Genomic DNA, 57,671 nt, shown 5'->3' on the forward strand with positions numbered 1-57,671 from the left:
CAAAAGGTGATCTTCAGCATTTCCACAATAATATCGACTTTATCACACGTACGTTTGCCGACTATGTCGTTGTCTCCGGGACACAGAATATTTGCAATATAAACTTCCGCGACGTACTGGAGGAGCATAAAGCATCCGGTGCTGATGTAACCGTCGTTTATAAAAAAGTGGAAGAGTTGTACCCGGAACATAGGCGTGCCCATAAACTGACAATCGATGATGGTGGCCGGGTAACCGATATTCATAATGACCAGCGCAGTAATAATGTCTATATGGACATGTATATCCTGGAGAAGAACTATTTATATGGGATGATTGAAGACTGTATCGCTCATGGCTGTTCCCAATTTTTCCTTGATGGGATTAAAGCGAGACTGCCGGAAATCCATATCCATGCTTATGAATATGAGGGAGCGCATGCACTGATCAATTCGGTCGAAAGTTATTACCGTCACAGTTCGAGCTTGTTAAATGGGGCTAACCATGAGGATTTATTCAAAGAGGAAGCACCTATATTCACGAAGGTGAAAAATGAGCCGCCGACAAAGTATTCCCAGGAATCCAAGGTTACGAATACCCTGGTTGCCAATGGCTGTGTCATTGAAGGACAAGTGGAGGACAGTATTTTGTTCCGTGGAGTAAAAGTGGCAAAAGGCGCAGTTATTAAAAACTCGATCATTATGCAGCGCTGTGAAATTGACAGTAATGCGATATTAGAAAATGTCATTTTAGATAAGGACTGTCGTATATCTAACAGCCGGACATTGATTGGAGTACCTGAAAAACCTTACGTCGTAGCAAAACGGGTGTCCATGTAAGAGATTGCCATTCACGGCAATCTTTTTCCACTTCATACATGTGATGAAATTAACAGGTAAAAGGAGTGAACAAAAATGAAAATATTGATGGCAGGATCGGAATGCACCCCTTTCATTAAAACAGGCGGACTTGCAGATGTGTTAGGTTCACTTCCGAGTGCACTGCAGGAGCAGGGGGAGGACGTTCGTATCGTCCTCCCGAAATACCAGGAAATCAAGGAAGAATGGAAAGCACAAATGAATCCTTTGCTGGAATTGAACGTTACACTCGGATGGCGTAATCAGTATGCAGGCATTGAATACATCGAACATAATGGTGTAACTGTCTACTTTATCGATAATGAATATTATTTCAAGCGGTCGAATTTGTATGGTTACGGAGATGAAGCGGAACGGTTCGTATTTTTTAACCGTGCCGTGATGGAAATGATCAAAGCACTGGACTGGACACCTGATGTCATCCACTGCCATGACTGGCAGAGCGGTCTGATCCCTGTCTTTCTCCACACCCATTATAAGGATCATCCAATCTTTGAAAGTATGAAAACAGTATTTACGATTCATAATCTGAAATACCAGGGGATATTTTCGGATGCGGTTTTATATGACTTAATGGAGCTGGATGAGCGTCTGATGACACCGGAAGGGCTCGAGTTTTTCGGGGACATCAACTTCATGAAAGGAGCATTGAATTTTGCTGACCGTATTACAACTGTCAGTGAAACTTATGCAAAAGAGATTCAAACGCCTTATTATGGGGAAAACCTAGATGGAGTATTACGGAGCAAGTCTGATCGAATGGCCGGGATAGTTAATGGCATCAACATGAAAGATTATGATCCGATGAATGATGAAGCACTTGCTTTCCCTTACCGGAGTTCTCTGACGAAAAAATGCCATAATAAACTATGGCTGCAAAAAGAACTGGGCATTCCGGTGAGAAGTGATGTACCGGTGATCAGCATCGTATCCAGGCTTGTCGAGCAAAAAGGGTTCGATTTGATTGCCCGTGTGATTGATGAATTGCTGGATACCGAAGATGTTCAACTGGTCGTGCTGGGTACTGGGGAATATGATTATGAACAAATGTTTGAATGGGCGCAATCGAAGTATCCAACGAAGATGTCCGCGAATATCTTATTCAGTGAATCATTCTCCCGTCAGGTATACGCGGCGAGTGACATGTTCCTGATGCCGTCGCGGTTTGAACCATGCGGCATTGGCCAATTGATCGCTCTTCGTTATCTGGCTGTCCCAATTGTCCGGGAAACAGGTGGTCTTGCTGATACGGTCCAGCCGTACAATGAACAGACAGGGGAAGGGAATGGCTTCACATTTGCTAATTATAATGCCCATGACATGCTGTTTACTATCCGTCGGGCACTGGAATATTACCAGGATAAAGAGCTGTGGAACCCCCTCATAAAAAATATTACTAAAAGTCAATTTCCATGGAAGTATTCTGCACGCCGGTATCGCGAGGTGTATGCGCAGGCAATGGAATAGGGCAGGACGAATTGGAGGAAACCGTAAATGTTCAGCGACAAAGAGGAATTTAAGCAGGCATTTTCCCAGAAGCTCGAAGCTAAGCTCGGCAAAACAGTTGAAACCGCTACAGAGGTTGATGCATATAGGGCTCTTGGTTCGCTGTTGCGTGAAAGAATCGGAAAAAAATGGCTGGAGACGAATCAGCGCTATGAACAAGAAAAGGAAAAGCAAGTCTACTATTTTTCGATGGAATTTCTGATTGGCAGGTTGATGGGGAATAATCTATTGAACATGCAAATCATTGATGTCGTGGCGGGAGGATTGAAAGACTTAGGGTTTGATCTGGATAGATTGGAGGAAGAAGAAAACGATGCAGGACTTGGTAACGGGGGGCTGGGAAGGCTTGCTGCCTGCTTTCTGGATTCCCTCGCCTCGTTAGGTCTTGCTGGGCATGGCTATGGCATCCGCTATAAATATGGGATGTTCGATCAGCAGATCATCGATGGCAACCAGGTTGAATTCCCGGATTTATGGCTTTCCCGTGAATTTGTCTGGGAGGTCCGTCGCCCGGAAGAAACGGTAGAAGTCCGATTCGGCGGCCATGTATCATCGAGTGAGGATGAGGATGGCAACCTTAATTTTGACCATCATAATTACGAGCAGGTCCAGGCGGTCCCCTACGATGTCCCTGTTGTAGGCTATAACAGGGATACCGTAAACACGCTGCGGCTCTGGTCCGTAGAAGCGAATCTGGATGATACGATCAAAAAAGCGTCACGACTGAATGAGTTTGGCAACTTCCTCGGACATAAACGCTCGCTTGAAGCGATTTCGGAATTTTTATACCCGGATGACTCTCATGAAGAAGGAAAGCGACTGCGCTTGAAGCAGGAATACTTTTTAGTATCCGCAGGGGTACAGAGCGCTGTTCGCTCCTTTGAAAAATTGGGATTGCCCTGGTCTTCTTTTCCCGGAAAAGTAGCGCTTCATATTAATGACACACATCCGGCGATGGTAATCCCGGAGCTGATGCGCGTATTGATGGATGAAAAGCAGCTGGGATGGAAAGCAGCCTGGGACATCACGCAAGCCTCGGTTTCCTACACCAACCATACCACACTCAGTGAAGCGCTGGAGTCATGGCCGGTGGATATGGTCCGTCAGTTGCTGCCGAGAATCTTTATGATTGTGGATGAAATCAACGAACGGTTCTGCCAATCGTTATGGGAAAAGTACCCGGGAGAATTCGACCGCATCGCAGAACTTGCTATCATTGCCGATGGCCAGGTAAAAATGGCACATTTATCGATTGTCGGCAGCCATAGTATCAATGGCGTTGCCAGGCTGCACACGGAGATCCTGAAAAAGCGGGAAATGAAAATTTTTTACGATACCTTTCCTGAGCGGTTCAACAACAAGACGAACGGGATTACTCACAGGCGTTGGCTGATGCATGCCAATAAGCCGCTTGCCGGACTCATTACAGAAACGATCGGTGAAAGCTGGATAAATGAACCTGAACGACTGACAGATCTCCTAGATCATCAGAATGACGCAGCTGTATTAGATCGTTTAGGCGAAATCAAGCAGGAGAACAAAGAAAAACTGGCTTCCTGGGTATATGAAACGAAAGGAATCTCACTCGATCCACACTCCATTTTTGATGTTCACATTAAGCGTCTCCATGGGTATAAGCGCCAGCTCCTGAATGCGCTGCATATCATGCATCTGTATAATAAAATTAAGACAGACCCAACGCTGGATATGGCACCGAGAACGTTCTTTTTCGGAGCGAAAGCAGCACAGGGTTACCACTATGCCAAAAAAATCATTAAGTTGATCAATACAATTGCCGATGTGGTGAATAATGACCCGGTAGTAAGTGACAAGCTTAAAGTTGTTTTTTTGGAGAATTATTCCGTTTCCCTTGCGGAAAGAATCATCCCGGCAGCCAATATCAGTGAACAGATTTCCACTGCCAGTAAGGAAGCTTCCGGCACCGGAAACATGAAACTTATGATGAATGGGGCGTTGACGCTAGGAACGTTGGACGGTGCCAATGTGGAAATCCATGAGCTTGTGGGCGATGACAATATTTACACGTTCGGCTTAAGCTCCGAAGAAGTTTTAGAATATTATCGCTCAGGAGGATATTCTTCCAGGCAGGTTTACGACATGGAGAAAGATGTTCGACTCACAGTCGATCAGCTGATTCATTACAGTCCTTTTTCAAAAGGAGATACAGAGTTTCAGGAAATCTATGACTCGCTCGTTCATCATAACGATGAGTTTTTCGTTCTGAAAGATTTCGCAGCTTATGCCTCGGCCCAGCAGCAGATTGATTTGGATTACCAGCAGAGAGTGGGATGGAGCAGAAAAAGTCTGATTAATATTGCACATTCCGGCAAATTTTCCAGTGACAGGACCATACAGGAATATGCTTCAGATATCTGGCGCATTGCCCCTGTGAATATGTTCAAATGATTTAGAATGAAGGAGGACGTAGTATGAAATCAAATGACGTATATCATAACAGCTTTAAAACACAATATCGCGAGCCTTTCGGTGCTGCACCGAAAGGCTCGAATATCACACTCACCATCGATATCCATAACCGCTACCGTATTTCAAGCGTCATCCTTCATTATATATTGGATAAAACGGACGAAGAACGGACGCAGGAGATGGATATTTATGCAGAGCAGCATCAGTTTTCCGGCTATGAGACCCGAATAAAAATGCCGGATGACCCACAGTTGGTCTGGTATTATTTTGAAATTCAGCTGGAGGATGGGAAGTTCTTTTATGGACGCCGGAACATTGAAGAAAGCGGCGACGGAGTAGTTTACGATCATGTGCCACCATCCTGGCAGATTACTGTCTATGATTCGGATTACGAAACCCCGGAGTGGTGGAAGCATGGGACCATCTATCAAATCTTCCCTGACCGTTTCCATGCGGCAGGTGAACGTGAACTTGCCAAAGCCCCGAAGACAAGTTTGATGCACAGCCACTGGGAAAATGACCCGATTTATATCCGGGATGAAAATGGTGCGGTCGTCCGGTGGGATTTTTTCGCTGGGAACATCCGGGGGATTATCGAGAAACTTGACTATATAGCATCACTCGGTGTCACGGTGATTTATCTGAATCCTGTTTTTGAGGCGGAAAGCAACCACCGTTATGATACCGGCGACTATCATAAGGTCGACCAGCTGCTCGGGAGCAATGAAGATTTGGCAGAGCTTGTCCGAAAGGCAAAGGAGAGAGGAATTGAAATAATGCTCGATGGGGTCTTCAACCATACCGGAAGCAACAGCATCTATTTCAATCAGCGTGAGCAGTATGATTCACTCGGAGCCTATCAGTCGAAAGAATCGCCGTATTATTCCTGGTACATTTTCCATAACCACCCTGATGAATACGAATCATGGTGGGGCGTCGGGACCCTCCCGACCGTGAATAAAGAAGATAAAAGCTACCAGAACTTTTTAATTCATGATGAAGATAGTGTCCTGAAGCACTGGCAAAGGCATGGACTAAAGCATTGGCGTCTTGATGTAGCAGATGAATTGACCGATGACTTGATCAGGCAAATCTATCAGCAGTTGAAAAAAGAAGATGAATCCAGTGTTTTGCTGGGAGAAGTATGGGAAGATGCTACCACAAAAATCGGCCATGGCAAACGAAGAGATTACTTCCTCGGCGGTGTATTGGATTCGGTCATGAATTATCCGCTCCGGGGGCTTATGCTGGCGTTCATGAGCGGTGATGTTGATGCTCATGATGTCGAACGGCGTTTGCTGACCTTAAGTGAACATTATCCGAAGCACTACTTTTATGCTTTGATGAACATGTTATCCAGTCATGACGTGGAACGTATCAAGACGATGCTCGACCTGTTTTTACCGGAAGACATGGAAGCAGACGACAAAGCGATTATCGTTGATGCCCAGGTAAGAGCGCTCAGTTTGTGGCTTTATACTTTTCCCGGCGTACCATCGCTCTATTACGGAGATGAAGCAGGCTTGACCGGCGGCGGTGACCCGGATAACCGGAAGTCGTTCCCATGGGGCAGGGAGGATGATAGTCTCGTAGAATGGTATGCAATGATCGGGAAGTGGCGCCGCGAACATCCGGCATTACGGACCGGATGCTGGAAATCTCACTCCCTTCATCATGACGTCTATTCCTTTGAACGGTGGATTGAAAATGGCGTCGATAACTTTGGCGGTAGTGCGAACGATGAACATATGCTCTATCTGTTCAACCGTCATATCCATGAGAATCGGGAAGTGACCCTGATGGTGAGAAAAGGTAAGTGGCAGCATATGGAAAACAAAAAGCGTATATTCCAAGCGAAAGACGGAGAACTTTCCATTACGCTCGGTCCCTCTGAGAGTATGCTGCTTCGGCATATGCATTGATGAAGAAAAAAAGATCCGTTAAGCTCTTCTTTGAGTTTAACGGATCTTTTTTTATGCTTGCCAGATGCTACTCCATTTAAGCAGATCACCGACTTAATTGGATTGTTATCTTTTTTGCTTTATCAATTGATTCTTTTCCACTGAAAACGTCACTCGTTAAAATTTGGAGGGAGTCAATTTTCTTTGTTTTATTTTTCTTTATAATGAAACCCAGCTGTCCATATCTTGTTTCCCCGGATTTATATTTTCCGTACATGTTTTCTAAGTAAAAGTCGTCTTCAAAGTTTTTCTTCTCTCCTTTGTTTGTTTCCAGGACGGAAACAGGGGCAAAATTGAGCGTCTGGTTTGAGGTGTTTTTCACTATCAGATTTAATTTAATATAGTTGAAATTTTCTTCCTGGGAAGTATATCCATGAAAAAAATCGATTAAGTGGGGTGCTGGTGAGTAATTCATTAATTTTACTTCTTTAATGATCATTTCCATTGGACCTACTGTAACCTGTTTTTCAGATGGGGAGAGCGCTAATAATTTTATTTTTCCATCCCCGTCTTGATAGGTTTGTCCAGTTTTTTTCAGACTGCTATCATCAGGTGCCTGGGGATTATCTATGAAGGTGGCTTGATTCTTAGCCTCCTGCTCATCCGTTTCCTTTTTCGCTATTTCTGTATCTTTTTCTGGTTGTTCCTTTGCATTTTCGATTTCCTTGTTAGCATTGGTGCAGGCTGTCAACAAAACTACTGCCATCAATAAATAAAGCAAATGCTTCATGAACCTATCCTCCTGATGTATGCGGTGTATATGCAATTACCCCGTTGCCTGGTGACAACGGGGCAGTTATTAATTAATCTTTGTCTTTATCATGATCTTCATCGTCGTCTTCATCCTCACGGGCATCACTATCGTCCCCGTCATCCTTATCATCATGATCATCCTCCTGATCTTCATGATGTGACTCAGCTTTTAAGACTTCAAACAGCTTCTGACCGGTTTCATGGTTATCATTAAGTCCGCTGAATTTATAGAGCTGCGGGCCGTAAGCATAGACGTTGACGTCCACGCCGGTATGGCCGCCAGTTGTCCAGCCTGTTCCGGAACGGACATTGTAGATATCTTCTATTGCATTATCTACTGCTGTTACATCTATATTGCCATCTGCGTCAGCTTGAGCAGCTTCTTTTACAGAATCAATTTCTTCCTGGGTCAGATCGAGACCGGAGTATTCAGCTAATACTTCTTCAACGCCGGCTCCATCGGCAATTTCACTTGCCATGAAATCAGGCGTGCGTTCGGCAGCGTCAATTACTTCCGGATTGAACACATAATCCCCGTTGCTTCCGATAGAAAGGCCTCCGGTTGAGTGGTCAGCAGTAGCGACAACCAGGGTATGCTCGTCTTTTTTAGCAAAATCGATGGCGCGTTGGAAAGCCTTCTCGAAATCTTCCATTTCACTCATTGCTGCAACCACATCGTTATCATGACCGGCCCAGTCAATTTGACTTCCTTCTACCATAAGGAAGAAGCCATCTTTATCGTCGCTCAGACGTTGAAGGGCGGCATCGGTCATGTCACTTAAAGAAGGGGTGTTTTCGTCACGATCGATCGCCTTGTCCATCCCCACTGGGGCGAATAAACCCAGAACCTGATCATTATCATCTTCAAGCAGCTGTTCTTTCGTAGTCACATAGCTGTAGCCGTCTTGCTGGAATTCCTTTGCCAGGTTCCGGTCTTCTCTTTCAAAATAGGAAGTACCGCCACCGAGCATAACATCGACTTTATGTTCTCCGTTGATCATTTCGTCATAGTAATCATCAGCAATAGCATTATAATTATGTCTGGATTCATCATGTGCTCCAAACGCAGCGGGTGTAGCATGGTTGATTTGAGAAGTGGCTACTAGACCAGTAGACTTCCCTTGCTCTTTAGCTTCTTCGAGAATAGTTTTGACTCTTTCCTGTTCCATGTCTACTGAAATAGCACCATTGTAAGTTTTGATTCCTGCTGCCATAGAAGTAGCGGTAGCGGCAGAGTCAGGGATATTTTCTTTGACGTCTCCTTCGCCGCCTTCAAAATAAGGATCCCAGGAGTAAGTAGATTGCATGCCTACAAGATATGGATCAAATGCTGTCGGTTCCATATTCTTAGTAGAGGGGTCATCTTGCATATAACGGTGCATGGTAGTGAAAGATGGCCCCATTCCGTCACCAACCAGGAAAATGATATTCTTAATTTCATAATTATGTTTTTTGTCGTTTTTCGCATCAACATCTGGCGTACTGCCTGCGAACCCACCAAGAACCAGGCTGGTTACAGCCGCTGCAGATAACAACTTCTTACCGAATGATTTTTTAATCAACGCACTTCCTCCTCCTGTTGAAATAATAAAAATGTATGCGCATACATTTCACCGTAATGTTATTTAATCACAATTTGTCTATTTTATGGGTAATTTGAAAGAAAATAGTAATTTACAACTAGTAGATTGGTAGAAAATACGGGTGAAAAAAAGAGTGGATAAAGAGGATATGAGAACGGGCATAAGTCCTATTCTAATCAAAGTACCTGCTATCGCGTATTTATAAGACCAGGGAAAAGTGAATACGGAGAGTGTACTTGTATCTATAAAATTACTGATTTTATAGAGAAGGCAGCGACCAGGTCGCTGCCTTTGCTTTAATATACGTTAAAATATCTTGCATCAGGATGTGCGAATACGATGGCGGTGACGGAGGCTTCCGGTTCCATCATGAATCCATCGGTCAGCTCGATGCCGATCTGTTCAGGGCTTATCAGCTTGAATAATTTTTCCTGATCTTCTAAATCCGGACAGGCTGGGTAGCCGAATGAGTAACGCTGGCCTTGATATTTAGCCGAGAACCGCTGCTGCATCGTGAAGTCGACAGGGTCCGGGAACCCCCACTTATCTCGCATCTGCTGGTGGACCTGTTCGGCTAGTCCTTCTGCGGTTTCGAGTGCCAGCGCCTGAAGTGCATGGCTTTCCAGGTATTCTCCGTGTTCCTTTAATGCTTCCGCCCGGTCGCGAATCCCTTTTCCGGCAGTAACTGCGAAGAATCCAACATAATCCACTTCCCCGCTGGATACTGGACGCAGGTAATCTGCCAGGCAGAGGAATGGTTCCCTTGGCTGGCGCGGGAAGGTGAACCGCTCGATTTCAGTCTTTTCATCAGACGGATCATAGATGATGACATCATCTCCTTCTGACTGGGCAGGAAAAAACTGATAGAGGGCAGAGGGCTCGATCCAGCGCTCTTTTTTAGCTTTCGTCAGCAAATCATCGACTACACCTTTCAAGTGGACGGCTTTTTCATTGTTCTCTGCAATCAGTCTGGAAAACTTGCCTTTCAGCCCAAGGTGATGACCAATCAGCATCTGCATATTGATATAGGGTTCAATATGATCGACCGAATAATTCCGGAGCACATGCTGCTTATAATCCTGTGGCTGGTAGACAGGCACCTCTGTTGAAACGGCAGACTTCGGCTTGACAGCCACAGCAGTCGCCCCTTGAGATTGTTCCCGCTCTGCATTTTTAGTCAGGGCAGCCTGCTGTTTTTCATGGAGCTCACCGACCAGTGCTTCCCGTTCTTCTTCGTTGCTGAGGCGGTTGGAAAGTGCCAGGCCATCCATGGCATCTTTCGCATAAAAAACCGGTCCTTCATATTGCGGTAAAATTTTCGTCAATGTGAATTTACGGGACAGGGCAGCTCCACCGACAAGAATCGGAATGGAAATCTTTTGCTGGGTCAGATCCTGTGCTGTCAGCACCATCTGCTGGGCTGACTTGACGAGCAATCCGGACAATCCCACAAAATCAGGATTTTCCTGATTGATTTGATTGATCAACTCTGATGGAGTCACTTTAATACCAAGATCAACCACTTCAAAACCATTGTTGCTTAAAATGATTTCGACGAGATTCTTTCCAATATCATGAACGTCACCTTTGACGGTGGCGAGCAGAACTTTTCCTTTTTTATTGGAGGAATCCGCTACTTCCATGTGTGGCTCCAGGAATGCGACAGATGCTTTCATCACTTCCGCGCTTTGCAGAACTTCTGCGACAATCAGCTGATTGTCGTTGAACAATCGACCGACTTCAGCCATTCCCTCCATTAATGGTCCATTAATGACCTCGAGTGGAGCAGAGTACTCTTCAAGTGCCTGCTCCAAGTCAGGAAGCAGTCCTTCTTTTGTCCCCTCGACGACATAATGCGCAAGCCGCTCGGCAAGCGTCATTGTCTCGGTCGGAACTTTCGTCTCTTTTTTCTTGCCACGGTAAAAGGCGGTAAAGGCCGCCAGTGTTTCGTCATTTGTATCAAACAGCAGCTTATTGGCCTGCTCAATTTCCTCTTCGGGAATCGAAGCGAACCTTTCTAATTTTTCCGTGTTTACAATCGCGTAATCGAGACCTGCCTTGGTACAGTGATAGAGATAGACGGCGTTCAGTACCTCACGTCCTACAGGTGGCAGGCCGAACGATACGTTACTGACACCAAGCACAGTCTGACATTCCGACAAATCTTCTTTGATTAGACGGATCCCCTCAATTGTCGCCTCGGCAGAGCCAATATACTGCTCATCTCCGGTACCGACAGGAAAAACAAGTGGGTCAAAGATAATATCGGCTGGATCCAGACCGTATTCGCCCACGAGGATGTCATAGGAGCGTTTGGCTACTTCGAGCTTCCGTTCAGCTGTGACTGCCATCCCTTCTTCATCAATGGTACCGACCACTACCGCCGCTCCGAATTTTTTCACGATGGGCAGCACTTCTTTGAAGCGTTCTTCCCCGTCTTCGAGGTTGATCGAGTTGATGATCGCTTTTCCCTGGGAATACTTGAGTGCCTTCTCGATGACCTCCACATCTGTCGAGTCGATGACCAAAGGTACCTTCACTTTGTTGACAACCTGTTTCATGAATGCTTCCATATCCTGTACTTCATCACGGTCAGGGTCGGCAAGACAGATATCGATGACCTGGGCGCCTTTTTTTACCTGAGCACGGGCGACTTCTGATGCTTCCTCGAACTTCTCCTCAGCAATCAGACGCTTGAACTTCCGGGAGCCGATGACATTCGTCCGTTCACCGACAAGAATCGGCCGGTCGTTCTTGTCATCATATAAAAATGGCTCAATTCCTGACACGGCGTGGGGATGGGCATCCGGTGCGGTGCGTGGTTCCAACCCTTCCACAGCGTCAGCGATCGCTTTAATGTGTTCCGGTGTCGTCCCGCAACATCCACCGACGAGATTCAGCCAGCCTTTTTCTGCAAAACCGGCAATTTTTGCAGCGAGTGACTGTGGTGTTTCATGGTAATTTCCTTCTTCATCGGGAAGTCCGGCATTGGGATAGCAGCTCGTTGCAGTCGTAGCCAGGTCTGAAAGGGAGCGGAGGTGGTCGCGCATGAATTCCGGTCCTGTGGCACAGTTCAGGCCAACCACAACCGGGTTCATATGCTCCAGTGAAATATAAAAGGCTTCAATGCTTTGGCCGGCAAGCGTCGTCCCCATCGGCTCGATTGTTCCGGAAATGATTAGCGGCAGTTCAGTGCCAGTCGTTTCAAAAGCCCTTGTTATCCCTAGGTAGGCTGCTTTTACGTTCAGCATATCCTGGGAGGTTTCCAATAGCAGTAAGTCGACACCACCGGTAATCAGGCCGCGAGCCTGTTCTTCATATGCCTCTGCCAGTGCATCAAAGGTCGTTCCCCCTGTGACAGACAAGGTCTTTGTCGTCGGCCCCATCGCACCAGCTACAAAGCGTGGTTTCTCTGCCGTTGTAAAAGAATCAGCTGCGTCTTTGGCAAGCTGTGCTGCTTTGATGTTGATCTCCTCTGCTAAGTGGCCAAGGTCATATTCGTCTAAAACGAGGCTGGTAGCCCCGAAAGTATTGGTCTCGATAATATCTGCCCCAGCTTCCAGGTATTCGGTATGAATCCGTTCCAGCACATGGGGAGCGGTTATATTCAAATATTCATTGCATCCGTCATAAGCTTCCCCGCCAAAATCTTCAGGTGTCAGGTCAGCCTGTTGAAGCATCGTTCCCATTGCACCATCCAATACTAGTATTCTGCTGGCCAGTTGTTCCTTAAATAATGTTGATGCCATTGGAAATCTTCCTTTCCTGCTTTGCGGTTTGTTGGTTGATATATTCCGTTAATTCTACAGTCATTTCATATCGTAGAAAAGGAGTAATCAGGTAAATACCGTTAAATAAATCAAGTGCCGCGTCAATCAATGATTTGGCAATTGCAATTCCCTCTGCCTGAGCGCGTTCTTTGTCGTGGCTGTGTTTTTCCATGCTTTCCCGGATTTCTGGCGATAGTTTGATACCTGGAACTTCATGATGTAAAAACTCCGCGTTTCTCGAACTGGTTAGCGGCATAATACCGATATAAACAGGTGTATCGAGATGTTTGGTAGCTTCATAGACATCGGCTATCTGCTTTTCGGAGAATACCGGCTGACTGATAAAGTAGTCGGCACCATAAGAAATCTTTTTCTCTAATCGGCCCACCGCGCGGTTCAGGTTACGTACATTCGGGTTAAATGCAGCAGCAACAGAGAAATCAGTTTTTTCCCCCAGTGATTTACCAGAAAAAGAGATACCCTCGTTTAGCTGCTTGATGTAATGGATCAGGTCGAATGACGATAAGTCATACACGGAAGTGGCCCCGGGAAAGTCGCCGATTTTCGTAGGGTCACCGGTTACGGCGAGCACCTCGCGGATACCTAGTGTGTGCAGCCCCATCAGGTGCGATTGCAGACCGATCAAATTCCGGTCACGGCAGGCAATATGAACAAGCGGATTTATATCGTATTCCTGCTTGATGATTGTTGCCATCGCCGTATTACTGATGCGTGGGGAGGCAAGAGAGTTGTCTGCCAGTGTAACAGAATCGACTCCGGCGTCTCTTAAAGCTTTTGCCCCGCGAAGATATTTTTCTGTATTCAATTTCTTCGGAGGATCCAGTTCGACTATAATGGAACGCTTTTTCTGTGCTATTTCATGAAGGTGCGCCTCGCGATTGCTGTCGTCCGGCTTTTTCGGAACAGATGGCTGTTTGAAAGGGACGACTTTTTCGGTAATCGGTTTTCTGCCTTTTACTTCTTTAGCGACAGCAGCAATATGCTCGGGAGTCGTACCGCAGCATCCGCCGATCAGGCGTGCACCCTGCCTGTATAAATCCAGCGCACTTTTTCGGAAATAATTCGGATCAGTGGGATAAATCAACCTTCCATCCTCGTAATCTGGCAGACTGGCATTCGGATATGCGGAAAGTCCTGCTTTTTCAGGGAGAGGTACGTCTTCCAGTGCTTGAATCATATGATAAGGGCCGAGCCGGCAATTGACGCCGACCACGTCAGCACCTTTTTGTTCCAATAGTTGAAGAGCATCTGCGAGCGGTGTGCCATTTTGCATCACTCCGGGTTCATGCATCGATACCTGGGTGATCAATGGAAGATCAGTTTCCTGACGTGCGATCTCTAATACAGTTGTCAGTTCCTCCAGGTCATAAAAGGTTTCGAAAATCAGTCCGTCAATATCCTCCATCAGCAGGCAATAGAGCTGCTCACGGAAACTGCGTTTCAGTTCGTCCATCGTTGGAATTTCTTTTTGTATATCTCTGATGCCGCCTAAGGTACCTACTACATAGGCCTCTCCATCCGCAGCTTCTTTTGCCAGACGTACGGCAGCCGTATTGATTGTTTTCACTTGGTCTTCCAGCCCATAGCGGGATAGTTTAATATAATTGGCTCCATACGTATTAGTCTGAATAACATCGGCTCCGGCACGGACATAAGCTTTGTGTACGTTCTGTACTTCTTTTGCATGGGACAGGTTCAGTTCCTCGAAGCAGCGGTCGACCCCATACGAATAGAGCAGGGTCCCCATTGCGCCGTCTCCAATAAGTGTCTTTTCCTGAAGTGCTTGTTCTAATCTCATTCGTTATCCTCCTATTTTGACTTCCCGCTTAGTGGTTTGGTGTAAAGCCTGCTCAAAATCTTTGATGATATCTTCCGGTTTTTCAAGACCGACAGATAGACGCAGCAGGCCATCGGTGATACCCCGTTTCAGCCTTTCCGGTTCAGGCATGGAGGCATGGGACATCTTCGCCGGATAGGAGAGGATGGACTCCACAGCTCCCAGACTAACAGCGAATACCGGAATTTCTACATGTTTGGAAAATTCACGGACGGCTGCTTCATCCTTCAGTCGGAACGAAAGGACAGCACCGGGGCCGTCTGCCTGATAGTTATGGATCGAATAGCCCGGGTGGCTGGTCAGGCTTGGGTGATATACTTCTTCAACCAACGGATGGCTGGCGAGATAGTTTGTTATTTTGATTGCTGATTCGGTTGACTGTTTCAATCGACAGTCCAAAGTCTTTAGTCCTCGTAAAACGAGCCAGGAATCATGCGGTCCAAGAATCGAGCCGAATGCATTCTGCAAATATGGAAGTTGATCGGCGATCTCCGGGTGGTTCGTAACGGCAAGACCAGCCACGACATCACTATGACCTGCAATGAATTTAGTGGCACTATGCAGAACCAGGTCGGCACCAAGTTCGAGCGGCCGTTGCAAGGCCGGAGTCATAAATGTATTATCGACAAAGGTGTAGCATCCGTGTGCTTTTGCCAGCTTAGTAACTGCACTGATATCTGTTATGTTTAAGAGTGGATTTGCTGGTGTCTCGATGTACACTACTTTAGTATTTGGCTGAATGGCTGTCGCTACCGCATGCAAATCCGTCATATCTACGAAAGTATGCTCGATGCCGAACCGATGAAGGACGTCGTGAACCAGTCTAAATGTTCCTCCGTAGACATCTTCTGTAATGACCACGTGGTCGTTTTTAGACAACATCATGAATGAGGTGGAAATGGCAGCCATACCGGATGCGAACGCAAGCCCTTTATCGCCGCCCTCGAGTCTGGCAATTTCTTCTACCAAGGCTTCTCTTGTTGGGTTTCCGGAGCGGCTGTAATCATATTTTCCTGGATTGTCAAAGTCTGCTTGATGAAAAGTGGACGCCTGCTGAATTGGCACGCTTACTCCGCCCGTAGTTGGATCGAACTTATGATTTCCATGAAGCACGCGTGTCTGAAATGAATACGGATGATCGGTCATGTATAATTCCTCCTCGTTGAAAAAACATGGATAAATATAAAAAAAGCCTTCCCATAAGAAGAAGACTTTGTAATGATAAGTTCCTCTTCTTATCTTCCAAGTTATCGGTACAACTTGCTGGAATTAGCACCTTTCTGGTATCACCAGTGGTTGCTGAGGCTTCAACGGGCCAGTCCCTCTGCCTCTCTAGATAAGAAATAATCGAGTTAGTATTTAATTGGTTCTCACTAACTTACACTAAAGCGATAAATTTTACAAGGGGAAGAAGAGAATTTTTCGAATTTTCTAGTAGAAGAGAATGATTGACAACGGTGTAATCGGGGAAGGTAAAATAGATAAAGCACTTTTATCACGAAAAGGAGAATGAGATGATGAGTGAAGAAAAAAATTATAATAAAAAACTGAAGAATTTCAATCCCGCCAAAGCAGTTGAAACCGGGCGTAAATATTTTTCCGAGAGCAGTTTTTTTGCTAAAATGGGCCGCTACGCAATGTTACTCGGCTCCAAGATCGCTTACTATAGTTTTCTTTTATACTACACATTCAAGAGCCCAAAAACCCCGAAAAAAGACAAGCTGACGATTGCGGGGGCACTTGGTTACTTGATATTTCCGGCCGATGTCATTCCTGATTTCATTCCGGTCGTCGGTTTTGCTGATGACAGTCTTGCTATCATTTATGCTATTTACAGTGTTGTTTCCCACATTGATGAGTCGATCAAAGCAAAAGCCCATGTCAGCATGGTGAAGTATTTCGGCGAAAACTTCAGTAAAGCTGATATCGATGAAAGATTTATGGTTGATGAATCGAAAGAGGATGATGAAGAAAATAGATCGCAGGCTCAGTAACTTTATTGGGCCAGTTGCAAATAAATGTATGAAAGTCGCTAATATATACAAAATGCAGCAAGTAAAACAGCAAATCAAAATCCCCTCCGGAGGTGAGGGGATTTTGATTTGCTGTCCGCATTTATTTTGTTATAGGATAGAGCGATAAGATAAAGACTACATTAACAGTAATATATGTAAAGGAGATTATTATGGCTGAAACAACACACCAACATCTAAGAAAATTTCAAGAAGCAAATAAAGATAAAGGACGACTGCTGATCTGCTGTCCGGACCAGCCGGGGATTGTGGCGGCTGTTTCTAATTTCCTATTTCAAAATGGAGCCAATATCATGGAGTCCAGCCAGTATACGACCGATGCTTATGAGGGCACATTCTTCCTGCGGATCGAATTTGATTGTCCGGGTTTGCATGGAAAAGAAGAAGAAATGAAGAGCCGGTTTCAGGCGATTGCGGAAAACTTCAACATGAAGTGGGATATAAAATTCGTTTATGAACTGAGGAGAACGGCAATTTTTGTCTCCAAACAGCTCCACTGTTTGCGTGAGTTGTTATGGGAATGGCAGAGCGGCGAGTTAGTAACCGAGATAGCGGTTGTCATCAGCAACCATGAAGATGCAAGAGAATTGGTTGAATCATTCGATATCCCGTTTCATCATGTTCCAGCCAATAAAGATATCCGCGAAGAAGCAGAGGTAAAACAGCTTCGGCTGCTGGAAGAGTACAGCATCGACCAGATTGTTTTGGCTCGTTACATGCAAATTCTGACCCCTGAGTTCGTATCTACTTATCCATCACAAATCATCAATATTCACCATTCGTTTCTGCCGGCATTTGTCGGGGCGAACCCTTATGGGCGAGCTTATGAGCGAGGAGTAAAACTGATCGGTGCGACCTCTCATTATGTCACCAATGATCTGGATGAAGGGCCAATTATTGAGCAGGATATCATGCGTGTCGATCACCGCGACAGTGCGGAAGATTTGAAAAAAATCGGACGTAAAGTAGAACGCAGTGTGCTTGCCCGTGGTGTGAAATGGGATTTAGAAGACCGCATTCTCGTTCATCGAAATAAAACAATCGTATTCAATTAACTTATGTAAAAAACTGGAGGACCTGGGGTGTTAGATCTAACACCCCAGGTCCTCCAGTTTATGGAAAATAGGTTTGGCTGTCGGGCGTAACGTGAGGGTCAATAGCTATTATTAAAATCAATGGATCGATTATTATGTGGTTGTATACGAATCCAGGGCCGATCATTATCCCACTCAAGAGCTAATGGAAGTTCAAAGGTATCTTGCAAATTTTCTTCGCTTAACGTTTTATATTTTTCTCCACTAGCGACTATACTGCCCTCGTGAAGCAGCAAAGCATGAGAAATCGATGGGATGACTTCTTCTATATGGTGTGTCACGTATATCAATGTAGGACCGTCCTCTGACCGGTTCATCTGATCCACTGTCTGCAGCAGCTCTTCTCTAGATAAGATATCCAGTCCGCTGCATGGCTCGTCCAGAATCAACAGTTCTGGTGACGCCATCAACGCCCTTGCAATCATGGTTTTTCGCTTTTCACCCTGAGATAGAGAAGAGAACTTTTGCTCACCAAGATGCCCAATTCGAAATTGTTGTAAAAGATGGTTGGCTCTGTTTAAATCTTCTGCTGTGATTTCATCATAAATACCGATGGTAGCATGTATCCCGCTCAACACTACCTCGCTCGCAGTTTCTCCGCCATGATGCTTGAAACGTTCATCCAGTGAAGTGCTGACCCAGCCGATAGATTTACGCAGTTTTAGAATATTCGTTTCGCCAAACCGCATGCCTAATACGTTGACTTCACCATTCGTCGGCCATTGGTAGCCGGTAATCATATTGAGTAGGGAGGTTTTGCCTGAGCCGTTCAACCCCAGCAGCACCCAGTGTTCTCCTTTTTCAACATTCCAGGTAATATCTTTTAAAATGGTCTTATCCTTCTGTTTCCACTCAATTCCTTTTAACGAAATAATATGACTATTCATTACTGTACCTCCCTGGACGTTTTTGTTAGGGTAACACATTTTCGAAAGGACAGAAAAAAACTTTTTTTCTTAAAATGGAGGATATTTATGGAAAAAATGGTGAAATTATATGCTAAAGTATTAAGAGAGATAGTTTTAATTGAAAAGGGAGAAGATGGATATGAAACTGATAAAACATAATCAAAAGGCTTGGGATAAAAAAGTGGAAGATGGAGTCGTCTATACAAAACCGGCAAGCAGAGAAACAATTGAAAAAGCGAAAGCTGGGGAGTGGGAAATAACAGTCACTACTGAAAGACCAGTACCAGGATCATGGTTTCCATCCTCTTTAAAAGGAATCAAAATTCTTTGTTTAGCTTCCGGGGGAGGGCAGCAAGCCCCTATACTGGCAGCTGCGGGTGCCGATGTATCGGTGGTCGATATATCCGATATGCAATTGGCACAGGACAGGTTTGTGGCTGAGCGGGATGGGTTGTATCTGGAGGCGATACAAGGCGATATGGCTGACTTGCATTTCTTTGAGGATGGTTCGTTCGATCTCATCGTCCACCCTGTTTCCAATGTATTTGTAGAAAATATATTGCCTGTATGGAAAGAGACTGCCAGGGTGTTAAAGACTGGTGGTACGCTTATATCAGGGTTTACAAATCCATTGTTATACTTATTTGATGATGAGCAGGAGGAAAAAGGTATCCTCGATGTAAAACACTCCGTTCCATTTTCCGGTCTAACAGCAATTTCCGAAAAAGAACTACAGCGTCACCTGGATAATAATTTGACAATCGAGTTTGGTCATACACTGGAGGACCAGGTTCAAGGCCAAATTGATGCAGGCTTTGCCATCACTGGTTTTTATGAGGATGATTTTGGTGGGAATCGACTGATCGATAACTACATCAAAACCTTTATTGCTACAAAAGCCACCAAAATATTATAACAAATTGGATTATCGGCGCGAAATTGAAAATTATTGCGCGGGAAATAATGAATTGAGTCACTAATTTGGTTTGATTTGTCGAAGTGGAAGGAGATTATATGGGATCGCGACGGAGTTTGTACTTGTTATTGTTTATTCTCTTACTAAGCGGATGTAAGGATAGCAGTGAAGAAATTCAACAATCTCACATCCAATTTGCTTTGGATGGCGAAAGTGAACATTGGGAGATAGAAAGTTATGAGCTGCTGTATGACGGGAAGCGATATGAGGCTGGAAATGGTAAAATAACAATGAAAAATACTGATGAGTATGTTTCTGATTTCTTTTCCATCAGTATACAGGTGGTAATTGATGGAGAGAGTGAAAAAATTCAAAGCCAATCCGTATCGGGGGGCGATATGGATATCGGTGAACACCAAATTGGTACGATAAATGGAAATAGAACAGATAGTAATGAAGCTATTCATAAAGAGGACATCGATCAGATATATGCAACTGTTATTTGGCGGGACAATGAAGAGAAAAAGGATGTAAAAGAGACAATAATATTATATAAAAGTAGCACTTGACATTGATTGAACTCCAATATTTTTACCCGGAATGATATTGATCAATTACTCCAATGAGTAGATTGTGAAAAATTCAAATGCAGTGGGCCGGTCCTTCCTTTCATTATCCCTTAGATGATCATCAGTTGAAAAAGGAGCCAATGTTGCCCAGACTGATAAACTAATCTACAAAGTTGAACAACTGGTTTTAATAACCAATTGCGCAGAATCAATAAAAAAGCAGAGCACAGTAGGTTTTGGCTCCGCTTCGGTTCTATCTTATCTATAGAACAACATCACGCGAGGTCATGATATCGCTTTTCGTTGGACCGCCAGCTGACCCAGCCATATAAAGCCCCGGCGATCACCCCGATGACAATACGCTGCACGACATAATCAAATGTAATGCTGTCTTCCCGGAATGCCTGGAACAGAAGGGAAACGGATACAAACACGCCTCCAAAACCAAGCAATCCATAGAGGGCTATGTATTTTCCTTTTCCTGCTTGTCTTGTTTTCTCCCACTTAGTTTTTCTGGGCTCATCTGTCATTTTGTCACCACTCTCTATGGGTTTGTTTCTGAATAAGGTTATTTCTATAAAGTGATTATACCAAAATGATAAAGTGATATAATATTAATAAAGGGTTTTAGATGCCACACATAGTGACTTTAGAAAACATAGGATTGATTAGTGTGATAATTTTAAAACAGGGGCAGGTGGTCGGATGTATTTGACGATACAGGAAACTGCTGAATATCTGGATGTCCCAGTATCTTATATTCACAAAATGGTTTTAAAAAATAAAATAAAAACGATTGATGATGGTTATCAGGTCTTGATTAACAAAGACCAGTTTTCAAATTATTTTGACCAAGTGGAGAAGTATCGTGCTACGATACAGGAATACTTGAGTGAGCCAATTCCTCCTGATCCGGACATTAAAGATGAAGACTGAAAAGCAGAGCCTCCGTGCTCTGCTTTTTTATTTTGGCAGAGCTTAAACTGGAACTTTATCACATTAACGTGAAAAACTAAGGATGAGCGAGCATAAGCCACTCTATTTAACCTAAAAGAGGTTATACCTGAAATGTTACCGCTTTAATGAAGTTTGAGAAATGATTGTGCATCCTTAATAATCAGAATAATTCAATTTTAAAGGAGTGGTACATTATCAGCATGACAGTAGAGAAAGAAAAAGTAGTATATTCTGTAGCGGGAGAAGAAGCAATCGGCACGTTTTCATTGATGTCACAAGAAGAGGTCAATCAGGCAATTACAAAGGCCAGTGAAGCCCAACAGTCCTGGGCCGAAACAGAGGTATATAAGCGAGCGGACATTCTACATAAGTGGGCCGATCGTTTACTCGAACAGCAAGAAAAAATTGGTACGTTGATATACAAAGAAGTAGGAAAAAACAAAGCTTCAGCAATGAAAGAAGTCAAACGAACAGCTGACTTAATTCGCTATACTGCTGAGGAAGGCTGCCGTATTCATGGAGACATGCTCCGTGGTGATTCATTCCGAGGTGGAAGCTCAAATAAAATAGCGATGGCGGACCGTGAGCCTCTCGGTGTCGTTTTAGCAATATCCCCATTCAACTATCCAGTTAACTTAGCCGCATCAAAAATTGCCCCAGCATTGATTTCTGGAAATTCAGTGGTTTTTAAACCGGCATCCCAAGGCGCTCTTAGCGGCCGTCTCATGATTGATGCATTGCTTGAAACTGATATACCGGAAGATATTGTCCAACTGGTCACAGGGAAGGGATCTGAAATTGGAGACTTTATTGTTACCCATCCAGAAATCAGCATGATCACATTTACAGGAAGCACAGAGGTCGGTCAATCCATCTCAGAAAAAGCGAAAATGGTTCCTGTGGTTCTCGAATTAGGCGGTAAAGATCCAGCAATCGTATTGGATGATGCTGATCTGGATCTAGCTGCCGATCAAATCGTCAGCGGTGCTTATTCTTATTCCGGCCAGCGCTGTACTGCCATTAAGCGTGTATTGGTTGCTGACTCTGTCGCCGACCAGCTTTCTGAAAAAATCAAACAGAAAGTCGAAGCGCTGACAGTTGGAAATCCGGAAGACGATGCAGCTGTGACTCCGCTGATCGATGACAAAGCAGCAGACTTTGTTCAAGGTCTGATTGATGACGCCCTTGAAAAAGGTGCAACATTAGTAACAGGTAACAAGCGCGAAGGCAAATTAATTCATCCGACACTAATAGATGATGTTTCTTCTGATATGGATATCGCCTGGGAAGAGCCGTTCGGTCCAGTACTTCCAATCATACGAATTACGGATGAAAAAGACTTCGTAGCTCTTGCTAATCAATCTCAATATGGCTTACAGGCGAGTATTTTTACAGCAGATGTCCAAAAAGCAATGGACATTGGAGGAAAGCTTCACGTCGGCTCAGTTCAATTGAATGCAAAAACCGAACGTGGACCAGACCATTTCCCTTTCATCGGAGCGAAAAATTCGGGACTGGGTGCACAGGGCATCCGTCGGAGTATTGAATCCATGACTCGCGATAAGCTATTTGTGCTTAATATGTAAATGATTAACGCCAGCCGTAGTAATCTCACGGCTGGCGTCTTTACTCCGTTTAACTATTCTGCCATGTTACTTGTGCTGAACGTTTCCGTGGCCGTACCGCCCGATACCAATGCAGGCAAAGCAGGAAAATGATGATGACATCTATTAAATCGCCGCCATAGTACATCAGCCTGCTGCCAGTCTGCGCCTGGTCAGCTGGTACTCCGGCAGGAGGGTTAGCATAAATGAATTTTGATAAAATACTATGACCCGCGACAGCTATGACCAGTACAATCGAACGGTACAGGTAGCTGCGCCGGTGCGGGATCGGGTCGATGTAGAGGAGCGAAATAGTAAATAAGTAGCCTGCTAAAAATACATGTATGTGTATGAAAACATGTAAGAATAAGCTGTGATGCATTATCTGATACAAATTCGTCGTGTATAAGAGCCATAGACCGCCGATATTTAGTATCGTTGCTGTGACAGGATCACTTAGGATACGAATCATCGTGCTCCGGAGTATATTTGTAATTCGTCGAGCCGCTTTTACAGGAAGTGTTCTCAGAAGTAAAGTCATGGGAGCAGCCAGCGCCATCAATAAAGGGGCCATCATTCCTAATAATAGATGACCAAGCATGTGTGCGGTGAAATTCCCATGTGCACGCTCTGCTAAAGGGCCTGCTACTGATAGAATGGCAAGGAAAATCCCAACCGTCCATAAGACACTGCGGTATAATGGCCAATGTTTGTGATGGCGGTTGGAAAAGTAGACTGCACCCATGTACAGTCCTAGCAATAACATAAAAGGAACACTTAATATGAAAGCTGCGATCGTATTATTCATGGGAAAGTGGGTTAGTCACTCCTCCCGTACCCGCCTGCCGCCGTGTCTTTAACAAGATGATCGAACCGGCAATAACCATAACGATTGCGGTGATATTCCATACCAGGTCATAAGGCAGAATATTGACATTATAACGGATTTGATGGAGCTGCATGAGTTTATGATGGACTGTCCCATCATATAATTGGAAGGCGCCCAGCCCGAGAAGTACGCCGCCCCACCATCTCGTTTTCCATAGCGCCCGCCGCCGGCGGAGATCGGCGTACATAAATAGTCCACCAATCGTCGCGAACCAGCTGAAGGCATGGAAGAAACCATCCGAGATAATTCCTATTTGGGTAGTGGATTTATCATAAAAATGATGCCAATTCAGCAGCTGGTGGAAAACGGCTTCATCAAAGAAAGCGACAAGACCAAGTCCGAATAAAAAGCCTGACCAAAGATTTCGGCCATAATATGGATTTCGTGTGCCGTTAGCCATAGGATCCTCCTTTTAAAGATACTCGTAATGATTTATATCCCAATTATGGAAAGACGAAACAATGAGACAAATGAATGATGACAACTTCCATATGTATTTAACATGCATATACTTTAAGAGGAGTGAAATTGAAGGGGAGGAGACATGAACATGTATCCGATCTATTATCCATATACGCCATACTACCAAGCTGGCCATGAATATTATCCATATATGCCGAGGAGGTATCCAGAAAAACCGGCCTATCCTCCAGTAGATTCCAGCCTTTTTTCTGATTCTGCAGCAGCTATGGAAAAACTACTGGATCAAGCCAGCCTTGTACTGCGCCGCCTTGCTGAATCAAAAACATTCGCCCATGACGTGATGCAGGCAGCCCAGGTTAATGATATGAAGAAAGTTGATGCCTTATTGAAGTCGACGGGCATCCATTCTGGTGTCCAAACGAAAGTGAATCCTGATGGTATCAATTTGCAGCTTACTTCTGAAGTAGAAGGTGTCGATTGTTGTCATTTGACAATTGCGCTGAGATGGAGGATATGAGAAGAGAGGAGCCAGGTCGTATGACTGGTTCCTCAAAGCTTAGTAAAACAAATTAGAAGAATTTGAAACTTTTCATTATGAAACTCGTATAGTATATGGACAAGTCGTTGTAACATGGTAGAATTTAAGATAGTACATAAAAGGGAGTAATTCATATGAAGCTCTGGTTGAGAAAAGTTTCAGTCGTATTGATTGCCATTCTTACCCTTGGTTTATATATACCACCGACTTATGCTGATGCGGAAACACCTGCGAAAAAAGAGGTGGCCTCACCGAAGGAAAAAGAAGATGACTACCTGACAGCTGATGCCGTCATCCCTGAAGAAGAAATACCCGTCGAACCATCCACGGATGATTATATCGATGTCCTGACTGAGCGCGCCAGGGAGCAGGCGGTCACAAAGCTGGGCCCTAAAATCGCGACCAAAGTGGAAGATGAATTTGCTACTGTCATCCTGCCTGGAATCGAAGAAGTGGTCACAGCTCTTTTGGAAGAATCTGAAGAGGAAGTACCATACTATGAAATCTCAGAGCAGCCAGCGGCAGGGTATGGAGAGAAGATATTTCACCTTTCTGATTACCGGACCAAAGAGGAGATTGCCAGATTTGATGTGCGCCGGGAAAAACGGCCGGGCGAAGGATACTGGTTCAATTTTCATTATCACCTGAGCAAAGATGAATTTGAAAAGCACCATGATATCGGTGAGATCTATTGGGATAAAAATACTCCACCAAAATGGATGGCCTGAACACCTTCTTCTTAAGAGGGTGTTTTTTATTAATTTTAACTGAAACGATCAATTATTAGCCTTAATCGCCTAAATCAATGAATAACTCGCCTATTTTCAGTAGATAAAGATAATCAAATAATAAAGCCGAGCCACAGGCCCGGCTTTATTATTTTTCTTTCACAGCAATCGCTTCAATCTCCACTTTCGCACCTTTTGGCAGTTTGCTTACTTCTACTGCTGCGCGGGCAGGGTAAGGCTCGCTCAAAAAGCTGGCATATACGTCATTAACGACAGCGAAATCGTCCATGGAGTCAAGGTAGATGTTTGCTTTTGCGATATGGCTGTAATCAAGGCCAGCTTCCTCCAGGATACCTCCGAGATTTTTCATGACCTGCTCAGCTTGCTCTTTCACATTATCTGAGACGAACTCCTGGGTGGATGGGTCAAGTGGGATCTGGCCGGAAATATAGATGACATCTCCGACATCGACAGCCTGCGAATAGGGACCGATAGCAGCCGGGGCTTTATTTGTAGCAATTGGTTTCAACATGAATGGTCACTCCTTCTATGTATGATTAGTTCTATCCTAACATGAGTCTTAAAAATTCGGAATCGATTGACTTTGGTCCTTTAAACTCTTGTAGTGAGAAGAACGAAATGATATTTTCATATACAATAGTGTGATAGGAAGTGATTTTGTGGGAAACCAACAGCGTACATATAAAAATGGCTATACCTCCAAGGATAGACCTTTTTGGATGGCGATCATAGCACTTGCAGCGGCTTCGGTCATGGCTTTTTCCAACATTTATATGCTGCAGCCAATCCTGCCGATATTCACCAGGGAATTTGAGGTATCGCCTACCGCATCCAGTCTGTTAATCTCCCTTACCATCGTTTCCTTAATCATTGGGCTGCTTGTATTTGGTTTGCTGTCCGATCGCTGGGGCAGGGTGAAACTGATGAAAGTCACCATGCTCCTCTCCATCATCCCGTTATTCATCATGCCTTTCCTGGAATCTTTCTCGCTTCTATTAATTTTGCGGTTCATACAGGGGTTCTTTGTTGCTGGATTACCGGCAGCAGCTATTGCCTATATCGGAGAGGAATTTGAACAGCGCAGCGTCCGAATCGGGATTTCTTTTTATATAGCGAGCAATGCAGTCGGCGGCATGTTCGGGAGGGTATTCGTTGGTTATATATCTGAGTTTGCTTCCTGGCAGGCTGCCTTATGGCTGCTCTTTGTATTAGAAGCGTTGTTTTTTATAGCGTTCTTAATCCTGCTGCCCGAATCGCGAAACTTTCAAACGAGCGACCTTCCTATCAAGGACGACTTGGCGGGAATGTTCATCCACTTAAAAGATAAAAACCTGATTCCTGCTTTTTATATGGGGATTGTCATACAATTAACGTTTACTGGTATCTGGACCTATTTACCATTTTACTTAAGTGATGAGCCTTTCTATTTGTCGATCGGTACGATTACATTCGCTTATTTCGCTTATGGTTTGGGGCTTGTCAGCTCCCCTGCAGCCAGTAAATTATCCCTCTCCTTCGGTATGGCCAAGGTTGTGGTTACGAGTGTCCTTGTCATGGTTACTGGAATTCTCCTGACTGCTGTTCCGGTCGTTCCACTCATTTATGCAGGTCTCGGACTGATGTGCTTCGGTTTTTTCGTCGTCCATTCGATGGTGGCAGCTTCTGTTAATCAGGCTGCTACCCACCATAAAGGGGGAGCATCCAGTATCTATCTTGTAAGCTACTATATCGGTGTGGCTGCAGGCGGGACATTCACCGGGTTTTTATGGGGAGCAATTGGCTGGTTCGGGGTCATAGCCCTGGCCATCTTACTGGTGCCAGGGGTGGTATGGGGGCGCCGGACATACTTACGTACCGTTTAAAACTTTATTAAAACCTATTTAAAATGCTCAGGTATTACGCTTGAGCATTTTATTGTTGACCAGACGGCTAGTTATGTATATAATCAATATCGTATTTCGTTATCGGAATTCGATATAGGGAGGGATAATTAATTGGATAATAAAATTTTGCGGAAATTATTTTTAGGATTCATTCATATTCACATTCTGCACCATGCAAAAGAAGAAGCTATATATGGATCATGGATACTGGAAGAACTTCGGGAACATGGCTATGATATCAGTCCAGGAACATTGTACCCAATCCTTCATCATATGGAAGTCGATGGCTTGTTAGATAAAGAAGAAAAAAATGTCAACGGGAAAATCAGAAAATATTACCGGATTACCACCCATGGAGAGACCATTCTCGAAGAGGCCCGCGCGAAAGCTTATGAATTATTTAAAGAAATCAAGTGAAAGGCAGGTAACAAAAGACGATGAAAAGACTCTTGGAAATTTTAGCAGTATCAACGAAACTTGGTCTTACTTCCTTCGGTGGGCCGGTCGCTCATCTGGCTTATTTCAAAGATGAGTACATCGATCGCAGGAAATGGCTTGACGACAAAACTTATGCAGACATCATTGCCTTGTGCCAGTTTCTTCCGGGACCGGCAAGTTCACAGGTAGGTATATCCATCGGCATGCTGCGGGGAGGTATCCTGGGTGGTTTTGTTGCATGGTTCGGGTTCACTGTACCTTCAATTATTGTACTCATTATTTTTGCAATGTTGTACCAGACATTTACGTTAGGCGACGCTGGGTTCATCCACAGCTTGAAAGTAGTGGCGGCGGCGGTGGTACTACATGCATTAATCGGATTAGGGAAAAAGCTGACTCCGGACAAAACACGAATAGCAATCGCTCTTGTTGCAGCAGCGATCATGTTGTTATATCCTTCCGCCTGGATGCAGATCATCATTATCGTAGCTGCTGGGTTGCTCGGGATAAAGCTATTCAGTGACAAAGCAGAACCAAAAGTACAGACATTCCAGGTGAATATTTCTAAAAAGCTTGGAATCACCTCGCTTGGAATCCTGGTGTTTACGCTTGTTATATTGCCGGTGATAACAAAAATGACAGATAATCCGCTTTTAAGCATTTTTGATACTTTTTTCCGTGTTGGATCCCTGGTCTTCGGCGGCGGTCATGTCGTGCTTCCAATGATCGAGCGGGAAGTTGTACCCCAGGGGTGGCTGACTGCGGATGAATTCCTGGCTGGATATGGAATGGCACAGGCAGTACCTGGCCCGTTATTTACTTTTTCCAGCTACCTGGGAACGATGATAGAAGGAATACCCGGCGCGATCGTTGCAACTGTTGGTATCTTCCTGCCTTCCTTTCTATTGATTATAGCTGCTTTACCATTCTTGAACGAATTACGTAAAAGAAAAGATTTCCAAGGCATTCTGATGGGTGTCAATGCCAGCGTGGTGGGCATATTACTGGCGGCATTTTACGATCCAGTAATCAAAAGTTCTATTTTTGATGCCGCTGATTTTGCACTAGGCGCCATCCTGTTTGCATTATTGAATATTTGGAAAGTTCCTGCCTGGATGATTGTAATTCTTGGTGTGGCAGGGGGTTATCTCTTTAGTTTCATTAATTTTTAAAAAGCTGCAGTTCACCTGCTGCTTTTTTATCGGATGTATTGCTCAACATTTCACGATACGATCGCCAACCCGGTCAATCTCAAATTAGATGATTTCGTTATCAATAATAAGAAACAAGCAACTGCAGTATAAAAAAGCAAGGATAAAGGCTGGCGATCAGACTCCCCGGTTACTGGTTCTTTTTTTGTCACAACCCTTCATATAGTAAAAGAGAAAAATAGGATGGAGGGGTACGTCTATGCAATTTTACTATGGACACCAAATGCCATTGCGTGTCCTTGACGAAGCAGAGTTTTGGAAACACCAGGAAGAGGAGCATACCGTCGTCATTCGGGAATTAGTACCTAACCTGGAACAAAATTATGTACAAGCATTAACCCAGTGGGAAAAAGATTTCGCGGTCGCTCACCAGCAAGTAGTACGATATATTGAAACAGTAAACCGATCGAAAGGACAAGTTACAGCAAATCTATACCAGGATATTATGCAGCTTGTCTCATTTTGTCTCTTGCAAAGCCAGCAATTCATCAACTTCTGCCGCAGCTTGATGGAAGAAAGCGAACCCATCAGCAATAACCCGACCGCCAAAGTAGTATTGAACCATATCATGGTCGAATCGGAATATTTTATTGGGATCGCCCAGACAATCCTGTACCAGTGTTAGAATTATCAGTGCATCCTGTTGATATGGGGTGCACTTTTTTTATCACATTAAAAGGGGATTACAGGAAAATAGTAGAATAACTAAATTATTACCTTTATTGAGGAGGGTGAGGGGGAGAGTTGAGAGAAATCACCAAATAAGGAGAACTGGATATGAATGAGGCAGCACAAAAATACTGGAATGACTATTTACTCGAACATCCCGAAGAAAAGACAACTCCTGTCACCGCCTGGCAATTTGGAGCTGATCCGGATGAGCTGGCGCAATTAGTGATTGACGGGTATAAAACCGCTACTTGCTCCGGGCATGTTTTTTATGAATTGGAAAGTGAGCCTATCCCGGCAGTTGGGGAATATAGCATCATCTTGAACAATGAGGACTTACCAGTTGCCATTATTAAAACCATACAAGTAGAAATATTGCCGATGAATGAGGTGTCGGAAGAGTTTGCAATCGCAGAGGGAGAAGGCGATAGGACCTATCGTTATTGGTGGGAGGCTCACGAAAGATTTTTTAGACGAGAATTACACGAAGTCGGAATGGAGTTTTCTGAGAATATGCTGCTCGTATGCGAGCGATTTGAATTAGTGGACGTTTATAAAAACTGTTAATCAACGATTTCCCCTAGTATTATACCCAAAGTTTCACTGGAAGGAGGGTGTGGACTATCGCATATGAACTGAAAACCAAGCAAAACGATAACAGTGTTCTTGATTTTATTAGAAGTGTGGAAAGCCCGAAGAAACGGGAGGATGCCTGCCAGTTATTAGACATCTTTACAAAAACGACTGGGTATAATGCCAAGATGTGGGGAACGAGTATTATCGGCTTCGGCAGCTATCATTATAAATACGCTTCCGGACATGAAGGTGACGCCCCATTGGTCGGTTTTTCTCCTCGGAAAGCGAAGATAAGTCTGTACTTTGCCACAGGAGATGATAACGAAGAGCTGCTGCAAGATTTCGGCAAACATACCAAAGGAAAAGCGTGTGTCTATATCAATAAATTGACTGATGTAGATGTTGAGGTATTAAAAAAATTGATCGATCAATCTGTGAACTTCCTGAAAAAGACATATCCTGATCAATAATTCAAAGATAGGGCTGATTGAATCACAGCCTTTTTTCATGTATTAGGGTGGTCAGTAGGACGAGCTTCCTATAAGATAAAAGGAAAAGATTGTTAACGGGGGATACATCGATGAAATGGGGTTCATACATAGCACGAGAGGTGACTAAGCCTCTCTTTTTAATCATTGGGATATTTATTGTAAGCGTTTCACCTATGTTCATGTCTGTGGAGGGGTTTGTCTGGCCTGGTTTACAAGTGTTCACTGATGTCTGGAAGCAATTGATGGAGCCGGGTTCATTGATATATGTCAACCCGACATCCGGGGTTGAAAGAGATTTATTTCCTTTCATATTCAACGCATTCAGAAGTTCCATGACCATTCTGGGAATCGCTCTTTCTGCTTCATTTTGTATCGCGCTACTTGGAACGATACTTTTATGGCGAGCTTCGAAAAAGGTATATAACGGTTTTGTGGCTACAACCTCTTTTTTGCAAAGCATTCCAGATATAGTGTTTGTAGTAGCAGCACAAATGCTATTAGTCTGGCTGTATCAGAAAACGGGGATGAATGTTGCGAAAGTTTCAGGTGCTGGTGCAGAAGAAGCTGTCCTGGCACCAGCGGTAGTATTGGCAGTACTGCCGACGATGTATTTCTTCCAATCCATGCTGGAACTGGTGGAAGAAGAACGGAAAGAACATTATTATGAACTTGCTGTCAGCAAGGGGTTGACTAAATCCTACATACTGTTATCGCACATTTTGAGAAATATGCTCGTCCGGCTGGCCTACCAGGCGAAGTTTCTGGTCAGTATCTTGATCAGCAATCTTTTGATCATTGAGTACTTGTTCAACAATCTTGGAATGACATCATTTTTATTAGATTATTCACAGCCTCCGGTATTCTTCGTGACAGCTTTACTTTTCTTCATTCCAATTTACCTATTTCTTAAGGTGATTGAGTTAGCACTTTACTTGTCAACGAAGCAGGAAGTCTCCTTATGATGAAGATAATTGTCAGACAACCGATGCTGGTAGCTGGTCTTGGATTTGTTGTTGTGATGTTGGCGGCAAGTTTTATCCATATGGGTTTCTTTGATTCTTACGTAGCTAAAACACCTTATCTATATGATAACGATAATAATATGATCGGTGCCCCATTCGCTCCTTTCGACTATTCTATTCTGGGGACAGACTTTAATGGCAATCATCTTATTTATTATATATTGAAGGGTGCCAAATACACGATTTTAGGTGCTTTTTCCATTGGACTGGTAAGCTTTTTTATTGCTTTTTTAATCGGGGTACCTCTTGGTTTCAAGTTCAAAGGGACAGCCAAGATAGTAGAAAATACTATTTCTGTCCTGTATTTTATACCTGCCTCACTTATTGCTTATAACTTATTAAAGCCTTTGCTTTGGCAGCCGTTTGAGGGGTTTCCGACAAGCCTTGCTTTCCGGCTCACTTTGGAGGTGCTGGTGATCAGCATGTTGCTGATTCCACCTGCTGCTATATTGATTGCGAGTGAAACGAGCGTGATTTTAAAAAGAGATTTTGTCATCTCCAGTAGAGTGTTAGGAGGGAAGCCATACCATTTATTCCGCTACCACTTGTTCCCTCACTTGAAGCAGAGTTTCATTAACTTGTTTACCAGGCAAACGATTCAAGCCATATTAGTAATGACCCATTTAGGAGTATTTGAACTCTTCTTTGGCGGAACGCTGGTAGATTACAGTTTGATGGGAGGCCGTCCGGTTCCTGTCACCTACGATTGGGCTTCACTGATTGGTATGTACTATTATAATCTACAGACTCATGCACCCTGGTTAGTAGGGATTCCACTGATTTTTCTTGTATTGTTCATTCTTTCTCTCCTGGGAATCGCTCGTGGAGTGAAGAATATCATAACCCCTGCACTCCTTCCTGCAGGGCTAAGGGATAAGGCACAAACAGAAAAGAGCACGGAGCCACAAATGGATCCGTCTAATTTTATGATGGTAAGTGGATCAAATTCACATAAGTAAAACCATGGATAAGGAAGGATGGCGTAATGATGAAAGAAAAACTATTGCGAGTAGGGACTACGTATATTCCAGTTGCTGATGTCGAGAAAGCCAAAAACTGGTATGTGAATATTTTGGATGCCGAATTAAGCTATCAAGATGAAGATAAAGCAATTATCAATCTAGCAGACCAGAGCTTTTTTTAGTGAAAACGCAAGAAAACGAGACAGCTAATTTCATAGACCAGAAAGGAAAGGAACACTTTTCGTTGACATTTGAAGTGGATGGATGGAATGCGCTGGAAGCACTACATAAAGAATTAAGAGGCAAAGGAGTAAGGGTGGGGGAAATAGAGGACCGCGGGCATCCAGGAAACAATTTTGTATTCCGGGACCTGGATGAAAATCTATTTGATGTATGGAGCGAGTTAAGCCCTGCCTTCAAAAAGAGAAAGCAATAAAAAGTAACTTTCTATGCAATCGATTCATAACTCTTCCCATTCATTTACTGATGGGAGGAGTTTTTTTGCCAATTGGTTTACTGGAACCAGCTGAAGTTTATAGTTTGACAGTGTATTTTAAACGTATTATATTTATCTTGAAATCGAAGTAATTCAGATGTTCAGATAGTTACAATGGAAACAGGAGGCATGACCATGAATAATTTAAAAGGAATCCATCACGTTACAGCGATTACGAGCAGTGCGGAAAAGAACTATGAATTCTTCACCTACGTGCTCGGTATGCGTCTTGTTAAAAAGACGGTCAACCAGGATGATATCCGCACATACCATTTGTTTTTTGCTGACGATAAAGGGAGCCCGGGAACCGATATGACGTTTTTCGATTTTCCTGGAATTCCAAAAGGTACCCATGGTACAAACGAAATAGCTAAAACATCATTTCGCGTACCCGATGATGCAGCGCTTGATTACTGGGTGAAGCGCTTTGATCGACTGGAAGTGAAGCATGAAGGTATCAAGGAACTGTTTGGCAAGAAAGTGCTTCCGTTCGTTGATTTTGACGACCAGCAATATCAATTGATTTCTGATGAAAATGACAATGGCGTAGCTCCAGGCACTCCTTGGCAGGATGGACCGATTCCGTTAGAATATGCGATTACAGGGTTAGGGCCGCTGTTTGTTCGTGTCGACAATATCGATTATTTCAAAAAAATGATGGAGAAAGTGCTGCTATTTAAAGAAATCGGTCAGGACGGCGCATTCCATTTGTTTGAAGTAGGAGAAGGCGGTAATGGCGGTCAGGTAGTTGTCGAATATAATACAGTTCTGCCACCTGCTCGCCAAGGGTTCGGCACGGTTCACCATGCTGCCTTCCGGGTGGAAGACCGCTCCGTACTTGACGAATGGCAGGAGCGAATGGAAAGCTTCAACTTCCGGACATCCGGCTATGTCAATCGCCATTTCTTTGGGTCTCTATATAGCAATGTGGCTCCGCAAATCTTATTTGAATTCGCAACCGACGGACCTGGATTCATGGGGGATGAACCCTATGAAACTTTAGGAGAAAAATTATCCCTGCCTCCATTCCTGGAGCCGAAGCGGGAAGCCATTGAAGCTAAAGTACGGCCAATTGATACCGTAAGAAGTACAAAAAATATTGAAAAAGAATATGAATAATAGACTTAGAGGCGTCTTCTTGAAATAAGAAGGCGCCTTTTTGCAGGAATTAAAAGGGAAAAGGAGAATTTATTAATAAGCGAGTATAAAAATTAAATAAGGAGATGGTGTGGTTGAGCAAGGAGAAGTGCCCGAAATGCAGTGGAACGAAACTTGTGGAAGGTACAGATTACACACATGTAAGACCCTTGGGTAAACCAATGAGCATGGGCTCCAATAAAATTTACACCTATTGTGTCAACTGTGGAGAAATTGTTTCCATTCGTATCGAATACCCGCACAAAATTGGATAATAGCACGCGTCTTGTTCAACTTACAACAGATTGGGAGGTGAAATGCTTTTTGAGTATTACCTCTATTGTTATGGTAATAGCAGGAGAGATAATGGCATGGGAATTCCTATTGCTCTGATAGTTGCCATGTTCCTCTTGATTAAGAAAAGTATACGGCTTAATGCAACAAAGAATCACTGATAATGCTGGAGGATTTTTTTATGGGAGTTTTATTATACATATTTTCTATTGTTATTTTTTATTTGGTAGTGAAAATGGCTGTTAGAGATGGTATCAACAGTTCTAAAATCGGTCAATCGATAGAAGAGAAGGATGAGATAAAACAAAGTCTGAAAGCTTCTTTTCTGGATAATGATTTAGATAATTAAGAAATTGGTTTTTTCCAAAAAAGCTGAAGCATTCGGTGATAAAGAAGAACGACTACAACCAGAAAACTGAGAACAGAGGTGTTTAGAGAAAATGCAAATTTATACAGAAAGAAGATTAGATGTCCGTTCCTATGAAGATGAAGATATGGATTTCCTTGCAGGTATGCTGTCAGACCCTCAGATGGTCCGTTATATCGGTGAGGGAACTCCGAAAAACAAGGATGAAGCGAAAGAGTTTTTAAAATGGATTTATCGTACATATGAGCATGGCGAGGATATGGGTTTTAAGGTTCTCGTCAGGAAAGAAGATAATGTTCCGGTAGGACATGCCGGTCTGGTTCCCCGGGAATTGGATGGCGCCGAGGAAATTGAAATCGGTTATTGGATTGCGCGTGACTATTGGGGACAAGGGTATGCGACAGAAGCAGCCAAGGCATTCCTTGATTATGGTCACTACCAGCTAGGTATTAAACGGTTCATCGCCATCATCCAGCCTGCCAACATGGCTTCCCGCCATGTGGCACAGAAAATCGGCATGCATCTGGAAAAGAGAATGGTGCTGGCTGGACAGGAAGTTTACGTCTACGCGAAGGATTAGAACAGTAAGCGTGAAGCAGGTGAGCGGTGTTGAAAGCAGAAGTCGATAAACTGGCAGATTTTATTAAAGACAAGGTAATTGATCATCAAAGATACGTAGTAGGAATAGATGGCTTAAGCCGTTCTGGTAAAACCACTTTTGCCAACGAACTGGGGGAAAGGCTTGAAGCGGAGAATATTCTTTATCGGACAATCCATATGGATGATCATATTGTGGAACGGGAAAAACGTTATGATACTGGTCAGGAAGAATGGTATGAATATTATCGTTTACAGTGGAATGTAATGGGTTTACGCGAAGAACTCTTTGAAAAGATCAGGAATTTATCTCAGGTGACATTGGACTTTTATGATAAAGACTCGGATACAAGCCAAAGACGCACGATCACCCTTCCGGAAAATGGTCTCATTATCATCGAAGGAGTATTTCTTCAAAGAAGTGAATGGAAAGAATACTTTGATTATATGGTATATCTTGATTGTCCACGGGAAAAAAGGTTCCTTCGAGAGAAAGAGGCAATCAGAGCGAATATCTCGAAGTTCATCAACCGCTACTGGAAAGCAGAAGAATATTATATCGATAAGGAGCAGCCGATAGAAAATGCCGATATGGTCGTAGATGGCTGAAGTGAACAGCATTATCGCCATAGAAAAGGGAGGAATCTCTTGGACTTTTACCGATTTGATAAAAAAGCAGGGCATTCGATTACCAAATTTGAATCAGATTTCATGATGAGCCGTATTTTGCAAACAGAAAACCCTCTACATATAGGAGCCATGCATTTGGAAGCTGGAGGAAAAATAGGATATCATCAAGCGGTTGTTGACCAGATCATGCTTATCGTTAGTGGTGAAGGGGAAGTATGTGGAACTGATAAAGTATTTCATCATGTAAAAAGTGGAACAGCTATTTTCTGGGAGCAGGACGAATGGCATGAAACGCAATCTGAACATGGGTTGATGGCTATTGTAATCGAAGGTGAGGAATTAAACCCTTCTCATATGACTTTACTTAAAAGGTAATACTTTCTTTGACAAACAAAGCAGAGATTTGGTTCCTAGTAAAATAGCAGTGATAGAGCAGTGGCTTACATATTATGCTCACTGCTTTTTTGACTTATAGGCAGAACCATGCGAAGGAGCAGAAATATGAACTATTATTGCTCAAGTGGAAGGGTGCTACACATATATTATGGAGAATCTAACTCATGAGAATAGTAGATAATTGGACCAGGGAAGACTATGACCTGGTGAAGAAGAAAGTGATCGAACATAATATGGAGCAGTTACCTGACCATATTAAAACGGCTAATGAAACAATTGGTTTCATGTTGAAAGATGAGGAAGGAATCGTGAAGGGTGGCATCACCGGCAACATGTTCTGGTATCATATGCATATTGATTTTCTCTGGGTTGATAAAAGCTTAAGGGGGAAAGGGTATGGGAGGGAGTTACTTAGAAAACTGGAAGAATTCGCCGTCGAAAGTGAATGCAGGCTGATTTATTTAGATACATTCAGTTTCCAGGCTCCCGATTTTTATCAGAACAATGGATATCAAGTATTCGGCGTAATTGAAGACCATCCTGAGGGCTTTAATCAATACTTCTTACAAAAGCGGTTGACTGAATAGGTTTGTGCTTAACAGGAGGTTACTTATACAAGATCACTAATCTTTTTCCATCTTATTGGCTGGTCTCTTAAATGTAATAGAAGAAATTTGTGCTTCGTGTCAGTATACATATCGATAGCCTGCATACCAAGTTCACGGCCAAATCCGCTTTGTTTTGCCCCTCGGGCAAAAAGAAGTTTCACATCGGTGCGAATAATCACAATAATGCTTATAAATATCGTAATTAGCCAATAAAATAGAAGTCTGACAGTCATTTTAGTAAGAAAAAACACTCGTAGCAATTCGAGGCCACTGAAGAACTGAAGATCTTTGAAAACTAGAATTTAAAAAAGGTTTGCTACCTTTATTCCTTCATTAGTTTAACGGTTCGTTTCACATTAGCTGTGAAAATCGCCATTCGTACTGACTTAAATTCATGGATAATTGACGGTCTAACATCGAATCCCTCACTTTTATGTATTACTTTCATTGTACAAGAAAAAGAGAGACTTTCTTTTATAAATCAAAGAAAGTCTCTCTTTTTCGTTATATCTCTGTTGATTCCACGGTGAGCGTTCGGTGGTGACGCCTGCGGGAACAGCGCGAGTCGAAGATCCACTTGGTCAAGTGATCTTCTTGACCAAGTTAGCTGAGGCCGTGCCCGCGGCAAGCATCCACCGACAAGCGATTCGTGAGAATCAACAACAAACGTTGACAGCCCCTTAAGGTTATAAAGGACTTTTTCAGTGACCTCTAGCAATTACGAGTGCTTTTTAAGTGGAGTGGCTTGCACGCCCTCTTTCTTTGGCAAAACCGGAATCATTACGCCGATTAAAGCGATAGCTGCGCAAGCCAGGAACATCGGTGTAAAGCCTGATAATGCCATTCCGCTTACCGATAGAAAAATGATAATATCAAACCCGGAATCCAAAATCGATAAGAGCGATATGGTAGTCGCCCTTACGTTAGAAGGGATGATATCGTTGGATAGCTGGGAGTAAACGGGATACCTTATGGCGTTGACTACCTTCAGCACGAGTAACACACCTAATACCACCCACAAGTAAGCATGGAAAACAGCTACTGCGGCCAGGGCAGCAACAGCAAGCATACCAGTTATGAATAATAGTGTTACCCGGCTGATTTTTCCGGTCATCCAGCCAATCGTGTGCGAAGCGACAAACCCGCTGAACGCACTAGCTGCATATACGATACCGATTAAGTACACCGCAAGACCGGCGTCCACCAATAATTTCTGATCGAATTTTTCAAAGATGGCTGCAGCTGGAATGAAAACAAGGGAAACATTCATGAACATCCAGAGCACTTGAGGGTTTTTCTTAATGGCAAGAAACCCCTCTTTTAACTGGGAATGCACATGTTCGGTGTAATTACCTTGCCGGGGTGGATTTTTAATAAACAACAGTAACACAAACTCAACCGACATAAAAACAACACCAAGCAGAATCAAACGTTGGAATTGCTCGTTCGTCAAATCCTTAGCTAAAATTGCCCCAATGATCACTACGATAATGTATACTAAAAAAGTAGCGGAACCAATCTGACCCATAGCTTTGTCCATGCGGTTCTGTTCATTGGATAATGTCAATGATTCATAGATTAACGCTTCATCGGCACCACTGAAAAAAGTGGCTGCCAAACCAGTAAGTGCACTGCTGACAAAGAACACCCAGGGTTCATAAGCAGCAAGCAATAAAGCGTGACTACCGATTCCGAGCAATGATCCGAATAAAAAAGATGTTTTTGCACCAAAGCGATCGGCAAATATGCCTGTTGGAATCTCTCCTATTAAAACTCCTATACTGAAGAATGTCATCACAAAAAGTATTTGTGTTTCATCCAATCCACGTGAAAAGTAAAAAAGAGTCAATACCGGCGCAATAAACCGGATGCTGCCGAAAATTTTTGATAAGAATAAAAATTTAATGTTATGAGCTGCTAACGTATTTTTCTTCATTTTTTCCTCCTGCTATAGTTGGTTATTTCTTTGGTATGCAGGAGTTAAGAGGCGAGCTCAAATATGCTCTAACGTACTCTCCCTCCTGGCAGTAGATTAGGAATTCTGATAAATGTTTTTAGCATGTGAAATTACCTCCTATGTGTTGGTAACTTTTATTTTACGATACACGGCCAAAAATTAGTATAAGATTATCTATTAATATACTTTTTACTGATTGGGCTCGTTATATATGAACAATAAGTGAAAACTCTGAATCTAGTTAGCGAGCAGGTTGACAATGAGAATCATTCTCTATATAATTATTTTTGCAAATGAAATTCATTATCAATTAATACATAAGCGCAGGAGGAAACGAAATGTTTAAAAAGAGTGTGCTGTTATATCTGTTGTTAGCTATTGGACTCGTTCTATCTGCATGTGGACAAAGTGATCAGGGTTCTAAAGAGGATCAAAGTAAAGAAGAAACGACTCAAGGAGACAGTGAGGAGAAATCCTCTGAAGAAAATGGCAGTGAGAGTGAAGAAGCCAATGATAAAGAAGAAGACGCTGATTTTGTAGCTGCCTACAAGAAAGGTAAAGAAGAGCTTGCAAAAGCAGGCGAAGGCGAAAAAGTAGATTACCAAAAAGTGATCGATCTTTATAATAACCAATTACAGCCATTGGTGGCAAAACGTGACGGCAAGATCGATCAGCAGATTTCTACAGCTTTAGAAGCTGGAAAAAATGGTGAAATGGATGGTCAAGTCGTCAAGCAGATCTTTGACAAATTGACTCAGAAAGTTTTCTATTTGACAATCAAGCATGAGTTCCACGAAATCGACGAAAACTGGGGTAAGAAAGAGGTAGTCAAAGAAGAGATTGCTGAAGCGAAAGAATTTTATGAAGTATTGAAGGAAACAGTTGAAAAGCGTGATGCTGCTTATGAAACCAATATGGTGGATCAGATTGACGCTGGATTCAATGAAATTGAAAAAGCAGTTGAAAATGATGATAATCTTGGGTTCCAACTAGGTAAGCAGGTCGTTGACAAGACATTGATGAAGACATTCTACCTTGCAGCAGGAGCTGTGCCTAACGGTTACGCAACAAAAGCTGCTAAAGAAGCAGAAGAAGATCCGGATAAAGCAAAGGTAGAACAAGCGGAAGGCTGGGCATTCTATCAATCTATCTCTGAATACATCACGAAGTATGCGGAAGAAGATGCGAAAATTATCGAAAAGAACTTCAACCTTGAAACAGATGTGAAAGAGCTTGACCCTGAAGCAGTAAACCATGCATTTGTCCGTGGCTTATCTAAAGTAGCTCTTCACGAATATGAAGAAAGTGAAGAATATTGGGGCGAAGATAAATCAGTCATTACGGCTCTTGAGGGTGCACTGTTCATCGATATGATCGCCAGTGACATTAAACGTATGCAAGGGGAAGAGACATACACTACGTTGAATGAGCAGGCACAAACTTATTTAGACGCCGTAAAATCAGACGAGAAAGAAAAAGCGATGGAAGTACTGGAAAAGATCGAAGGAACCCTTCACTCCATCATTGAACGAAGTAAAGCGGCCTGAAATAGGTTATGATAGATGTAAGAAACCTTGTTTCCTCAGAACAAGGTTTTTTACTTTGAAAACCGATGATTGAGGTGGCAAGGTTGCGTATATTAGTTACGGGAGGAGCAGGTTTTATTGGATCACACCTCTGCTCCAGACTCCTTAGAGAAAATCATGAAGTTACGATTGTTGATAATTTTGATCCTTATTACGACCCTGGGAGAAAGAAGAAGCAGTTGGAACTAGTGAAACGTGCTGGTAATTTCCAATTCATACAAGCTGATCTGATGGATAAACAGGCGTGCCGGAAAGTATTTCAAACAAAGCGCTTCGATGTGGTCATCCATCTGGCTGCACTGCCGGGGGTAGCATACTCTGTGAAGGAACCTCTCGCATATGTTCACTATGACATAGAAATGACCATCAATGTACTGAAGTGTGCAGGAGAAACTGGGGTTTCCCATGTAATATTTTCTTCCTCATCGTCTGTATATGGAAATAAAGCAGATAAGCCGCTAGCAGAGGATATGGTGGATGGAAAAGTAGTTTCTCCTTATGCAGCGTCTAAATATGGAGCTGAATCTTTCTGTCATTCTTTCCAGCACCTATATGGATTTCAGTTGTCCATCCTGCGTTTTTTCACTGTCTATGGACCATGGGCGCGTCCCGACATGGCGATTCCCAAGTTTGCAGAGCGGTTATCCAAAGGATTGCCTATAGAGATATATGGCAGTGGGACATCACGTGATTACACCTATATTGATGATATTGTGGATGGAGTCCATGCTGTACTAAATACAAACCACGAGAATGAAACTTTCAATATTGGTTATGGCGAACCCATTTCAATGGAGCGGTTACTTGATAATTTCCGAAAGTTTTATCCAGACATGGAAGTTATTCAAAAACCTTGGCGAACAGGGGATGTAGTTTCCACATGGGCGGATATTGCAAAAGCAGAAACCCGACTTGGATACAAGTCCAAAGTATCTATTAAGGATGGAATAGAAAAAGTGGTCCGATGGATAGGTTCATGCAGCGATTGAAGCAGTTTGTCATGTGGGGAGGCAGGCTGGTTGTCGGCATATGCTTTATTTGGTTGACCTACCTGGTATTCGACCTTTCCTATATATTAGCTGAAGTAAAGCAGCTATTCAGAAACTTCTGGTTAGTGGTGTCAATGACATGTTTTTATTTAGCTGCTTTTATTATTCGGGCAAAAGCCTGGCAGCTGTATGTGGGAAAGCAAATAAGTTTGAAAGTGTTCATAGATGGAGTACTATACAGTCTGTTCATAAACCATCTCCTTCCCATTAAGGCCGGAGATATTGTGCGAACCGGCCACCTGGCTCAGTCGGGGAAAGTAGCATGGAAAACTGCTTTGCAATCAGTCGTAGTCATGAGGCTGCTTGATTTATTGATTTTAGGACTGATCGCTATCATCGGAATCCTTTATTTAGGGTTATCGTTATCCTACCTGTTTCTTACAATGGTGTTGATTGGCGGGGGTCTTCTTTTAGGTTTATTATTACTTAAAGAAAAATGGCGAAATATGCTCCTGGTTCACATCAGGCAGATCATATCTATTTTATTCTCGGCCAAAGGCATCATAATCTTCACGCTTATTACAGTAAGCTGGTGTCTGGAAGCTGTGGTCATATTCGCAGTGACTACCGAGTTCAGCCTATCATTATCCTATCTGCAATCTCTTTGGGTAAACAGTTTTACGATTGCCGGTCAGGTTTTTCATTTTTCACCTGGAGGAATCGGTACTTACGAGAGCTTTATGAGTTTGGCGTTGGCGGCCTATCAGGTACCGATCAAGGAAGCTTATACCATAGCGGTCATTACCCACGGGTTTAAATTCATCTTTTCCTTTGCAGCAGGTATTTATCTTATTTTAAGTGTTCCTATTTCATGGACAACGATCAAGCATTGGGTGAAAAGAAAGGAAGATTAATATGAAGCAGGCATCCACATTCGAGGTGATCGCTGCACGAGGCTGGAATTTGTTGAATGAAGGGAAGCCGTTTACGCCAATCTTTGTCGTCGGCACGATGCTCCTCTTTTACATAGGGGAATGGGGAAACCCTTCTTTCTGGCAAACGACCGGTTTCAGTTTCTTGTTAACGGTGCCATTGTTGGCACTCTATTATCACTTTGATTTCCCTTTATTATTACGTAACTATTTATGGCTTCCTTTTGTCGCCTATTTGATTCTATGGGGGGATGTGAATCTCTCTCTATTAACGTTTGCACTTGGCCTGTATTTCTTTTTCACGGTCTTTTTTTGGGGCACATTTTACTATCATTTAAGAATCGGCACCTCATGGCTGAATTTCACGCGTTTCTGGAAGCTTGTATTGAAAAATAGTGACTCAACAAGCGGAAATGCCCAGGAACAGCTGCCTAAGTTTCTGTTGATTCTTTCCTTATGGAATTTGTTTTATGAAAAGCTCGGCAGCGGCATGGCGGTGGACTATCTATCATACGCATTTTTTCTGCTAGGAGTATGGGCGTTAAGCTGGATTCTTCACCGCTACTTGTTTGATTGGAAGCCGGAGTTGAAGCGGAATTTTACAGAACCTGTTACAGACAATGGTGAGAAAAGTGACAAAGTAATCATGATTGTCATCGATGGAATGAGAAAGGAACGTTTCCAGGAAGCAAATACTCCTTTTTTGGACAAACTTCGTAAAAATGGTACGGAATATGCGCAGATGGAAACCGTTTACCCCGCAAGGACTGTCGTCTGCTTTTCATCCATGATGACCGGTACCTATCCACAGGAGCATGGTATCAAATCGAATATGGTATGGAAGCTCGGCATCAAGGTGGAATCAATTTTTGACTCGTTACGCAAAATAGGGAAGAAAGGCCGTCTTCTGGGTGTGGCTCATCTGATTGATGCCATGGGAGACGACGTAGATGCCTATACGGCTGTCATGGACAATGATTCTGTCGATAAGGGAATCCTGGAAAATGCAAAACGCATCATGGAAAAAGAAGACTTGGACTTTTTTAATATACAATTGATCAGCACAGATCAAACAGGACATAGCCGGGGTGTTCTTTATGATGAATATATCCAAAAAATCGAGGAGGCTGACCACCTGATCGAGGAGTTCGTTTCCTGGATGGACACGAAGGGATATATGAAGAATACCACATTACTTATTTGTGCAGATCATGGCCAGGCAGACGGTATCGGAGGACATGGTCACCTCGATGAAGGAGAGCGCTATGTACCCTTCTTCATGTATGGACCGCAGATTGAACAAGGTAAAGTCATTGACGATAAACATAGTTTGATTTCTGTAGCCCCAACCGTAGCTCAATTATTAGGAGCTCCTTATCCAAGTCATAGCAGAGGCGCTGTCCTTACTGATGCACTCAAAAATGCAAGAAAGGAACAAAAACATGAATCAGAAAGTCATCGTATTTCTACCAGCTCATAATGAAGAAGAATCTATTGTACAGGTGATTCGTAAGGTACCTCGCAACTTTCACCCCCAAGTTGATGTCGAAATTCTAGTCATCAATGACGGATCGACGGACAGGACGGTGGAAGTGGCGAAGGAAGCAGGAGCCGACCATATTTATACACACACCGTTAATAAAGGGTTAGGCGCTTCTGTTCGGGAAGGTCTCAAGCAATCATATCAGCTGGGAGCCGACATCGCTGTCATGATCGATGCCGATAACGAGTATCCTGCCTGGGAAATCCCTGAGTTGATCCAGCCTATTTTAGATGGAGAGTACGACTACACTATGGGTTCCAGGTTCCTCGGCACAATAGATGGAATGAGAATCCATCGACGTCTGGGCAATTATTTCTTTACTTTTCTTCAGTCCGTTCTGCTTCGAAAGTGGATCTATGATGGTCAGTCAGGCATGCGCGCGTTTTCAAGGCAGGCCATTCAACATGCGGAAATCATCCATGATTATAATTATGCGCAAGTAGTGACATTGAACCTGGTTAGAAAAGGATTCCGGGTCAAAGAAGTCCCGATTACGTATAAAGTACGATCTAAAGGGCAGTCGTATATCAAATTCCGTGCCTATATGACATCGGTATTTCCTGCGATTGTCAAAGAGATGTCCCGTTGTCACAAAAAAGTCGATATTGTACGTAAACCGTTAGAAACTAAGCGTTCGGTCGATAAAAAGACTGGTTGAATGCGCTTTTTTTCATTGACATTGATATTGATAATCTTTATCATTTAATTTGACAGGAGATGCTATCGATGAAGAAATTCAATTTATTCTTAGCAATCATGGTATTGCTGACATTTTCCATACAAACAAATGCAGCGGCATACTCTTATGGTGATCCCAGTGAAGAAAAGATCGCACAGGTCTATGAAAAGATGGTAGCGAAATTGAACCAGTCCCCGCCAGACTTCCAGGAAGCCGAAGCATTGTTTAATACGGTAAAAGAAGAAGTCGATATGCACATGGGAAAAGGGGCATCGGAGCTGGTATTGAACTCCCTTGAAGATGAAGATAAAGAAGCTACGATCAACAATATGCAAAAGCTGTTAGGCTTGAATATAGCCAGACGCTTGAATGCGATAGAGAACAATTTTGAAGAGTATGATACGAGTAAAAAGCTTCTGGCCAAGGGGTTTGCTACATATAAAGCTTTATCCCCGGCTATCGAAGAGCAGGATGCCAAGCTGGATTCTCAAATAAGGGAAGAGTTCGACTTAGCTCTGGAAGCTCTCGGAAATCCCGGTTTGTTCGGGGTAGGGGAGAAAGAATCTGATAAGGAACAGTTCCTTAAGAGCAAATCTTCCATATTAGAAGCTTTGAAAGAACCGTTGAATATTGAGGAATTTAATGCCGGCCATTTTACGGAGAGTGCCACAGCAGAAGAAAACACCAGCCAATCCACCAATGATAAGTACACCGATTTCACCGAGTGGAAAAATTGGCTGCCAATCTTGGTCCTGATCGGCATCATAATTGCCGTTGTACTATACTTTTTGAAAAGAAGGAAAAGATCTTAAGTATAAAGAGGTGTGGAAATCATGGAAATCCAGGCGCTGTTAATCACCTTTCGTGAAGTGTTAGAAGCACTCTTGATCATCGGTATAATCACCACCTATCTCAAGAGGACAGAAAATAAACAATACTCGAAATTCGTCTGGCTCGGTGCCGGTCTTGCTGTTGTCGCCAGTATTGGTGTGGCGATGTTGTTTCAAGTCGTATTTACGAGTTTTGCAGCAATGGGAAGTGAAATGTATCTGAAAGTCACTATCATGCTCGTATCATCCTTCCTATTGACTCAGATGGTATTTTGGATGGCGAAACACAGCAAAAACCTGAAAGGTGAAATGGAAGGGAAGATGGGGCAGCTCGTCACAACGGGAAATGTGATCGGGATGGTCATCCACTCCTTTCTGGTCGTCCTTCGTGAAGGTGTGGAAACGGTGTTTTTCTTCGCTGCTATTACAGGCGGAGATATCGGGAAAGGTTTGCAAGGCTGGGGTGCAATCACCGGGGTAGTCATTGCAGCCACCGTAAGTTACTTGTTCTTCAAGGGAACCATGCGCATTCCTTTGAAAACTTTCTTCAAAGTAACAGGAGCATTCATTGTCCTGATTGCTGCAGGACTGCTCGTCCAAGGGATTTCCATGATGCAGGACTTACAGATAATCGGAAGTGTCATGCCGCATGTATATAATATTACCTGGCTCTTACCAGAGCATCCGATTGATTACGCCCATTACTTGCGTGATACTGGTGTGGCACCGGTATTCTCGGGCGATGTAGGTATATTCCTAAAAGCATTATTCGGCTATTCATCCATGCCGTCACTTGAAGAAATAATTGCTTATATCGGTTACTTTGTAGTCATTTACCTGCTTGTCCAAGCAAAAAATGAGACACCGGAAAAGCAAAAAGTGACAAAGCTTAAAAAACAACCGAAAACTGCTTATACAAATAACACTGCAGGACATAACGTTAAATAATTTGATTTACTACAAGGCGTAATTTTATTACGCCTTGTTTTGTGTTTAATAAAAGAAGGAGAAGAACCCATGAAAAAGGCTGGATATCCTATTAATAAAACGAAATTATTGGCATGGGCTGTATTCCTGGCATTTTTAGGACTCACCTTCTATTTTCGTGTCACTTTTGCAAGTCCATTTGCCAGATCATGGGATCAGGTTGATTTTGCTTTAGGGGTAACCGATTTTGATCTGTTTACGATGCAGCCGCATTTTCCTGGTTATCCCTACTTTGTGTTAGGCGGGATGCTAATCAACCGCTTTTTAGATCATCCTGTGCGGTCTCTTGCCATTTTTAATACCGTGCTGACCGCTTCCTCTGTCGTTCCGATATACCTTTTATTCAGAAGAAGGTATGCTACAGCAATAGCCTTACTGTTTGTTGCTGTTATTCATTCCATGAGTTATATGTGGGTAATGAGTACAGAACCAATGAGTGAAGCGGCTGCAGTGGCTGTGCTATGGTGGTATGTTTGGAGTATATACCAGGCTTACAGGAAGTCCTCATTTTATTGGATGATGCTGCCTTTGTTTCTATTCAGCATACTTATGGGGATACGCTTGTCTTATCTTCCATTCGGATTGGGAATCCTGTTGTTATGGTGGAATAAGAGAAACCAATTTAATACAAGGAAATCCTATACCTGGTTTATTTTAAGGCATACCCTTTTAGCGATAGCTTTTCAGATGGTTTGGGCAGCCGGATTGGTTCTCTCTACTGGAGGCATCGCTACATTCATGGAGCTCGCCATGGGATTCATCAATGGTCATTTTACCGAATGGGGCGGAGCCGTTACGGCGGATTCTGTGCCGATATGGAAGCGGATATATATCCTTTTGTTCCATAATCTATTATGGAAGGCATGGTTCGTGGAGTCATGGCCAATCGCTGGATTGTATACAGGCCTGCTCCTAATAGTAGTTTTTTTATCTATTAGAAATAAAGGTGCTATGAAAAAAATTGATCGCTGGCTGTTGGTTTTATTGTGCTGCTATTTTGTATGGGCGTTATTTGCGCAGAATGTAGATAAACCGAGGCATATCCTGCCACTGACTGGTTTTTCGGTATACTTATTGCTTGTGAACATTGCGGGTAAGGTGAAGCTTTTGACGGTCAGCCTGTGCTTTGTTTTGATCACTACCCAGTCCTGGCACGGGCTGGCTTTAGCTAGTGAAAAAGCAACAGAACTGCCGGCTGTTTATCAGCTTTCCAATTATTTGTCTCAACTTAACGAACCTTTAATTATTTATACATGGGAAGAATCAAGGGTCATGGAATATCTTGACGTTGAATTTTCTCATAAGAAATTATACACTTACGAATATTTTGAATCGAGATTATCTTATAGTAAAGAAAAACGGATATTTTTGACGGATCACGTAGTGAAAGGCTTTGAAATGCAGGGACACCCGGTACAGGATAACATACGAAAAGTTGCTGTATTTCAATCGGATGATCTGTTTAATCCGGTTTATCACGATATTCAACTGTATGAATGGATCGGTGAATGAAGGAGTGGCATCTAGTGAAAATAAGCATAATAGGAACTGGTTATGTCGGGTTGGTTACAGGAGCTTGTCTGGCAGAGATTGGCCACTTTGTGACATGCGTAGATATTGATGCACAAAAGGTTGAAATGATGCAGTCAGGACGCTCGCCCATCTATGAAGCCGGTTTGGAGAAATTAATGCAGAAAAATATAAAAATGGGGAAGTTATCTTTCACCACAGATTCCCGCGCAGGCTTAAACCATGCAGATGTCATCTATATTGCCGTAGGAACTCCACAAAACCCTGATGGTACAACTGATCTGGCGGCTGTAGAGATGGCAGCAGAACTTGTAGCACAGCATGTAGTCAAAGATGTCATTGTCGTGACAAAAAGTACAGTGCCGGTCGGAACGAATGCCTGGGTGAAAGAAAGGATCAGGCAGCATGTGCGGGGCGGTATATCGGTGGAAGTAGTACATAACCCGGAATTTTTACGGGAAGGATCAGCTGTATATGATACATTCCATGGGGACCGGATCGTAATTGGAGCAGACAACCATGAATCAGCGATGATTATTGAAAAAATAAATGAACCTTTTGATATTCCTGTTTTTATAACAGACATCAATAATGCGGAGATGATCAAGTATGCTTCCAATGCTTTTTTAGCCACCAAAATCAGTTTCATCAATGAAATTGCTAATATATGTGAAAAAATTGGAGCCGACGTGGAAGAGGTGGCCTATGGAATGGGGCTGGATAAACGGATCGGCCCTCAATTTTTACAAGCGGGTATCGGTTATGGTGGTTCCTGCTTCCCGAAAGATACAAGCGCTCTTGTCCATTTGGCCGGTGGAGTAGAACATGATTTTGAACTATTGAAGTCTGTCATTCGCGTGAACAATCATCAGCAGGCTGCATTGGTTGAGAAGGCAAAACAGCGCTTTGGCTCTCTTGCTGGAAAACGGATTGCGGTCCTGGGTCTTGCCTACAAACCTAATACAGATGACATGCGAGAGGCAGCATCATTGACAGTCATAGAACGGCTGGTTGAAGAGTCCGCAACTGTGATTGCATATGACCCACAGGCCATTGAAAAGGCAAAACCCTTACTGCCGCGGAGGGTAGTGTTTGCAGGTTCATTGCGAGAAGCACTGACCGGGGCTGATGCTGGATTTATACTGACCGAATGGGAAGAAATCAAATATTTTCCGTTAAGCGATATGAAGAACCTGATGAATAATCCGATCATATTTGACGGGAGAAATTGCTTGCAGTTAGAAGAATTGCGCAAGCATAAAATCGAATATCATTCTATCGGGCGTCCAAGCATAGGAAGAGCGTTCCTGTAATAAACAGGACGCTTTTTTTAAATTCATTAATGAGGAACATGGCTTATAATGGAGATGGAGGTGGAGAAAGTGGAAAGAATTATGGTGGTAGGGGTCTCGGCAGGGGTAGGGAAGTCTACTTTTGCCCGAAAAATGGGAGAAGCATTGCAAATAGATGTTTACCATTTAGATGCACTATATTGGAAACCGGGCTGGATGGAAGCTTCCCTGAATGAGTTTGAGAAGGCGCAACAGGAAATTGTAAAAAAAGAAAAGTGGATTATAGAAGGCAATTACAGCAAGACTTATGACATCCGTATAACAAGCGCAGACACGATTATATATTTAGAACTTCCGCGCTATATTTGTCTTTATCGTGCAATTAAACGATGGCTGATGAACATTGGAAAAACGCGTCCTGACATGGGGGCGGGTTGTAAGGAAAAATTAGATTGGAATTTCCTTAAGTATATTTACACCACTTATAAATCACGGAGGAGTAATATGAAAGAAAGACTGCGTACTCTTCAAGCACAGCAACATACCAAAAATATCATTACTTTGAAAAGCAGAGATGAAATGGAGTCGTATCTGGAAAGTTTATTAAAGAAAAATGACAGGCCATTTTCTATCATTTCCTAATTATTTTAAAAAACATGAGTAATAGGTTTAGTCAGAAAAGGATGCTACCCATAAAATAACAGCATGATGCCGTATTAAATCGCGCTCCGGCCACACCTTGTCGGCATAACATTCTCATAAGAAAGCTCTTCCGTCTGGAGGGCTTTCTTTCTTTGTGATCATCAACAATAGCTTGTAACTTTCCAAAGCAGGTTATCTTTCGTATAAGTATTCAATTTTGCGGCTAACTGTTTTGCCTCTTGATAATCATCAAAGATTTTAACGGTTTGATCCATTGGGTCTTTTAATATATCTGTCCTGAGAGAATGATTCCTGACAAGTGTGTACAAATTGGACAACTCCTTATTGTATAATATTTGTATAACGTAAGTATAACTTATTTTGGTGAAAATGCAATGTTTTCGTATTCCATTAAACAAAAGTGACAGGAACACGAATCGCCTCAGGATTTTCCTTTTATTAGAAATAGTCTTTTTGGTAAAAAGAAGTTTCTTAAGAAATTCACTGGTTTTGGGGAAGCTTTTTTTAAATTGTAAAAAGATGTTGAAATATCAGGAAATTATAGATACAATGACGTAATATTTTATTTTCGGCATAGGGGGCAGGAGATGAAACAGGAAATTGCGGTAAAGAAGATCGTTGAGAGTTTGAAAAAGGACTCCAGTGTTAAGAGTATATTTTTAAAAGGGTCGATGGGCAGAGGGGAATATGATGAGCATTCCGATGTAGATTTATATTGTCTCGTTAAAGAAGGTGAAGAAAAAGAATTTCTATTACGTCGTCTGGAGCATCTGAAAGCCTACAAAGAAATCATCTTTTATGATGATATTTTTATCATAGCTCCGCAGATAATAGCAGTTTACGAGGATTGGCTGCATATTGACTTATTTACCGTGACAGAAAAAAACATACAAAGTAAAGATTATTTCACCGTATTGTTCGATCCGGAAGGTGTGATGGAAAGCTATGAGTCTGAGCAGCATTTGACATTGAGCGAAGAGGAGTTCCGTGATCATGTGCTCGATACAGCATGGTTCCTTTTTCAGTATAAGAAGGCCGCTGAACGAGGGAATCTTACCTGGGCAGTAGAAATGCTACGCTATGTTATGAGGCACCTGTCCTATGTGTTGTTACATCACTATGCACCGGACCGGGCCTTACTGGGATTGAAGGCTGTACATAAATTTTTGCCCAGCGAGAAGCGGGACAGATATGAACGTATATATGAAACAGTGACTCCTTCCTCTTATGCAGTGGCTGTTAAAGATATCGCTCTGTTATTGAATGATGAATTTGAATGGATTCGATCCCAGATAAAATCAGATGCCCAAACAGTCTCTTTTCTTAAGTTGATGATGGACACATTTATAGGGGAGATTTAAGCTAAAGATGATCCAGACGTTTGATGAATTTGAAATCCCTGATACATATAAGAAGGAAGTGTTTTTATCTCTGACTACACAAAGGAAATAAGAAATCTAATCGGAACCAGACCGCTAATTTTACCTGGCTCTACCTTGCTTGTATTCAATGATGCTCAAGAGTTATTACTGCAGCACCGCTCCGATACCAAGGAATGGGGATTGCCTGGTGGTAACATGGAGCCTGGAGAAAGTCTGGAGCAGACAGCCAGGCGGGAATTATTAGAAGAAACAGGCTTGCAGGCGGAAGAATTACAATTAAGAAATTTGCTGTCCGGTGAGGACTATTATTTCAAGTATCCAAATGGGGATGAAGTTTACAACGTCATTGGAGTTTACGAGGCAATCAACCCATATGGGAAATTAGTGATGGAAGATGGGGAGAGTTTAGCACTCAAATATTTTCCATTACATGACTTGCCAGAAATAATGGACTATCGGGCAAGGCTTATCATCAAAAAGACATTATTATAATATTTTTAGGTGAACCTGGAATAGGGGAAGCAAATGAAACCATATAAAAAACTGGATCCAGTAAAAGCAGCGCATAAGTTTGCAAATCAATATTATCCGGATTGCCAGGGTGCCATATTAGCTGGCAGTGTTGTCCGGGGGGAAGCTACAGAAACTTCCGACCTCGATATAATCATTTTCGATCGTATGCTTTCTTCATCTTATCGGGAGTCATTAATTGAATTTGATTGGCCAATCGAAGTTTTCCTCCATAACTTCACTTCTTATAGACAATACTTTAAAAGCGATTGCGAAAGGGCAAGACCATCCTTGCCCAGGATGGTGGCTGAAGGAATTGTCCTGAAAGACGATGGGATAATCGGCTCTATTAAGCAAGAGGCTCAAGCTTTGTTGGAAAAAGGACCAGAAGAATGGCCTGCAAAAACAATTGAAATGAAACGTTATTTCATTACAGATACACTGGAAGATTTAATCGGCAGTTCTCATAGGGATGAACAATTATTCATAGCTAATACCCTGGCTGAGCTGGTGAGCGAATTCGTTTTACGTACAAACCGAAGATGGATTGGCACATCCAAATGGACGGTGCGAGCGCTGAAAAACTACGATGAAAAATTTGCTAATGAGTTTGTAGAGGTGTTTGATGTTTTCTATCAAACCGACGATAAAAGCAGCATTATTCGTTTAGTGGATGAAATTTTGAAGCCTTATGGAGGAAGGCTGTTTGAAGGGTTTTCATTAGGAAAAGATAAATGATGAACAAAAGTTATAGAGAGACGCTTGTCCGGAAATGGAGAAGCGTTTTTATTATGGGAGAAAGTATTGTGATAACCTTCGGAATTTGAAATAATTGGTATTGGTGGAGAGCAGGTGTGCAAGGAGGGACATGAGTTGAACTTTGTAACGGAAAGGGCTGGTTTTGGTAACTTCCTTCCAATAAAGAAAGTGGTCCGTCTGATGTAATGAAAGCCATTGAAAAACGATTATAACAAGGGAGGGGTTATTATCTCTTATAAAAAAGAAGATCGGCCAATCAATGATGCTATGGAACACTTATCAAAACATGAAGGCTATCCGACAAAGCGGGCTAATCTGAATCAATTGCCCAAAGGGGTACGTTATATAGGCTATTTTATTATCGGCTGTGTTGTATTGATGTTTCTAAGTGTACTAGTAAGTTTCCTTCTTAACTGATTTCGTAGTAACAATCATGATGAAATGGTAATGCTGTGGGATTTTGAATTTTATTTACCTGATGTCGATAAAAGATGGCTGACCCAATGGTTTTTAAAAAAAACACTCATTCCGATTATTTCAACGACAAAAGGCGGTCTATTGCCGCCTTTGTTGGTTCAGAAAAGGTTGTGGGGTTATAAGTGATATTATAGTGTATCTTCCAGTTCCATATCCGTGTGCTGCGCAATCAACACCACGGCTGGTTCGTCCCCAATATTTTTCACAAAATGGGGTACGCTTGCGTTCCAGCTGAATGAATCCCCTTCCTCTAAAATATAGGAATCTTCTCCTTGCTGGGCAAAAACCTTTCCTTCCAACACCAGATGAACCTCTTCTCCCTGGTGTGCATGTCCTTCAGCTGTAGAGACACCAGGAGGAATTTCAACCCGTTTCATTCGTAGACCACCCTTGGAAGTTAAATGTTCGACCTTCAATTTTCCTTTATTATGAGTGGTAATTTCACGCTCATTTTTTCTTATTACACCCATACGTTGATTTTTTTCTAACAGTAAATAAGGCAGAGGAATTCCCAGGAATTGGGCAACTGTCTGTAATGTAGAAATAGACGGCGATGTGTTGTTATTTTCCATGTTGCTGATGAAGCCTTTAGACAGGCCAGTTCCTTCGCTAAGTTGTGCGATGGTAATCTGTTTTCTTTTCCTGACTGCTCGAATGGTTGATCCTATATCCATGGTATTCACCTCGTCTGTTCACTTATATGAAACTTATATCTATATTAACAAAGTAATCGTTGACATTCCAGTCATCATAATGTTATTCTATAGTAAATTATTATTCATATTAAGAAACATAAAATGGAGGTGGAGTAACGATATGATGCCATCTTACTTTATTGCACATGGTGCACCATTACTGGCACTTGAAGATAATCCGTATACCAGATTCTTGAAAGATTTAGGGGGTTCTTTACCCCGGCCAAAAGCGATTGTGTTATTTTCCGCTCATTGGGAATCAAGGATTCAACAGGTGAGTGAGGCAGAGGAATACAGCACGATTTATGATTTCGGGGGTTTTTCAGAAGCTTTGTACCAGATCAAGTATCCGGCAAAAGGTAACCAAAGGATTTCCGAAAGAATCAAAAAAGCATTTTCGCAGCATGATGTACCATTTGAAGTGGAAACTGCAAGAGGGTTAGATCACGGAGCCTGGGTGGTACTGCGGATGCTTTATCCTGAAGCAGATATTCCTGTTATTTCCATGTCGGTGGATCCGGAGTTGCCACCACAACAGCAGTACGCGATCGGAAAATCCCTGGCTGCTTTGCGTCAGGAAGATGTTCTGATTATTGGAAGCGGCGGGACTGTCCATAACCTGGGAGCTGTTAAATTCCAACAGGACAACGGGCAAGTCGATAGCTGGGCCGTAGAATTTGATGATTGGCTGGAGAAGCAATTGCAGCGATGGAATTTAGAGGCTTTGTTCAATTATCAACAGGAAACTCCTGTCGCTGAGCTTGCGGTTCCTCCATACGGAAACGAACATTTCATCCCGATTTTTTATGCAATGGGAGCGGCTGATGATGAAAAAAATGCCTATTTAGCTCATAGAAGTTACCGTTATGGCAATCTAAGCCATAGTGTCTGGCAGTTCGGCAAGTGAATATTCCGGTGAATATGATAAGAGCAGCGGATTCGTTCGCTGCTCTTAAATAATTATTGACCACGACGTTCTTCTGAAGGTTCTTCATCAGGGTCTGGTTCTTCTTCATCCATGTTATTAGGAGAGTCTGGTTCACCTGGTTCTTTTACATCACGAGGGTCTGTGTCCATATCAGGTCCTCGTCTGTCATTATCAAGGTCATTATTCATATCATTATCCTGGTTATCATAACGTACCGGATCATAATCAATATCTTCAGGCTGATCGTTCATTTCGTTGTCATCTACGTTACACCCGGCCAGAATACCAGTTGAGAGCGCGAAAGACATCATGAGAAGCATCCATTTTTTCTTCATCGTTTCACCTCCAAACATAGAAAAATGAGATCATTTTTAATGTTTGCATGTCTAGCATTTTTTACTCACTTTCGATTTGAATATTGAATGATTATTTTTTGGGAAAATAAAAAAAGCAGCGATTTCGCTGCTTTGCCAGGGAAAGTTCATTCAATTTTTTTAATGGGTAATACGCTCGAGATGTGTATAGACATTAAATGATCCACCGCGGATAAACCCAACAGCAGTGATATTCAAATCATTAGCCAGTTCGATCGCTAAATCGGTCGGGGCAGATTTTGATAGTACAATTCCGACTCCGATTTTGGCAGCTTTGGTTAACACTTCGGAAGAAATCCTGCCACTGAACACGAGAATCTTGTCGCGAACGGAAATTTTATTCAATAGGCAATGCCCATATAATTTGTCCAGAGCATTGTGTCTGCCAATATCAGCTCTGCCGACAATCATTTTTTCGCTGGTGCAAATGGCTGCATTATGCACACCGCCAGTTCCTTTGAAAACATGGCTGCTCGCTTGCATCATATCCATTAGTTTGATACATTGATCTGCTGAAATGGTAGTACTTGAGGTAGAGGTCTTGGTTGTCTTGACATCATTTTGAAAATAAAACTGCCTGCTTTTCCCACAACAGGAACCGATGAATCGTTTAGAAAAATCACGTTGTGTATTGATGGTTCCCTCTATTTCAATATAGGCGAAGCCTTGTTCTTCATCAATTTGGAAATTTTTAATTTCTTTTCGAAACCGAATGACCCCTTCTGATGCCAAAAATCCGATCACCATTTCTTCGAGGTGAGCAGGGGTACAGACCATTGTAGCGAATTCCTCATCATTAATATAAATCGTCAATGGGAACTCCGTAACGATGTCATCTTCAACAGACTGGAACTCTCCATCATCGTATCTTAGAATTGGTTTTTTTATACTTTTTTGGTCTCTCACTTCTTTCACCTCACTTGTAATCGGCGTTGTAAATTTCTCGTTATTAAAATATACCGAGTAGAACAGACAAAATACAAGCGATAAGAATTGATAAAAGTAAAATTCAGAAAAAGAATTGAAATTCTGGCAAAAAACAGCTATGATAATTTATGTTCATAAAATTGTAACATTTAGGATTCGAGATAGCGATCCTGTCGTCGATTTTAAATGCAGCAAACAATGTAAACGATTACTTTGGTTTTGCCAGTAGTGTACCTGCTTGGAGCTAAAAACGTCGTCATTTTCTTTTGCGTGGGAAAACATGCAAAAGTGAAGTGAGGCGTTTTTTTATTTGAAAAAGGGACGGTTTGGTCGGACCGATCTTAGCATCATGGATCAGAGAAGTGACTGCCAGCTATGCATTGATGTTGTCGATTTTTGGAGGGATGTTTATTGCAGCGCTTCTAATATCCCCCGTTATCCGCATGGATATCAAACAATTGAAAAAAGAACAGAAATTATCACCTGCTGAGCAGAAGCTTTCTAGTTGATTTTTTACTCCTGTGGGAATACGATTTAATAAGTATATCTTAGAAAAGGTTGAAGCAGCGATGAATAAATACGAAGCAGAATTCAGCAATCTTGTTAAAGCTTTTCGTAAACGGCATATGGGAAAAGGGCCGAGTAAAATCAGTACGACTTTTTGTAAGAATTGGGCCATCTGCGAGATGGAAGGCAATCTGTCCCCAGTGGAAAAATTCATTGCCAATGCAGACGATGGCAAGCAAATGGTGCGTGCCGCTCGAACGGAAATGGTCAAAAACATGTACCGTCAGAACCATCCTGTGGAAATGGAAGAATTTCTGCAATGTGACTTCGTCGATCTATTTGTCGACATCGATATTGAAAAAGATTTTGGGATGTCCATATTCGTATTCAGTGAAGATTTAGAAAAGAAGTTTTTATAACAGTAAGGTTTGGTACTTCGCAGCGACCCTGCAAAAGGCTTAACCACCATTCTCCGTTGTTGATGACATAACTCCTGGAGGGTGGTGGTTTTTTCTTTGGTAGGTTGAATAAAGAAAGTAAGGAGAAATAAATATGGGACAAACAAAACACCAGGGACCAATGAAAAAATCAAAAATACCAGCACCGCAGCATTGGGTGAGCCCAATTCCGTTCGGGCTGGGAAAAGTGAAGCCGAAACACATCAGGGATACCATGAAAGTAGCATGGGATAACAAAGATAACTTAGGGTATGCCAAAAACATCATAACCAAAGGTGTTTGTGATGGTTGCGCATTAGGCGTTTCGGGTCTTTACGATCAGACGCTGACGGGTCCGCACATTTGTACAACACGATTAAACGTGCTCCGGTTGAATACAATGCCAGCTATTGATGAAGAGATTCTTCACGCTGATATAGATGAATTACGTCAATATTCCAGCACAGAATTGAGGGAGCTTGGCCGTATTCCTT

58 protein-coding genes, 2 pseudogenes and 1 riboswitch (2 of these 61 cut by a window edge) are annotated in these 57,671 nt (G+C 42.8%); of the genes and pseudogenes, 45 read left to right on the forward strand and 15 right to left on the reverse strand.

Annotation, left to right across the window (positions count from 1 at the left end):
- From glgD to P855_RS0117090, 4 genes are all read left to right on the forward strand, one after another.
- Window positions 1-818: the 3' portion of a glucose-1-phosphate adenylyltransferase subunit GlgD gene (gene glgD / locus P855_RS0117075; protein WP_028784708.1), read on the forward strand. The gene continues 289 nt to the left of window position 1, outside the view; only the last 818 of its 1,107 coding nucleotides appear in the window; the start codon falls outside the window, past its left edge; it ends in the stop codon at window positions 816-818.
- A 75-nt stretch (window positions 819-893) separates the two neighbouring features.
- Window positions 894-2,324 carry a glycogen synthase GlgA gene (gene glgA, locus P855_RS0117080; RefSeq protein ID WP_028784709.1) on the forward strand — a complete coding sequence of 477 codons (1,431 nt, stop codon included), beginning with the start codon at window positions 894-896 and terminating at the stop codon, window positions 2,322-2,324.
- Window positions 2,325-2,351: 27 nt separating this feature from the next.
- A complete protein-coding gene (locus P855_RS0117085; protein WP_028784710.1) occupies window positions 2,352-4,790 on the forward strand; it encodes a glycogen/starch/alpha-glucan phosphorylase in 2,439 nt (812 codons plus the stop codon).
- A 23-nt stretch (window positions 4,791-4,813) separates the two neighbouring features.
- On the forward strand, window positions 4,814-6,733 hold the full coding sequence (locus P855_RS0117090; RefSeq protein WP_028784711.1) for a glycoside hydrolase family 13 protein: 1,920 nt from the start codon (window positions 4,814-4,816) through the stop codon (window positions 6,731-6,733).
- Between the two features lie 85 nt (window positions 6,734-6,818).
- Here P855_RS0117090 and P855_RS0117095 read toward each other — a convergent pair whose 3' ends face one another.
- The 5 genes and pseudogenes from P855_RS0117095 to metC all read right to left on the reverse strand — a co-directional run bounded on the left by P855_RS0117095 (window position 6,819) and on the right by metC (window position 15,882).
- Window positions 6,819-7,502 carry a DUF4352 domain-containing protein gene (locus P855_RS0117095; protein ID WP_028784712.1) on the reverse strand — a complete coding sequence of 228 codons (684 nt, stop codon included), beginning with the start codon at window positions 7,500-7,502 and terminating at the stop codon, window positions 6,819-6,821.
- 193 nt (window positions 7,503-7,695) lie between these two features.
- A pseudogene (locus P855_RS21230) lies at window positions 7,696-9,087 on the reverse strand (alkaline phosphatase); the annotation flags it as partial.
- A 317-nt stretch (window positions 9,088-9,404) separates the two neighbouring features.
- The gene (gene metH / locus P855_RS0117105; protein ID WP_028784713.1) at window positions 9,405-12,857 is read right to left on the reverse strand and encodes a methionine synthase; all 3,453 of its coding nucleotides are present in this window, start codon (window positions 12,855-12,857) and stop codon (window positions 9,405-9,407) included.
- On the reverse strand, window positions 12,838-14,697 hold the full coding sequence (locus P855_RS0117110) for a bifunctional homocysteine S-methyltransferase/methylenetetrahydrofolate reductase (RefSeq protein ID WP_028784714.1): 1,860 nt from the start codon (window positions 14,695-14,697) through the stop codon (window positions 12,838-12,840). The genes metH and P855_RS0117110 overlap by 20 nt, the downstream gene beginning before the upstream one ends.
- Before the next feature lie 3 nt (window positions 14,698-14,700).
- On the reverse strand, window positions 14,701-15,882 hold the full coding sequence (gene metC / locus P855_RS0117115) for a cystathionine beta-lyase (RefSeq protein ID WP_028784715.1): 1,182 nt from the start codon (window positions 15,880-15,882) through the stop codon (window positions 14,701-14,703).
- A gap of 86 nt (window positions 15,883-15,968) precedes the next feature.
- Window positions 15,969-16,079: riboswitch (SAM riboswitch) on the reverse strand.
- A 174-nt stretch (window positions 16,080-16,253) separates the two neighbouring features.
- Here metC and P855_RS21235 point away from each other — a divergent pair.
- Window positions 16,254-16,730 (forward strand): YkvA family protein, encoded by a 477-nt coding sequence (locus P855_RS21235; RefSeq protein WP_084315747.1) that lies wholly within the window; start codon window positions 16,254-16,256, stop codon window positions 16,728-16,730.
- Window positions 16,731-16,921: 191 nt separating this feature from the next.
- A complete protein-coding gene (gene purU, locus P855_RS0117125; protein WP_028784716.1) occupies window positions 16,922-17,824 on the forward strand; it encodes a formyltetrahydrofolate deformylase in 903 nt (300 codons plus the stop codon).
- Window positions 17,825-17,922: 98 nt separating this feature from the next.
- On the opposite strand, the gene P855_RS0117130 is transcribed toward purU, so the two are convergent.
- A complete protein-coding gene (locus P855_RS0117130) occupies window positions 17,923-18,750 on the reverse strand; it encodes an ABC transporter ATP-binding protein (protein WP_028784717.1) in 828 nt (275 codons plus the stop codon).
- A 160-nt stretch (window positions 18,751-18,910) separates the two neighbouring features.
- On the opposite strand from P855_RS0117130, the gene P855_RS0117140 reads away from it, so the two are divergent.
- Both P855_RS0117140 and P855_RS0117145 read left to right on the forward strand, forming a co-directional pair.
- Window positions 18,911-19,687, forward strand: a complete 777-nt coding sequence (locus tag P855_RS0117140) for a class I SAM-dependent methyltransferase (RefSeq protein WP_028784718.1) — start codon at window positions 18,911-18,913, stop codon at window positions 19,685-19,687.
- Between the two features lie 122 nt (window positions 19,688-19,809).
- Window positions 19,810-20,256, forward strand: coding sequence for a hypothetical protein (locus P855_RS0117145; protein ID WP_161628830.1), 447 nt, complete (start codon window positions 19,810-19,812; stop codon window positions 20,254-20,256).
- A 275-nt stretch (window positions 20,257-20,531) separates the two neighbouring features.
- Here the strand turns inward: P855_RS0117145 and P855_RS0117150 are convergent, their stop codons facing one another.
- Entirely contained in the window at window positions 20,532-20,786 is a 255-nt protein-coding gene (locus tag P855_RS0117150; protein ID WP_028784720.1) for a hypothetical protein, read from the reverse strand.
- A 175-nt stretch (window positions 20,787-20,961) separates the two neighbouring features.
- Between P855_RS0117150 and P855_RS0117155 the strand changes: the two genes are divergently transcribed.
- Both P855_RS0117155 and P855_RS0117160 read left to right on the forward strand, forming a co-directional pair.
- The gene (locus tag P855_RS0117155) at window positions 20,962-21,192 is read left to right on the forward strand and encodes an excisionase family DNA-binding protein (protein ID WP_028784721.1); all 231 of its coding nucleotides are present in this window, start codon (window positions 20,962-20,964) and stop codon (window positions 21,190-21,192) included.
- Between the two features lie 221 nt (window positions 21,193-21,413).
- Window positions 21,414-22,799 (forward strand): NADP-dependent glyceraldehyde-3-phosphate dehydrogenase, encoded by a 1,386-nt coding sequence (locus P855_RS0117160; RefSeq protein WP_051353293.1) that lies wholly within the window; start codon window positions 21,414-21,416, stop codon window positions 22,797-22,799.
- A 49-nt stretch (window positions 22,800-22,848) separates the two neighbouring features.
- Here the strand turns inward: P855_RS0117160 and P855_RS0117165 are convergent, their stop codons facing one another.
- Window positions 22,849-23,583: a cytochrome c oxidase assembly protein gene (locus tag P855_RS0117165; RefSeq protein ID WP_235062675.1), complete on the reverse strand. Its 735-nt coding sequence runs from the start codon at window positions 23,581-23,583 to the stop codon at window positions 22,849-22,851.
- 34 nt (window positions 23,584-23,617) lie between these two features.
- Complete coding sequence (locus P855_RS0117170) at window positions 23,618-24,106, reverse strand: DUF2243 domain-containing protein (RefSeq protein WP_028784724.1); 489 nt, start codon at window positions 24,104-24,106, stop codon at window positions 23,618-23,620.
- Between the two features lie 150 nt (window positions 24,107-24,256).
- Here P855_RS0117170 and P855_RS0117175 point away from each other — a divergent pair, with 150 nt between their 5' ends.
- Together P855_RS0117175 and P855_RS0117180 are read left to right on the forward strand one after the other, a co-directional pair.
- Window positions 24,257-24,646, forward strand: coding sequence for a hypothetical protein (locus P855_RS0117175; protein ID WP_051353294.1), 390 nt, complete (start codon window positions 24,257-24,259; stop codon window positions 24,644-24,646).
- A 155-nt stretch (window positions 24,647-24,801) separates the two neighbouring features.
- Window positions 24,802-25,395 (forward strand): YpjP family protein, encoded by a 594-nt coding sequence (locus tag P855_RS0117180; RefSeq protein WP_028784726.1) that lies wholly within the window; start codon window positions 24,802-24,804, stop codon window positions 25,393-25,395.
- Between the two features lie 148 nt (window positions 25,396-25,543).
- Here P855_RS0117180 and P855_RS0117185 read toward each other — a convergent pair whose 3' ends face one another.
- The gene (locus tag P855_RS0117185; protein WP_028784727.1) at window positions 25,544-25,927 is read right to left on the reverse strand and encodes a RidA family protein; all 384 of its coding nucleotides are present in this window, start codon (window positions 25,925-25,927) and stop codon (window positions 25,544-25,546) included.
- 148 nt (window positions 25,928-26,075) lie between these two features.
- Between P855_RS0117185 and P855_RS0117190 the strand changes: the two genes are divergently transcribed.
- The 16 genes and pseudogenes from P855_RS0117190 (at window position 26,076) to P855_RS0117265 (ending at window position 37,172) form a co-directional block, all read left to right on the forward strand.
- Window positions 26,076-27,278 carry an MFS transporter gene (locus P855_RS0117190; protein WP_028784728.1) on the forward strand — a complete coding sequence of 401 codons (1,203 nt, stop codon included), beginning with the start codon at window positions 26,076-26,078 and terminating at the stop codon, window positions 27,276-27,278.
- A 132-nt stretch (window positions 27,279-27,410) separates the two neighbouring features.
- Window positions 27,411-27,716 carry a PadR family transcriptional regulator gene (locus P855_RS0117195; protein ID WP_028784729.1) on the forward strand — a complete coding sequence of 102 codons (306 nt, stop codon included), beginning with the start codon at window positions 27,411-27,413 and terminating at the stop codon, window positions 27,714-27,716.
- A 20-nt stretch (window positions 27,717-27,736) separates the two neighbouring features.
- Window positions 27,737-28,909, forward strand: coding sequence for a chromate efflux transporter (gene chrA / locus P855_RS0117200; protein ID WP_028784730.1), 1,173 nt, complete (start codon window positions 27,737-27,739; stop codon window positions 28,907-28,909).
- Between the two features lie 238 nt (window positions 28,910-29,147).
- Window positions 29,148-29,573: a DUF2935 domain-containing protein gene (locus P855_RS0117205; protein WP_028784731.1), complete on the forward strand. Its 426-nt coding sequence runs from the start codon at window positions 29,148-29,150 to the stop codon at window positions 29,571-29,573.
- A gap of 152 nt (window positions 29,574-29,725) precedes the next feature.
- A complete protein-coding gene (locus P855_RS0117210) occupies window positions 29,726-30,184 on the forward strand; it encodes an ASCH domain-containing protein (protein WP_028784732.1) in 459 nt (152 codons plus the stop codon).
- A gap of 56 nt (window positions 30,185-30,240) precedes the next feature.
- Window positions 30,241-30,663 carry a DUF1801 domain-containing protein gene (locus P855_RS0117215; RefSeq protein WP_028784733.1) on the forward strand — a complete coding sequence of 141 codons (423 nt, stop codon included), beginning with the start codon at window positions 30,241-30,243 and terminating at the stop codon, window positions 30,661-30,663.
- A 110-nt stretch (window positions 30,664-30,773) separates the two neighbouring features.
- On the forward strand, window positions 30,774-31,646 hold the full coding sequence (locus P855_RS0117220) for an ABC transporter permease subunit (RefSeq protein ID WP_028784734.1): 873 nt from the start codon (window positions 30,774-30,776) through the stop codon (window positions 31,644-31,646).
- Window positions 31,643-32,665, forward strand: coding sequence for an ABC transporter permease subunit (locus P855_RS0117225; protein ID WP_028784735.1), 1,023 nt, complete (start codon window positions 31,643-31,645; stop codon window positions 32,663-32,665). The genes P855_RS0117220 and P855_RS0117225 overlap by 4 nt, the downstream gene beginning before the upstream one ends.
- 29 nt (window positions 32,666-32,694) lie before the next feature.
- A pseudogene (locus P855_RS21240) lies at window positions 32,695-33,104 on the forward strand (VOC family protein).
- Between the two features lie 195 nt (window positions 33,105-33,299).
- Window positions 33,300-34,283, forward strand: coding sequence for a ring-cleaving dioxygenase (locus P855_RS0117235; protein WP_028784736.1), 984 nt, complete (start codon window positions 33,300-33,302; stop codon window positions 34,281-34,283).
- A gap of 104 nt (window positions 34,284-34,387) precedes the next feature.
- The gene (locus tag P855_RS21900; protein ID WP_235062676.1) at window positions 34,388-34,576 is read left to right on the forward strand and encodes a hypothetical protein; all 189 of its coding nucleotides are present in this window, start codon (window positions 34,388-34,390) and stop codon (window positions 34,574-34,576) included.
- A 200-nt stretch (window positions 34,577-34,776) separates the two neighbouring features.
- Complete coding sequence (locus P855_RS0117245) at window positions 34,777-34,944, forward strand: hypothetical protein (protein WP_235062677.1); 168 nt, start codon at window positions 34,777-34,779, stop codon at window positions 34,942-34,944.
- Window positions 34,945-35,035: 91 nt separating this feature from the next.
- Window positions 35,036-35,542 carry a GNAT family N-acetyltransferase gene (locus tag P855_RS0117250; protein WP_051353295.1) on the forward strand — a complete coding sequence of 169 codons (507 nt, stop codon included), beginning with the start codon at window positions 35,036-35,038 and terminating at the stop codon, window positions 35,540-35,542.
- A 29-nt stretch (window positions 35,543-35,571) separates the two neighbouring features.
- Window positions 35,572-36,168 (forward strand): kinase, encoded by a 597-nt coding sequence (locus P855_RS0117255; protein WP_051353296.1) that lies wholly within the window; start codon window positions 35,572-35,574, stop codon window positions 36,166-36,168.
- A 39-nt stretch (window positions 36,169-36,207) separates the two neighbouring features.
- On the forward strand, window positions 36,208-36,564 hold the full coding sequence (locus P855_RS0117260) for a cupin (protein ID WP_028784740.1): 357 nt from the start codon (window positions 36,208-36,210) through the stop codon (window positions 36,562-36,564).
- A 185-nt stretch (window positions 36,565-36,749) separates the two neighbouring features.
- Window positions 36,750-37,172 carry a GNAT family N-acetyltransferase gene (locus tag P855_RS0117265; RefSeq protein WP_028784741.1) on the forward strand — a complete coding sequence of 141 codons (423 nt, stop codon included), beginning with the start codon at window positions 36,750-36,752 and terminating at the stop codon, window positions 37,170-37,172.
- A gap of 739 nt (window positions 37,173-37,911) precedes the next feature.
- On the opposite strand, the gene P855_RS0117275 is transcribed toward P855_RS0117265, so the two are convergent.
- Entirely contained in the window at window positions 37,912-39,129 is a 1,218-nt protein-coding gene (locus P855_RS0117275) for an MFS transporter (RefSeq protein ID WP_028784743.1), read from the reverse strand.
- Window positions 39,130-39,488: 359 nt separating this feature from the next.
- On the opposite strand from P855_RS0117275, the gene P855_RS0117280 reads away from it, so the two are divergent.
- The 10 genes from P855_RS0117280 (at window position 39,489) to P855_RS0117325 (ending at window position 50,160) form a co-directional block, all read left to right on the forward strand.
- Window positions 39,489-40,697: a hypothetical protein gene (locus tag P855_RS0117280; RefSeq protein ID WP_028784744.1), complete on the forward strand. Its 1,209-nt coding sequence runs from the start codon at window positions 39,489-39,491 to the stop codon at window positions 40,695-40,697.
- Between the two features lie 83 nt (window positions 40,698-40,780).
- Entirely contained in the window at window positions 40,781-41,725 is a 945-nt protein-coding gene (locus P855_RS0117285; RefSeq protein WP_028784745.1) for an NAD-dependent epimerase/dehydratase family protein, read from the forward strand.
- Window positions 41,701-42,639, forward strand: a complete 939-nt coding sequence (locus P855_RS0117290; RefSeq protein ID WP_084315749.1) for a lysylphosphatidylglycerol synthase domain-containing protein — start codon at window positions 41,701-41,703, stop codon at window positions 42,637-42,639. The genes P855_RS0117285 and P855_RS0117290 overlap by 25 nt, the downstream gene beginning before the upstream one ends.
- A gap of 1 nt (window position 42,640) precedes the next feature.
- Complete coding sequence (locus P855_RS0117295) at window positions 42,641-44,137, forward strand: alkaline phosphatase family protein (protein ID WP_028784747.1); 1,497 nt, start codon at window positions 42,641-42,643, stop codon at window positions 44,135-44,137.
- Window positions 44,100-44,858, forward strand: a complete 759-nt coding sequence (locus P855_RS21245; protein ID WP_037986417.1) for a glycosyltransferase family 2 protein — start codon at window positions 44,100-44,102, stop codon at window positions 44,856-44,858. Before P855_RS0117295 ends, P855_RS21245 begins: the two co-directional genes overlap by 38 nt.
- A gap of 68 nt (window positions 44,859-44,926) precedes the next feature.
- Complete coding sequence (locus P855_RS0117305; RefSeq protein ID WP_028784748.1) at window positions 44,927-45,691, forward strand: hypothetical protein; 765 nt, start codon at window positions 44,927-44,929, stop codon at window positions 45,689-45,691.
- Between the two features lie 21 nt (window positions 45,692-45,712).
- Window positions 45,713-46,657 (forward strand): FTR1 family iron permease, encoded by a 945-nt coding sequence (locus P855_RS21250; protein ID WP_051353298.1) that lies wholly within the window; start codon window positions 45,713-45,715, stop codon window positions 46,655-46,657.
- Between the two features lie 69 nt (window positions 46,658-46,726).
- Window positions 46,727-48,208, forward strand: a complete 1,482-nt coding sequence (locus tag P855_RS0117315) for a hypothetical protein (RefSeq protein ID WP_028784749.1) — start codon at window positions 46,727-46,729, stop codon at window positions 48,206-48,208.
- A gap of 14 nt (window positions 48,209-48,222) precedes the next feature.
- Window positions 48,223-49,539, forward strand: a complete 1,317-nt coding sequence (locus P855_RS0117320; RefSeq protein ID WP_152526268.1) for a UDP-glucose dehydrogenase family protein — start codon at window positions 48,223-48,225, stop codon at window positions 49,537-49,539.
- Window positions 49,540-49,608: 69 nt separating this feature from the next.
- A complete protein-coding gene (locus tag P855_RS0117325) occupies window positions 49,609-50,160 on the forward strand; it encodes a DNA topology modulation protein (protein WP_028784751.1) in 552 nt (183 codons plus the stop codon).
- Between the two features lie 161 nt (window positions 50,161-50,321).
- Here P855_RS0117325 and P855_RS22305 read toward each other — a convergent pair whose 3' ends face one another.
- Window positions 50,322-50,489 (reverse strand): hypothetical protein, encoded by a 168-nt coding sequence (locus tag P855_RS22305; RefSeq protein ID WP_161628831.1) that lies wholly within the window; start codon window positions 50,487-50,489, stop codon window positions 50,322-50,324.
- 279 nt (window positions 50,490-50,768) lie between these two features.
- Here P855_RS22305 and P855_RS0117335 point away from each other — a divergent pair, with 279 nt between their 5' ends.
- The 3 genes from P855_RS0117335 to P855_RS0117350 all read left to right on the forward strand — a co-directional run bounded on the left by P855_RS0117335 (window position 50,769) and on the right by P855_RS0117350 (window position 52,811).
- Window positions 50,769-51,542 carry a nucleotidyltransferase domain-containing protein gene (locus tag P855_RS0117335; protein WP_028784752.1) on the forward strand — a complete coding sequence of 258 codons (774 nt, stop codon included), beginning with the start codon at window positions 50,769-50,771 and terminating at the stop codon, window positions 51,540-51,542.
- Between the two features lie 66 nt (window positions 51,543-51,608).
- A complete protein-coding gene (locus tag P855_RS0117345) occupies window positions 51,609-52,055 on the forward strand; it encodes an NUDIX hydrolase (protein ID WP_028784753.1) in 447 nt (148 codons plus the stop codon).
- A gap of 33 nt (window positions 52,056-52,088) precedes the next feature.
- Complete coding sequence (locus P855_RS0117350; RefSeq protein WP_028784754.1) at window positions 52,089-52,811, forward strand: nucleotidyltransferase domain-containing protein; 723 nt, start codon at window positions 52,089-52,091, stop codon at window positions 52,809-52,811.
- 626 nt (window positions 52,812-53,437) lie between these two features.
- Here P855_RS0117350 and P855_RS0117360 read toward each other — a convergent pair.
- Window positions 53,438-53,983, reverse strand: a complete 546-nt coding sequence (locus tag P855_RS0117360) for a cupin domain-containing protein (RefSeq protein WP_028784755.1) — start codon at window positions 53,981-53,983, stop codon at window positions 53,438-53,440.
- Window positions 53,984-54,125: 142 nt separating this feature from the next.
- Between P855_RS0117360 and P855_RS0117365 the strand changes: the two genes are divergently transcribed.
- Window positions 54,126-54,911: a dioxygenase gene (locus P855_RS0117365; RefSeq protein WP_028784756.1), complete on the forward strand. Its 786-nt coding sequence runs from the start codon at window positions 54,126-54,128 to the stop codon at window positions 54,909-54,911.
- A 53-nt stretch (window positions 54,912-54,964) separates the two neighbouring features.
- On the opposite strand, the gene P855_RS21255 is transcribed toward P855_RS0117365, so the two are convergent.
- The gene (locus tag P855_RS21255; protein WP_037986422.1) at window positions 54,965-55,267 is read right to left on the reverse strand and encodes a hypothetical protein; all 303 of its coding nucleotides are present in this window, start codon (window positions 55,265-55,267) and stop codon (window positions 54,965-54,967) included.
- Window positions 55,268-55,426: 159 nt separating this feature from the next.
- Complete coding sequence (gene fdhD / locus P855_RS0117375; protein WP_028784757.1) at window positions 55,427-56,212, reverse strand: formate dehydrogenase accessory sulfurtransferase FdhD; 786 nt, start codon at window positions 56,210-56,212, stop codon at window positions 55,427-55,429.
- 347 nt (window positions 56,213-56,559) lie between these two features.
- Here fdhD and P855_RS0117380 point away from each other — a divergent pair, with 347 nt between their 5' ends.
- From P855_RS0117380 to P855_RS0117390, 3 genes are all read left to right on the forward strand, one after another.
- Window positions 56,560-56,742, forward strand: a complete 183-nt coding sequence (locus tag P855_RS0117380; protein ID WP_028784758.1) for a hypothetical protein — start codon at window positions 56,560-56,562, stop codon at window positions 56,740-56,742.
- 60 nt (window positions 56,743-56,802) lie between these two features.
- Window positions 56,803-57,159 carry a DUF2294 domain-containing protein gene (locus tag P855_RS0117385; protein ID WP_028784759.1) on the forward strand — a complete coding sequence of 119 codons (357 nt, stop codon included), beginning with the start codon at window positions 56,803-56,805 and terminating at the stop codon, window positions 57,157-57,159.
- A 133-nt stretch (window positions 57,160-57,292) separates the two neighbouring features.
- Window positions 57,293-57,671: the 5' end (the start) of an FdhF/YdeP family oxidoreductase gene (locus P855_RS0117390; protein ID WP_028784760.1), read on the forward strand. 1,982 nt of this gene lie beyond the right edge of the window; only the first 379 of its 2,361 coding nucleotides appear in the window; its start codon is at window positions 57,293-57,295; the stop codon falls past the right edge of the window.

It is taken from the genome of Thalassobacillus devorans MSP14, assembly GCF_000496835.1.
Taxonomy (GTDB): domain Bacteria; phylum Bacillota; class Bacilli; order Bacillales; family Halobacillaceae; genus Thalassobacillus; species Thalassobacillus devorans_B.

What these genes read in the sequence shown, in the direction of transcription:
- P855_RS0117140 (WP_028784718.1), top strand. Translation starts at nt 18,911, where the DNA reads ATGAAACTGATAAAACATAATCAAAAGGCTTGGGATAAAAAAGTGGAA.
- P855_RS0117235 (WP_028784736.1), top strand. Translation starts at nt 33,300, where the DNA reads ATGAATAATTTAAAAGGAATCCATCACGTTACAGCGATTACGAGCAGT.
- P855_RS0117275 (WP_028784743.1), bottom strand. Translation starts at nt 39,129, where the DNA reads ATGAAGAAAAATACGTTAGCAGCTCATAACATTAAATTTTTATTCTTA.
- P855_RS0117335 (WP_028784752.1), top strand. Translation starts at nt 50,769, where the DNA reads ATGAAACAGGAAATTGCGGTAAAGAAGATCGTTGAGAGTTTGAAAAAG.
- P855_RS0117165 (WP_235062675.1), bottom strand. Translation starts at nt 23,583, where the DNA reads ATGTTATTGCTAGGACTGTACATGGGTGCAGTCTACTTTTCCAACCGC.
- P855_RS0117210 (WP_028784732.1), top strand. Translation starts at nt 29,726, where the DNA reads ATGAATGAGGCAGCACAAAAATACTGGAATGACTATTTACTCGAACAT.
- P855_RS0117180 (WP_028784726.1), top strand. Translation starts at nt 24,802, where the DNA reads ATGAAGCTCTGGTTGAGAAAAGTTTCAGTCGTATTGATTGCCATTCTT.
- P855_RS21250 (WP_051353298.1), top strand. Translation starts at nt 45,713, where the DNA reads ATGGAAATCCAGGCGCTGTTAATCACCTTTCGTGAAGTGTTAGAAGCA.
- P855_RS0117160 (WP_051353293.1), top strand. Translation starts at nt 21,414, where the DNA reads ATGACAGTAGAGAAAGAAAAAGTAGTATATTCTGTAGCGGGAGAAGAA.
- P855_RS21245 (WP_037986417.1), top strand. Translation starts at nt 44,100, where the DNA reads ATGAATCAGAAAGTCATCGTATTTCTACCAGCTCATAATGAAGAAGAA.
- P855_RS0117295 (WP_028784747.1), top strand. Translation starts at nt 42,641, where the DNA reads ATGAAGCAGGCATCCACATTCGAGGTGATCGCTGCACGAGGCTGGAAT.
- metH (WP_028784713.1), bottom strand. Translation starts at nt 12,857, where the DNA reads ATGGCATCAACATTATTTAAGGAACAACTGGCCAGCAGAATACTAGTA.
- P855_RS0117290 (WP_084315749.1), top strand. Translation starts at nt 41,701, where the DNA reads ATGGATAGGTTCATGCAGCGATTGAAGCAGTTTGTCATGTGGGGAGGC.
- P855_RS0117110 (WP_028784714.1), bottom strand. Translation starts at nt 14,697, where the DNA reads ATGAGATTAGAACAAGCACTTCAGGAAAAGACACTTATTGGAGACGGC.
- P855_RS0117085 (WP_028784710.1), top strand. Translation starts at nt 2,352, where the DNA reads ATGTTCAGCGACAAAGAGGAATTTAAGCAGGCATTTTCCCAGAAGCTC.
- P855_RS0117250 (WP_051353295.1), top strand. Translation starts at nt 35,036, where the DNA reads ATGCAAATTTATACAGAAAGAAGATTAGATGTCCGTTCCTATGAAGAT.
- P855_RS0117350 (WP_028784754.1), top strand. Translation starts at nt 52,089, where the DNA reads ATGAAACCATATAAAAAACTGGATCCAGTAAAAGCAGCGCATAAGTTT.
- P855_RS0117225 (WP_028784735.1), top strand. Translation starts at nt 31,643, where the DNA reads ATGATGAAGATAATTGTCAGACAACCGATGCTGGTAGCTGGTCTTGGA.
- P855_RS0117245 (WP_235062677.1), top strand. Translation starts at nt 34,777, where the DNA reads ATGGGAGTTTTATTATACATATTTTCTATTGTTATTTTTTATTTGGTA.
- P855_RS0117185 (WP_028784727.1), bottom strand. Translation starts at nt 25,927, where the DNA reads ATGTTGAAACCAATTGCTACAAATAAAGCCCCGGCTGCTATCGGTCCC.
- P855_RS0117265 (WP_028784741.1), top strand. Translation starts at nt 36,750, where the DNA reads ATGAGAATAGTAGATAATTGGACCAGGGAAGACTATGACCTGGTGAAG.
- chrA (WP_028784730.1), top strand. Translation starts at nt 27,737, where the DNA reads ATGAAAAGACTCTTGGAAATTTTAGCAGTATCAACGAAACTTGGTCTT.
- P855_RS0117315 (WP_028784749.1), top strand. Translation starts at nt 46,727, where the DNA reads ATGAAAAAGGCTGGATATCCTATTAATAAAACGAAATTATTGGCATGG.
- purU (WP_028784716.1), top strand. Translation starts at nt 16,922, where the DNA reads ATGGCTGAAACAACACACCAACATCTAAGAAAATTTCAAGAAGCAAAT.
- P855_RS0117385 (WP_028784759.1), top strand. Translation starts at nt 56,803, where the DNA reads ATGAATAAATACGAAGCAGAATTCAGCAATCTTGTTAAAGCTTTTCGT.
- P855_RS0117205 (WP_028784731.1), top strand. Translation starts at nt 29,148, where the DNA reads ATGCAATTTTACTATGGACACCAAATGCCATTGCGTGTCCTTGACGAA.
- P855_RS21255 (WP_037986422.1), bottom strand. Translation starts at nt 55,267, where the DNA reads ATGAAGAAAAAATGGATGCTTCTCATGATGTCTTTCGCGCTCTCAACT.
- P855_RS21235 (WP_084315747.1), top strand. Translation starts at nt 16,254, where the DNA reads ATGAGTGAAGAAAAAAATTATAATAAAAAACTGAAGAATTTCAATCCC.
- P855_RS0117090 (WP_028784711.1), top strand. Translation starts at nt 4,814, where the DNA reads ATGAAATCAAATGACGTATATCATAACAGCTTTAAAACACAATATCGC.
- P855_RS0117150 (WP_028784720.1), bottom strand. Translation starts at nt 20,786, where the DNA reads ATGACAGATGAGCCCAGAAAAACTAAGTGGGAGAAAACAAGACAAGCA.
- glgA (WP_028784709.1), top strand. Translation starts at nt 894, where the DNA reads ATGAAAATATTGATGGCAGGATCGGAATGCACCCCTTTCATTAAAACA.
- P855_RS0117220 (WP_028784734.1), top strand. Translation starts at nt 30,774, where the DNA reads ATGAAATGGGGTTCATACATAGCACGAGAGGTGACTAAGCCTCTCTTT.
- P855_RS21900 (WP_235062676.1), top strand. Translation starts at nt 34,388, where the DNA reads ATGGTGTGGTTGAGCAAGGAGAAGTGCCCGAAATGCAGTGGAACGAAA.
- P855_RS0117155 (WP_028784721.1), top strand. Translation starts at nt 20,962, where the DNA reads ATGTATTTGACGATACAGGAAACTGCTGAATATCTGGATGTCCCAGTA.
- P855_RS0117095 (WP_028784712.1), bottom strand. Translation starts at nt 7,502, where the DNA reads ATGAAGCATTTGCTTTATTTATTGATGGCAGTAGTTTTGTTGACAGCC.
- P855_RS0117360 (WP_028784755.1), bottom strand. Translation starts at nt 53,983, where the DNA reads ATGGATATAGGATCAACCATTCGAGCAGTCAGGAAAAGAAAACAGATT.
- P855_RS0117305 (WP_028784748.1), top strand. Translation starts at nt 44,927, where the DNA reads ATGAAGAAATTCAATTTATTCTTAGCAATCATGGTATTGCTGACATTT.
- P855_RS0117170 (WP_028784724.1), bottom strand. Translation starts at nt 24,106, where the DNA reads ATGGCTAACGGCACACGAAATCCATATTATGGCCGAAATCTTTGGTCA.
- metC (WP_028784715.1), bottom strand. Translation starts at nt 15,882, where the DNA reads ATGACCGATCATCCGTATTCATTTCAGACACGCGTGCTTCATGGAAAT.
- P855_RS0117175 (WP_051353294.1), top strand. Translation starts at nt 24,257, where the DNA reads ATGTATCCGATCTATTATCCATATACGCCATACTACCAAGCTGGCCAT.
- P855_RS0117365 (WP_028784756.1), top strand. Translation starts at nt 54,126, where the DNA reads ATGATGCCATCTTACTTTATTGCACATGGTGCACCATTACTGGCACTT.
- P855_RS0117130 (WP_028784717.1), bottom strand. Translation starts at nt 18,750, where the DNA reads ATGAATAGTCATATTATTTCGTTAAAAGGAATTGAGTGGAAACAGAAG.
- P855_RS0117280 (WP_028784744.1), top strand. Translation starts at nt 39,489, where the DNA reads ATGTTTAAAAAGAGTGTGCTGTTATATCTGTTGTTAGCTATTGGACTC.